This window comes from Micromonospora marina (assembly GCF_900091565.1).
Classification (GTDB): domain Bacteria; phylum Actinomycetota; class Actinomycetes; order Mycobacteriales; family Micromonosporaceae; genus Micromonospora; species Micromonospora marina.
This window is the reverse complement of sequence record NZ_FMCV01000023.1, coordinates 56166-110322: the sequence shown is the minus strand read 5'-3', so window position 1 is coordinate 110322 and position 54157 is coordinate 56166. Positions and strand designations below refer to the sequence as shown.

64 protein-coding genes (1 of these 64 running past the window's edge) are annotated in these 54157 nt (G+C 73.5%); 35 read left to right on the top strand and 29 right to left on the bottom strand.

The features are described 5' to 3' along the window. Positions 1–117: 117 nt before the first annotated feature. Both GA0070215_RS22975 and GA0070215_RS22970 read right to left on the bottom strand, forming a co-directional pair. Positions 118–708, bottom strand: coding sequence for an ATP-dependent Clp protease proteolytic subunit (locus GA0070215_RS22975; protein ID WP_018788935.1), 591 nt, complete (start codon positions 706–708; stop codon positions 118–120). A 125-nt stretch (positions 709–833) separates the two neighbouring features. Continuing rightward, on the bottom strand, positions 834–1475 hold the full coding sequence (locus GA0070215_RS22970) for a helix-turn-helix domain-containing protein (protein ID WP_091049660.1): 642 nt from the start codon (positions 1473–1475) through the stop codon (positions 834–836). Positions 1476–1651: 176 nt separating this feature from the next. On the opposite strand from GA0070215_RS22970, the gene GA0070215_RS22965 reads away from it, so the two are divergent. Continuing rightward, entirely contained in the window at positions 1652–2665 is a 1014-nt protein-coding gene (locus GA0070215_RS22965; RefSeq protein WP_018788937.1) for a potassium channel family protein, read from the top strand. A 25-nt stretch (positions 2666–2690) separates the two neighbouring features. Here GA0070215_RS22965 and GA0070215_RS22960 read toward each other — a convergent pair whose 3' ends face one another. Further along, entirely contained in the window at positions 2691–3173 is a 483-nt protein-coding gene (locus GA0070215_RS22960) for a MarR family winged helix-turn-helix transcriptional regulator (protein ID WP_244167100.1), read from the bottom strand. An 86-nt stretch (positions 3174–3259) separates the two neighbouring features. On the opposite strand from GA0070215_RS22960, the gene GA0070215_RS22955 reads away from it, so the two are divergent. Next, positions 3260–3907 (top strand): FMN-dependent NADH-azoreductase, encoded by a 648-nt coding sequence (locus GA0070215_RS22955; RefSeq protein WP_018788939.1) that lies wholly within the window; start codon positions 3260–3262, stop codon positions 3905–3907. Between the two features lie 82 nt (positions 3908–3989). On the opposite strand, the gene GA0070215_RS22950 is transcribed toward GA0070215_RS22955, so the two are convergent. From GA0070215_RS22950 to GA0070215_RS22940, 3 genes are all read right to left on the bottom strand, one after another. Further along, positions 3990–5024 (bottom strand): 2-oxoacid:ferredoxin oxidoreductase subunit beta, encoded by a 1035-nt coding sequence (locus GA0070215_RS22950; protein WP_018788940.1) that lies wholly within the window; start codon positions 5022–5024, stop codon positions 3990–3992. Continuing rightward, positions 5017–6864 (bottom strand): 2-oxoacid:acceptor oxidoreductase subunit alpha, encoded by a 1848-nt coding sequence (locus tag GA0070215_RS22945; protein WP_091049612.1) that lies wholly within the window; start codon positions 6862–6864, stop codon positions 5017–5019. Before GA0070215_RS22945 ends, GA0070215_RS22950 begins: the two co-directional genes overlap by 8 nt. A gap of 196 nt (positions 6865–7060) precedes the next feature. After that, positions 7061–8473, bottom strand: coding sequence for a hypothetical protein (locus GA0070215_RS22940; protein ID WP_091049608.1), 1413 nt, complete (start codon positions 8471–8473; stop codon positions 7061–7063). Between the two features lie 124 nt (positions 8474–8597). Here GA0070215_RS22940 and GA0070215_RS22935 point away from each other — a divergent pair, with 124 nt between their 5' ends. Further along, positions 8598–8975, top strand: a complete 378-nt coding sequence (locus tag GA0070215_RS22935; RefSeq protein WP_018788942.1) for an NADH-quinone oxidoreductase subunit A — start codon at positions 8598–8600, stop codon at positions 8973–8975. An 8-nt stretch (positions 8976–8983) separates the two neighbouring features. Here the strand turns inward: GA0070215_RS22935 and folP are convergent, their stop codons facing one another. Further along, the gene (gene folP / locus GA0070215_RS22930; protein WP_091049656.1) at positions 8984–9853 is read right to left on the bottom strand and encodes a dihydropteroate synthase; all 870 of its coding nucleotides are present in this window, start codon (positions 9851–9853) and stop codon (positions 8984–8986) included. A 152-nt stretch (positions 9854–10005) separates the two neighbouring features. On the opposite strand from folP, the gene GA0070215_RS22925 reads away from it, so the two are divergent. The 4 genes from GA0070215_RS22925 to GA0070215_RS22910 are packed head-to-tail and all read left to right on the top strand — an operon-like array spanning position 10006 to position 12418. After that, positions 10006–10626: a DivIVA domain-containing protein gene (locus tag GA0070215_RS22925; protein WP_091049605.1), complete on the top strand. Its 621-nt coding sequence runs from the start codon at positions 10006–10008 to the stop codon at positions 10624–10626. Next, positions 10623–11123 (top strand): SRPBCC family protein, encoded by a 501-nt coding sequence (locus GA0070215_RS22920; protein WP_018788945.1) that lies wholly within the window; start codon positions 10623–10625, stop codon positions 11121–11123. Before GA0070215_RS22925 ends, GA0070215_RS22920 begins: the two co-directional genes overlap by 4 nt. 50 nt (positions 11124–11173) lie before the next feature. Then, a complete protein-coding gene (locus tag GA0070215_RS22915; protein ID WP_167361550.1) occupies positions 11174–11758 on the top strand; it encodes a DNA-3-methyladenine glycosylase I in 585 nt (194 codons plus the stop codon). A gap of 36 nt (positions 11759–11794) precedes the next feature. After that, entirely contained in the window at positions 11795–12418 is a 624-nt protein-coding gene (locus GA0070215_RS22910; protein WP_018788947.1) for a hypothetical protein, read from the top strand. A 24-nt stretch (positions 12419–12442) separates the two neighbouring features. On the opposite strand, the gene GA0070215_RS22905 is transcribed toward GA0070215_RS22910, so the two are convergent. Further along, positions 12443–13234 carry an enoyl-CoA hydratase-related protein gene (locus GA0070215_RS22905; RefSeq protein ID WP_018788948.1) on the bottom strand — a complete coding sequence of 264 codons (792 nt, stop codon included), beginning with the start codon at positions 13232–13234 and terminating at the stop codon, positions 12443–12445. 3 nt (positions 13235–13237) lie between these two features. Then, positions 13238–14056, bottom strand: a complete 819-nt coding sequence (locus GA0070215_RS22900) for a PaaX family transcriptional regulator (protein ID WP_018788949.1) — start codon at positions 14054–14056, stop codon at positions 13238–13240. A gap of 190 nt (positions 14057–14246) precedes the next feature. On the opposite strand from GA0070215_RS22900, the gene GA0070215_RS22895 reads away from it, so the two are divergent. Both GA0070215_RS22895 and GA0070215_RS22890 read left to right on the top strand, forming a co-directional pair. Continuing rightward, positions 14247–14414, top strand: coding sequence for a DUF3117 domain-containing protein (locus GA0070215_RS22895; RefSeq protein WP_013283866.1), 168 nt, complete (start codon positions 14247–14249; stop codon positions 14412–14414). 145 nt (positions 14415–14559) lie between these two features. After that, positions 14560–16056, top strand: coding sequence for a leucyl aminopeptidase family protein (locus GA0070215_RS22890; protein WP_091049597.1), 1497 nt, complete (start codon positions 14560–14562; stop codon positions 16054–16056). 68 nt (positions 16057–16124) lie between these two features. On the opposite strand, the gene GA0070215_RS22885 is transcribed toward GA0070215_RS22890, so the two are convergent. Beyond that, positions 16125–16775, bottom strand: coding sequence for an O-methyltransferase (locus GA0070215_RS22885; protein WP_081636063.1), 651 nt, complete (start codon positions 16773–16775; stop codon positions 16125–16127). 211 nt (positions 16776–16986) lie between these two features. On the opposite strand from GA0070215_RS22885, the gene GA0070215_RS22880 reads away from it, so the two are divergent. Together GA0070215_RS22880 and GA0070215_RS22875 are read left to right on the top strand one after the other, a co-directional pair. After that, complete coding sequence (locus tag GA0070215_RS22880) at positions 16987–18291, top strand: S1C family serine protease (RefSeq protein WP_208600406.1); 1305 nt, start codon at positions 16987–16989, stop codon at positions 18289–18291. 72 nt (positions 18292–18363) lie between these two features. Next, positions 18364–18780 carry a twin-arginine translocase TatA/TatE family subunit gene (locus tag GA0070215_RS22875; RefSeq protein ID WP_091049593.1) on the top strand — a complete coding sequence of 139 codons (417 nt, stop codon included), beginning with the start codon at positions 18364–18366 and terminating at the stop codon, positions 18778–18780. Between the two features lie 93 nt (positions 18781–18873). Here the strand turns inward: GA0070215_RS22875 and GA0070215_RS22870 are convergent, their stop codons facing one another. From GA0070215_RS22870 to GA0070215_RS22860, 3 genes are all read right to left on the bottom strand, one after another. Continuing rightward, entirely contained in the window at positions 18874–20022 is a 1149-nt protein-coding gene (locus GA0070215_RS22870) for an Mrp/NBP35 family ATP-binding protein (RefSeq protein WP_018788954.1), read from the bottom strand. A gap of 72 nt (positions 20023–20094) precedes the next feature. Next, positions 20095–20700: a DUF1003 domain-containing protein gene (locus GA0070215_RS22865; protein WP_018788955.1), complete on the bottom strand. Its 606-nt coding sequence runs from the start codon at positions 20698–20700 to the stop codon at positions 20095–20097. Beyond that, on the bottom strand, positions 20693–21979 hold the full coding sequence (locus tag GA0070215_RS22860) for a magnesium transporter MgtE N-terminal domain-containing protein (protein ID WP_026268729.1): 1287 nt from the start codon (positions 21977–21979) through the stop codon (positions 20693–20695). Before GA0070215_RS22860 ends, GA0070215_RS22865 begins: the two co-directional genes overlap by 8 nt. Before the next feature lie 33 nt (positions 21980–22012). Here GA0070215_RS22860 and GA0070215_RS22855 point away from each other — a divergent pair, with 33 nt between their 5' ends. Continuing rightward, positions 22013–22882, top strand: a complete 870-nt coding sequence (locus GA0070215_RS22855; protein ID WP_026268730.1) for a PhzF family phenazine biosynthesis protein — start codon at positions 22013–22015, stop codon at positions 22880–22882. 155 nt (positions 22883–23037) lie between these two features. Then, complete coding sequence (locus tag GA0070215_RS22850) at positions 23038–23571, top strand: hypothetical protein (RefSeq protein WP_208600405.1); 534 nt, start codon at positions 23038–23040, stop codon at positions 23569–23571. A 23-nt stretch (positions 23572–23594) separates the two neighbouring features. On the opposite strand, the gene GA0070215_RS22845 is transcribed toward GA0070215_RS22850, so the two are convergent. Further along, positions 23595–24290, bottom strand: coding sequence for an HAD family hydrolase (locus tag GA0070215_RS22845; RefSeq protein ID WP_091049590.1), 696 nt, complete (start codon positions 24288–24290; stop codon positions 23595–23597). Between the two features lie 106 nt (positions 24291–24396). Between GA0070215_RS22845 and GA0070215_RS22840 the strand changes: the two genes are divergently transcribed. Beyond that, complete coding sequence (locus GA0070215_RS22840; protein ID WP_018788960.1) at positions 24397–25353, top strand: DMT family transporter; 957 nt, start codon at positions 24397–24399, stop codon at positions 25351–25353. A 44-nt stretch (positions 25354–25397) separates the two neighbouring features. Here GA0070215_RS22840 and GA0070215_RS22835 read toward each other — a convergent pair whose 3' ends face one another. Continuing rightward, positions 25398–25685, bottom strand: coding sequence for a hypothetical protein (locus GA0070215_RS22835; protein ID WP_091049586.1), 288 nt, complete (start codon positions 25683–25685; stop codon positions 25398–25400). 17 nt (positions 25686–25702) lie between these two features. Further along, complete coding sequence (locus GA0070215_RS22830) at positions 25703–26527, bottom strand: SDR family NAD(P)-dependent oxidoreductase (RefSeq protein ID WP_026268731.1); 825 nt, start codon at positions 26525–26527, stop codon at positions 25703–25705. Between the two features lie 124 nt (positions 26528–26651). On the opposite strand from GA0070215_RS22830, the gene GA0070215_RS22825 reads away from it, so the two are divergent. Beyond that, positions 26652–27608: an HpcH/HpaI aldolase/citrate lyase family protein gene (locus GA0070215_RS22825; protein WP_026268732.1), complete on the top strand. Its 957-nt coding sequence runs from the start codon at positions 26652–26654 to the stop codon at positions 27606–27608. 42 nt (positions 27609–27650) lie between these two features. On the opposite strand, the gene GA0070215_RS22820 is transcribed toward GA0070215_RS22825, so the two are convergent. Next, complete coding sequence (locus tag GA0070215_RS22820; RefSeq protein WP_018788964.1) at positions 27651–28220, bottom strand: DUF4190 domain-containing protein; 570 nt, start codon at positions 28218–28220, stop codon at positions 27651–27653. Positions 28221–28336: 116 nt separating this feature from the next. Here GA0070215_RS22820 and GA0070215_RS22815 point away from each other — a divergent pair, with 116 nt between their 5' ends. Beyond that, positions 28337–29227, top strand: a complete 891-nt coding sequence (locus GA0070215_RS22815; protein ID WP_036347181.1) for an SDR family NAD(P)-dependent oxidoreductase — start codon at positions 28337–28339, stop codon at positions 29225–29227. Between the two features lie 3 nt (positions 29228–29230). Here the strand turns inward: GA0070215_RS22815 and GA0070215_RS22810 are convergent, their stop codons facing one another. Beyond that, complete coding sequence (locus GA0070215_RS22810) at positions 29231–29632, bottom strand: DUF4190 domain-containing protein (RefSeq protein ID WP_018788966.1); 402 nt, start codon at positions 29630–29632, stop codon at positions 29231–29233. A gap of 172 nt (positions 29633–29804) precedes the next feature. On the opposite strand from GA0070215_RS22810, the gene GA0070215_RS22805 reads away from it, so the two are divergent. Then, positions 29805–31001 (top strand): acyl-CoA dehydrogenase family protein, encoded by a 1197-nt coding sequence (locus tag GA0070215_RS22805; RefSeq protein WP_018788967.1) that lies wholly within the window; start codon positions 29805–29807, stop codon positions 30999–31001. Between the two features lie 3 nt (positions 31002–31004). On the opposite strand, the gene GA0070215_RS22800 is transcribed toward GA0070215_RS22805, so the two are convergent. Genes GA0070215_RS22800 through GA0070215_RS22790 form a run of 3 tightly spaced genes read right to left on the bottom strand, consistent with a single transcriptional unit; the run spans position 31005 to position 34288 of the window. Then, positions 31005–31751: a hypothetical protein gene (locus tag GA0070215_RS22800; RefSeq protein ID WP_091049582.1), complete on the bottom strand. Its 747-nt coding sequence runs from the start codon at positions 31749–31751 to the stop codon at positions 31005–31007. A gap of 31 nt (positions 31752–31782) precedes the next feature. Further along, positions 31783–32205, bottom strand: a complete 423-nt coding sequence (locus GA0070215_RS22795; protein ID WP_091049578.1) for a CoA-binding protein — start codon at positions 32203–32205, stop codon at positions 31783–31785. A 37-nt stretch (positions 32206–32242) separates the two neighbouring features. Continuing rightward, a complete protein-coding gene (locus GA0070215_RS22790; RefSeq protein WP_091049573.1) occupies positions 32243–34288 on the bottom strand; it encodes an intein-containing Rv2578c family radical SAM protein in 2046 nt (681 codons plus the stop codon). Between the two features lie 91 nt (positions 34289–34379). Here GA0070215_RS22790 and GA0070215_RS22785 point away from each other — a divergent pair, with 91 nt between their 5' ends. Then, positions 34380–34799: a thiol-disulfide oxidoreductase DCC family protein gene (locus GA0070215_RS22785; RefSeq protein WP_091049570.1), complete on the top strand. Its 420-nt coding sequence runs from the start codon at positions 34380–34382 to the stop codon at positions 34797–34799. A 15-nt stretch (positions 34800–34814) separates the two neighbouring features. On the opposite strand, the gene GA0070215_RS22780 is transcribed toward GA0070215_RS22785, so the two are convergent. The 3 genes from GA0070215_RS22780 to trxA all read right to left on the bottom strand — a co-directional run bounded on the left by GA0070215_RS22780 (position 34815) and on the right by trxA (position 36644). Beyond that, a complete protein-coding gene (locus GA0070215_RS22780) occupies positions 34815–35702 on the bottom strand; it encodes an HTTM domain-containing protein (RefSeq protein WP_091049565.1) in 888 nt (295 codons plus the stop codon). Continuing rightward, positions 35699–36139 (bottom strand): hypothetical protein, encoded by a 441-nt coding sequence (locus GA0070215_RS22775; RefSeq protein ID WP_091049561.1) that lies wholly within the window; start codon positions 36137–36139, stop codon positions 35699–35701. The genes GA0070215_RS22780 and GA0070215_RS22775 overlap by 4 nt, the downstream gene beginning before the upstream one ends. Before the next feature lie 142 nt (positions 36140–36281). Continuing rightward, positions 36282–36644 carry a thioredoxin gene (trxA, locus tag GA0070215_RS22770; RefSeq protein WP_018789069.1) on the bottom strand — a complete coding sequence of 121 codons (363 nt, stop codon included), beginning with the start codon at positions 36642–36644 and terminating at the stop codon, positions 36282–36284. Positions 36645–37190: 546 nt separating this feature from the next. Between trxA and GA0070215_RS22765 the strand changes: the two genes are divergently transcribed. The 11 genes from GA0070215_RS22765 to GA0070215_RS22720 all read left to right on the top strand — a co-directional run bounded on the left by GA0070215_RS22765 (position 37191) and on the right by GA0070215_RS22720 (position 45451). Then, positions 37191–37706: a MaoC family dehydratase gene (locus GA0070215_RS22765; RefSeq protein ID WP_018789068.1), complete on the top strand. Its 516-nt coding sequence runs from the start codon at positions 37191–37193 to the stop codon at positions 37704–37706. A gap of 94 nt (positions 37707–37800) precedes the next feature. After that, positions 37801–38292 carry a hypothetical protein gene (locus tag GA0070215_RS22760; RefSeq protein WP_091049645.1) on the top strand — a complete coding sequence of 164 codons (492 nt, stop codon included), beginning with the start codon at positions 37801–37803 and terminating at the stop codon, positions 38290–38292. Positions 38293–38327: 35 nt separating this feature from the next. Then, positions 38328–38951: a TrmH family RNA methyltransferase gene (locus tag GA0070215_RS22755; RefSeq protein ID WP_091049558.1), complete on the top strand. Its 624-nt coding sequence runs from the start codon at positions 38328–38330 to the stop codon at positions 38949–38951. 90 nt (positions 38952–39041) lie between these two features. Beyond that, positions 39042–39740: a DUF6758 family protein gene (locus GA0070215_RS22750; RefSeq protein WP_341845022.1), complete on the top strand. Its 699-nt coding sequence runs from the start codon at positions 39042–39044 to the stop codon at positions 39738–39740. Positions 39741–39858: 118 nt separating this feature from the next. Then, complete coding sequence (locus tag GA0070215_RS28520; RefSeq protein ID WP_013283898.1) at positions 39859–40017, top strand: hypothetical protein; 159 nt, start codon at positions 39859–39861, stop codon at positions 40015–40017. 6 nt (positions 40018–40023) lie between these two features. After that, the gene (locus tag GA0070215_RS22745) at positions 40024–40878 is read left to right on the top strand and encodes a PH domain-containing protein (protein WP_018789064.1); all 855 of its coding nucleotides are present in this window, start codon (positions 40024–40026) and stop codon (positions 40876–40878) included. A gap of 105 nt (positions 40879–40983) precedes the next feature. After that, complete coding sequence (locus GA0070215_RS22740; protein WP_425254637.1) at positions 40984–41703, top strand: SigE family RNA polymerase sigma factor; 720 nt, start codon at positions 40984–40986, stop codon at positions 41701–41703. Positions 41704–41759: 56 nt separating this feature from the next. Beyond that, entirely contained in the window at positions 41760–42971 is a 1212-nt protein-coding gene (locus GA0070215_RS22735; RefSeq protein ID WP_244167099.1) for a WD40 repeat domain-containing protein, read from the top strand. A 10-nt stretch (positions 42972–42981) separates the two neighbouring features. Then, positions 42982–43848, top strand: a complete 867-nt coding sequence (locus GA0070215_RS22730) for a PHP domain-containing protein (protein ID WP_018789061.1) — start codon at positions 42982–42984, stop codon at positions 43846–43848. 31 nt (positions 43849–43879) lie between these two features. After that, entirely contained in the window at positions 43880–44494 is a 615-nt protein-coding gene (locus GA0070215_RS22725) for a MarC family protein (protein WP_026268758.1), read from the top strand. A 33-nt stretch (positions 44495–44527) separates the two neighbouring features. Continuing rightward, positions 44528–45451: a RecB family exonuclease gene (locus tag GA0070215_RS22720; protein ID WP_377468726.1), complete on the top strand. Its 924-nt coding sequence runs from the start codon at positions 44528–44530 to the stop codon at positions 45449–45451. A 13-nt stretch (positions 45452–45464) separates the two neighbouring features. Here GA0070215_RS22720 and GA0070215_RS22715 read toward each other — a convergent pair whose 3' ends face one another. Then, entirely contained in the window at positions 45465–46316 is an 852-nt protein-coding gene (locus tag GA0070215_RS22715) for an oxygenase MpaB family protein (protein WP_018789058.1), read from the bottom strand. A 76-nt stretch (positions 46317–46392) separates the two neighbouring features. Continuing rightward, positions 46393–46821 (bottom strand): Fur family transcriptional regulator, encoded by a 429-nt coding sequence (locus GA0070215_RS22710; protein ID WP_091049541.1) that lies wholly within the window; start codon positions 46819–46821, stop codon positions 46393–46395. 161 nt (positions 46822–46982) lie between these two features. On the opposite strand from GA0070215_RS22710, the gene GA0070215_RS22705 reads away from it, so the two are divergent. Then, positions 46983–47465, top strand: a complete 483-nt coding sequence (locus tag GA0070215_RS22705) for a DUF2231 domain-containing protein (RefSeq protein ID WP_091049636.1) — start codon at positions 46983–46985, stop codon at positions 47463–47465. A 1-nt stretch (position 47466) separates the two neighbouring features. Here GA0070215_RS22705 and GA0070215_RS28515 read toward each other — a convergent pair whose 3' ends face one another. Beyond that, on the bottom strand, positions 47467–48108 hold the full coding sequence (locus tag GA0070215_RS28515; RefSeq protein WP_167361548.1) for a hypothetical protein: 642 nt from the start codon (positions 48106–48108) through the stop codon (positions 47467–47469). 182 nt (positions 48109–48290) lie between these two features. Here GA0070215_RS28515 and GA0070215_RS28705 point away from each other — a divergent pair, with 182 nt between their 5' ends. After that, entirely contained in the window at positions 48291–48467 is a 177-nt protein-coding gene (locus GA0070215_RS28705) for a hypothetical protein (RefSeq protein ID WP_208600409.1), read from the top strand. 51 nt (positions 48468–48518) lie between these two features. Here GA0070215_RS28705 and GA0070215_RS22695 read toward each other — a convergent pair whose 3' ends face one another. Then, the gene (locus tag GA0070215_RS22695) at positions 48519–48995 is read right to left on the bottom strand and encodes a hypothetical protein (protein ID WP_026268755.1); all 477 of its coding nucleotides are present in this window, start codon (positions 48993–48995) and stop codon (positions 48519–48521) included. Positions 48996–49268: 273 nt separating this feature from the next. Between GA0070215_RS22695 and GA0070215_RS29275 the strand changes: the two genes are divergently transcribed. Then, positions 49269–49481, top strand: a complete 213-nt coding sequence (locus GA0070215_RS29275; protein ID WP_244167101.1) for a hypothetical protein — start codon at positions 49269–49271, stop codon at positions 49479–49481. Positions 49482–49699: 218 nt separating this feature from the next. On the opposite strand, the gene GA0070215_RS22685 is transcribed toward GA0070215_RS29275, so the two are convergent. Continuing rightward, positions 49700–50347 carry a 5-formyltetrahydrofolate cyclo-ligase gene (locus tag GA0070215_RS22685; protein ID WP_091049534.1) on the bottom strand — a complete coding sequence of 216 codons (648 nt, stop codon included), beginning with the start codon at positions 50345–50347 and terminating at the stop codon, positions 49700–49702. Between the two features lie 82 nt (positions 50348–50429). On the opposite strand from GA0070215_RS22685, the gene GA0070215_RS22680 reads away from it, so the two are divergent. The 3 genes in view from GA0070215_RS22680 to GA0070215_RS22670 are tightly spaced (at most 9 nt apart) and all read left to right on the top strand, a layout consistent with a single transcriptional unit that may run on beyond the window. After that, positions 50430–52619, top strand: coding sequence for a GGDEF domain-containing protein (locus GA0070215_RS22680; RefSeq protein WP_208600404.1), 2190 nt, complete (start codon positions 50430–50432; stop codon positions 52617–52619). Between the two features lie 9 nt (positions 52620–52628). Beyond that, entirely contained in the window at positions 52629–53618 is a 990-nt protein-coding gene (locus GA0070215_RS22675; RefSeq protein ID WP_091049526.1) for a UTP--glucose-1-phosphate uridylyltransferase, read from the top strand. Beyond that, positions 53615–54157: the 5' end (the start) of a molybdopterin molybdotransferase MoeA gene (locus tag GA0070215_RS22670; protein WP_018789048.1), read on the top strand. The gene runs 771 nt beyond the window's last position; 543 of the gene's 1314 nt are visible here — the first part of the coding sequence; the start codon lies at positions 53615–53617; the stop codon falls past the right edge of the window. Before GA0070215_RS22675 ends, GA0070215_RS22670 begins: the two co-directional genes overlap by 4 nt.

The following is a 54157-nucleotide window of genomic DNA, read 5'->3' as shown; positions in this document are numbered from 1 at the left end:
CCATCAACGAGATCGGCACGCCAGTCGTCGGCTCGTGCGGCACCAGCACTGTGGTCAGCTACCCCTGATCGCCGAGGCGCGGCCCGGTCGGTGCGGGACCGGCCGGGCCGCGCCCGCTCACGCCGCGAGCTGGTCGACGCGGGTGAGCACCTGGTCGACCAGGCCGTACTCGCGGGCCTGCTCGGCGGTGAACCAGCGGTCGCGGTCCCAGTCGCGCTGGATCTCCTCCAGTGTCCGCCCGCTGTGCCGGGCGATCAGCTCCTGCATGGTGCGCTTCACGTGCAGCATGTTCTCGGCCTGGATGGTGATGTCCGCGGCGGTGCCGCCCATCCCGCCGGACGGCTGGTGCATCATGATCCGCGAGTGCGGGAGCGCGAACCGCTTGCCGGCCGCCCCGGCGCAGAGCAGGAACTGCCCCATCGACCCGGCCATGCCGAGCGCCAGCGTCGCCACGTCGTTCTTGACGTACCGCATGGTGTCGTAGACGGCCATGCCGGCGCTGACCGAGCCGCCCGGCGAGTTGATGTAGAGGAAGATGTCGCGCTCCGCGTCCTCGGCCGCGAGGAGCAGGATCTGCGCGCAGATCTGGTTGGCCGACGCGTCGGTGACCTCGGTGCCGAGGAAGATGATCCGTTCCTTCAGTAGCCGTTCGAAGACCCGGTCGCCGAACGCCGGCTGCCCCTCGTCGAGCATCCAGATGCCACCCATCGCCGCCACCTCCGTACCGCCGGTGGGCGGGGGACCGCCCGGGAACCCGGCGGTCTCCAGCGTCCGCCGGCCGCATCCGCGCGGCCCAGGCTTTCTGCCCGGGGCAGATTCGCCCTGGGCAGAAGCTACGCGGCGATCGGCCGCCGCCGGCCGGCGCGGGCCCGCCGCCGGGCCACCGTGACGGAGGTACGCGGACGGGGGCGGACGGTCGGGGCGGAGGGCGCCGGCCAGATCCGGATACCGCCGGCGAACCCGATCGGCGTGGCGGCGTCGAGCGCCGGACCGAGCGGCGCGGGCCCCGCGGACACGGGCCGCAGTGCGCCGCCGAGCAGCGGCGTGGCAGTGACCGGCCGGCGGGCGACGTGCGGCCGGAGCGAGACGGCGGGCCGGCGGGACACGGATGGGCGGGGCGACACGGCCGGGCGGCGCGCGACGGACAGCCGCGGCGGTCCGACCCGCAGGTGTGGCCCGGTGCGAGCGGTCGGCACCCGGTCGAACCGGGCCGCCGAGACTCCGGGGCCGACCGGTGCCGGACGCTCCCGGCGCAGCTCGTCGCGGGCCTCTTCGAGCAGGTCGGCGAGGTGGATGCCGAGCGCGCGGCAGATCGCCGCGAGCACCTCGGAGGAGGCCTCCTTGCGTCCGCGTTCGACCTCGGAGAGATAGGGCAGGGAGACGCCGGCGGCCTGGGCCACCTCGCGCAGCGTGCGGCCCTGGCGCAGGCGGATGCGCCGGAGCACCCCACCGATCACCCGTCGTAGCAACGACATGCCGGCCTCCTCGCGGTCGGGCGTCCCGGACGTCCCCATCATGCCCCGTTCACGCGCCCGGCACCTGCCCGGTCGGCCCCGGTGGTACCGACCGGGCGCCCGGCCCAGCCAGCCTGCTCGCGGCGTACCCGCTATCTTGAGGGCGTGCAGGCGACGACGGCGGAGCAGGACCGACGGTGATCCACTTTCCCGCGCAACGGCGGGGGCCGCTGAGTGCGCTGAGTCTGCGCCTGCTCGCCGCCCTGGGCCTGGTCTTCGCCACCGTGGCGCTGGTCTGGCTCGACCGCGACGGCTACCGCGACGTGGACGACAGCGGCCTGAGCCTGCTCGACTGCTTCTACTACGTGGTGGTCTCGCTCTCCACCACCGGGTACGGCGACATCACCCCGGTCAGCCCGTCGGCGCGCCTGATCAACGTCCTGTTCATCACCCCCGCCCGGGTGCTTTTCCTGATCATCCTGGTCGGCACCACCCTGGAAGTCCTGACCGAGCAGTACCGCACCGGCCGTCGCCTGTCGCGGTGGAGGAGAACCGTGAAGGACCACGTCATCATCTGTGGCTACGGCACCAAGGGCCGCAGCGCGGTGTCCGCCCTGCTGGAGAACGGCACGGACAAGTCCAAGATCGTGGTGGTCGAGCGGAGCGGGCCGGCGCTGCGGCAGGCCACCTCCAACGGGCTGGTGACGATCGAGGGCTCGGCGACCCGATCGTCGGTGCTGGAGCAGGCGCACGTGCGTACCGCGAAGTCGGTCATCATCGCGACCGACAGCGACGACGCCTCGGTGCTGGTGGCGCTCACGGTCCGGCAGCTCACCGCCGGTCAGGTGCGCATCATCGCGGCCGTCCGGGAGGCGGAGAACGCTCCGCTGCTCAAGCAGAGCGGCGCGCACCACGTGATCGTCTCGTCGGCCACGGCCGGGCGGCTGCTCGGCCTGTCCACCTCGGCCCCGCCCTTGATCGACGTGGTGGAGGACCTGCTCACCCCGGGGCAGGGCATGGCGCTGGCCATGCGGTCGGCCGAGCGCAGCGAGGTGGGCCGCTCACCGCGCGAGCTGGAGTCGCTGGTCATCGCGCTGGTCCGCCGGGGCAAGGTGGTCACGCTCAACGACCGCGCCGCCTCGGTGATCGAGACCGGCGACATGCTCGTCCACGTCCGGGACGACCGGCCGCAGGCCACGTCCGCGCTCTGACCCCGCGCCGCTTGAGCGCCTGCGGTCAGCAGGCGCCCGTGCCGCCCTCCGCGATCACTTCGCCGCAGGTCGAGGACCGGCCCTGGGTGGCCCGTCGCAGCAGGTCGTAGAGCAGGTCTCGCTCGCCGGGTGCCAGCGCGCCGAGGACCTCCTCCTCCGCCCCGGCGAGCGCGCACTCGGCCTCGCGCAGTCGCTTCGTGCCCGCGTCGGTGAGGCGTACCTCGTGCCGCCGGCGGTCCTCCGGGGAGCGGCGGCGCTCGGCCAGGCCGCCCGCCTCCAGGTCGTTGAGCAGCCCGACCACATTCGTGCTGTCGATCTGGAGCGTGCCGGCCAGCGCCTGCTGGCTGATGCCGCCGGAGTCGCGCAGCACGGTGAGCGCCACCAGATGGCGGGGGCGCAGGCCCAGCGGCGCCAGCACCGACTCCGAGCGCAGCCGCATCCGGCGGGCCAGGTGATCGAGCAGGGGCCCGGAGCGGCGCTCGGACTCCTCGACCGGTGCGGCGGACATGTGACCCAGTTTACGCGCCCCGAGGAACATTGGCCTGCTATAAATAGTTCGTCCGACGCGAACGATTATCGGAGGGGGAACCGCAAATGGCGCACCTACTACACGTCGACTCCAGCATCACCGGCGAGCGGTCGATCAGCCGGCGGCTCACCGCCCGCGCCGCCGCCGCGTGGCGCGCCGCCCACCCGGACGGCACCGTCACCTACCGCGACCTGGGGCAGAACCCACTGCCGCACCTGAACACGGCGAGCGGCCTCGCGCGCATGGTGCCGCCGGATCAGCACACGCCGGATCAGCAGGCGTCCTGGCGGCTGACCGAGGCGGTCGTGGCCGAGGTCAAGCAGGCCGACACGGTCCTGCTCGGGCTCCCGCTCTACAACTACGGCCCGCCCAGCAGCGTGAAGTCCTGGGTCGACCACCTGATCGCCCCCGGCATCGCGTACGACCCGGCGACGAACGCCGGGCTGCTCGGCGACCGCCAGTTCGTCGTCCTGGTCAGCCGCGGCGGTGGGTACGGCCCGGGCACCCCGCGGGAGGGCTGGGACCACGCCGAGCCGTGGCTGCCACACGGCCTGTCCCTGACCGGGCTGGAGCCGCGGTTCATCTGCGCCGAGCTGACCCTCGCCCCGGTCAACCCGGCGATGACCGAGCTGATCCCGCTGTTCGAGCAGAGCCTCGCCGCGGCCGAGCGGGCCGTCGACGAGCTGTGGTTGCCCGCCTCGGCGGCCGCCTGACCGAACCGCCGTCACACGCGAAGGGCGGGCCGTTCCACGGGGGAACGGCCCGCCCTTCGCTCAGTGACGGGTCAGCGGCGGATCAGAGGATCGTCCAGGTGTCGCCGCTGCCGAGCAGCGCGGCGAGCTGCTGCTCCGGGGTCCGGTCGACGGTGGCCTTGGCGGCCGCGACCTGCTCCTGCACCACGCTGTCGTAGGAGGGACGGTCCACCGACCGGAACACCCCGATCGGGGTGTTGCTCAGGTCCAGGCCGGGCAGCCGGGACAGCGCGAACGCGTACGCCGGGTCCGCCACGCCCGCGTCGTGCACCACGATCTCCTCGACCGGCGTGTTCGCGGTCTCCCGGACCTCCAGCCCGAAGCCGCCCGGCGGGTGGACGACGCAGAACTGCCCGCCCGCGCCGAACGTGATCGGCTGTCCGTGCTCCAGCCGGATCAGGAAGTCGTCCCGAGTGGCCGGTTCCTTCAGCGGGTCGAACGCGCCGTCGTTGAAGATGTTGCAGTTCTGGTAGATCTCCACGAACGCGGAACCCTCGTGCTGGGCGGCGGCCCGCAGCACCGACTGGAGGTGCTTGCGGTCCGAGTCGATCGTCCGGGCCACGAACGTGGCCTCGGCGCCGAGCGCCAGCGACAGCGGGTTGAACGGTGCGTCGGCCGAGCCGACCGGCGTCGACTTGGTGATCTTGCCGACCTCGGAGGTCGGCGAGTACTGGCCCTTGGTGAGCCCGTAGATCCGGTTGTTGAACAGCAGGATCTTCAGGTTCACGTTGCGGCGCAGCGCGTGGATCAGGTGGTTGCCGCCGATGGAGAGCGCGTCGCCGTCACCGGTGACCACCCAGACGGACAGATCCGGCCGGGACACCGACAGGCCGGTGGCGATCGCCGGGGCCCGGCCGTGGATCGAGTGCATGCCGTACGTGTTCATGTAGTACGGGAAGCGCGACGAGCAGCCGATGCCCGAGACGAAGACGATGTTCTCCCGGGGGATGTTCAGCTCCGGCATGAAGCCCTGCACGGCCGCCAGGATGGCGTAGTCGCCGCAACCGGGGCACCAGCGCACCTCCTGGTCGGACTTGAAGTCCTTGGCGGTGAGCTTGAGGGCGACGGGCTCAGACATTCTTCAGGACCTCTTCCAGCATCGTCTCCAGCTCGGCGGCGGTGAACGGCAGGCCGCGGACCTGGTTGTAGCCGATCGCGTCGACCAGGTACTTCGCCCGGATCACGTGGGCGAGCTGGCCGAGGTTCATCTCCGGCACGACCACCTTGTCGTACCGGCCCAGCACCTCGCCGAGATTCGCCGGCATCGGGGCCAGGTGCCGCAGGTGGGCCTGGGCCACCGAGAGCCCGCGCTGGCGCAGGCCCCGGCAGGCGGCGCCGATCGGCCCGTACGTCGAACCCCAGCCCAGCACCAGCACCCGGGCGTCGCCGTCCGGGTCCTCCACCTCGACGTCGGGGACCGGGATGGTCTCGATGCGGGCCGCCCGGGTCCGCACCATGAAGTCGTGGTTGGCCGGGTCGTACGAGATGTCGCCGGTCTTGTCGGCCTTCTCCAGGCCGCCGATCCGGTGTTCCAGACCGGCCGTGCCGGGCACCGCCCACGGGCGGGCCAGCGTCTGCGGATCCCGCAGGTAGGGAAGGAACGTGGTGCCGTCCTCGCCGTTCGGCTTCGTGGCGAACTCGACCCGCAGGTCGGGCAGCGACTCCACGTCCGGCAGCAGCCACGGCTCGGAGCCGTTGGCGACGTAGTTGTCCGACAGCAGGATCACCGGGGTGCGGTAGGTCAGCGCGATCCGGGCCGCCTCCAGCGCCGCGTGGAAGCAGTCGGCCGGGGACTTCGGCGCGATCACCGCGACCGGTGCCTCCCCGTGCCGGCCGTACAGGGCCATGTTCAGGTCGGCCTGCTCGGTCTTGGTGGGCATGCCGGTGGACGGACCGGCCCGCTGCACGTCGACGATGACCAGCGGCAGTTCCAGCGCCACCGCCAGGGAGATCGTCTCGCTCTTGAGCGCCACGCCCGGACCGCTCGTGGTGGTGACGCCGAGCGAGCCGCCGTACGACGCGCCGAGCGCCGCCCCGACCGCGGCGATCTCGTCCTCGGCCTGCATGGTGACCACGCCGAACTTCTTGTGCCTGCTCAGCTCGTGCAGGATGTCCGAGGCCGGCGTGATCGGATACGCGCCGAGGAACACCGGCAGCCCGGAGCGCACCCCGGCGGCCACCAGGCCCAGCGACAGTGCCGCGTTGCCGGTGATGTTCCGGTAGGTGCCCGGCAGCATCTTGGCCGGCTTGACCTCGTACCGGACGGCGAAGTCCTCGGTGGTCTCGCCGAAGTTCCAGCCGGCCCGGAACGCCGCCACGTTCGCCGCCACCAGCTCGGGGCGGGCCGCGAACTTGCGCTCCAGGAAGCGCAGCGTGGACTCGTACGGGCGGGAGTACATCCAGCTCAGCAGCCCGAGCGCGAACATGTTCTTGGCCCGCTCGGCGTCCTTCTTGGACACGTCGTGCTCGGCCAGCGCGCCGATCGTCATCGAGGTGAGCGCCACCGGGTGCACCGCGTACCCGGCGAGCGAGTCGTCGTCCAGCGGGCTGGCCGCGTAGCCGACCTTGGCCAGGTTGCGCCGGGTGAACTCGTCGGTGTTGACGATGATGTCCGCCCCGCGCGGCAGGTCGGCCAGGTTGGCCTTGAGCGCGGCGGGGTTCATCGCCACCAGCACGTTCGGCGCGTCGCCCGGGGTCAGGATGTCGTAGTCGGCGAAGTGCACCTGGAAGCTCGACACGCCGGGCAGGGTGCCGGCGGGAGCCCGGATCTCGGCGGGGAAGTTGGGCAACGTGGAGATGTCGTTGCCTAGCTGCGCCGTCTCCGAGGTGAACCGGTCGCCGGTGAGCTGCATGCCGTCGCCGGAGTCACCGGCGAACCGGATGACCACCCGGTCCAGCTGACGGATCTGCTTGGTCACACCCGCACCTCGCTTCACTGAGCGCCGTCGCCCCTGCCGGCCCGGCCCGCTCCGATTCTCACGTCAGAGCCTACGTCGCCACGTTAGGGCCACCTTGGTCGAGGTCCGACGTATGGGACTGGATCGGGCCGCTGTATGCCCTGCTTTGCAGCGTTTAGTACCTGGGCCCGTAACCCAGATCACCGCATATCCATGATCACCGGTCGGTGATCGGACGCTCCGGCACGGTGATGTCGCTGCGGCGGCGCAGCGAACGGGTCGCCAGCGTCAGCGCGAGCACGACCAGGAGACCGGACACGGTGATGAGCGCGACGGCGACCCCCCGGACCGAGGTGCCGCCGCCGTCCCGTCCGCCGGCGGCGACGAGGACGCCCTGCGAGCCGGTCGGGGCCGGCGCCCCGCCGGGCGGGACGGCACCCGCCGCCGCCGCGCTGATCCGGAAGCTCATCTGCATCTGCCGGTCCAGCCCGCTGCGCGGATCCAGCCGGCCGATCACCGCGCCGGACAGGGGCGCCCGCCGCTGTGCCTCCGCCGAGGCGGCCAGCGTCAGCCGTACGGTCGTGGTCCGCCCGGCCGCCAGCGCGCCCAGCTCGCAGCGGGTCCGATCGGACGACACCGGGGCGCAGCCGCTCTCGCTGCCGGCCACGGTCACCCCTTCGGGCAGGAGCACCTCGATCCGGCCCGCCGCGTCGACCTCGCCGGTGTTGCCGAGCCGGACGGTGAGCGTGCTGGGCGCGCCGCTGATGTCGAACAGCACCTCGTCGGCCCGCAGCGAGATGCCGGGTACCGGCGGCCCGGGCGGGAACAGCACCGCGAAGCCCTCGTCGTCGTACGCCGCTCCGGTCACGCCGGGCGCGACGGCGGTGACCTGGACCGATCCGGCCAGCGGCATGGTCCGCCAGGCGTCGCCGTCGACCCGGAGCTGGATGGTCGCGCTGAACCGGGCGCCCGGCTCCGCGTCCCACCCGACACAGCGGTGGTTGCCGCCGCCGGCCGGTTCGCAGCCCGGGGTGCCCGCGTCGGTCAGGCCGGGCGGCAGCGTGTAGCCCAGGCTGATCCGCTCCGTCCGCCCGCCGGTGTTGGTCACCGTCACCCGCAGCGTGGCCACCGTGACGTCGGCGTTCCAGTAGGCCGGCGGGAGGACCACGTCCTCGGTGTTCACGCGTACCCCGAGGGGACCGCCGGCCGGCTGCGCCGGCGGTGGCGGCGGGGTCTTGACCGGCGGTGCGACGGGTGGGGGCGCCGGTGCCGTGGTGGTCGGCGCTGCGGTGGTCGGCGCCGGTCCGGCGGGCGCGCTCGTCGGCGGCGGGGCCGGCGGGGTGGTGACCGGCGGCGGGGGATCGGTCGCGGGTGGCGGCGGCTCGGTGGGCGGCGGGGCCGTCGCCGTGGTCGTGGGCTCGCCGGTGGGCGCGGGCTCGGTGGGCTCGCCGCCGGGATCGACGCCCGGTTCCGCGGGCTCGATCATCCGGGGCGCGGCGGCCGGCCCCGGGTGGGCGGCGGCCCCGACCGGCGCCACCGCCACCAGCGCCGCGACCAACGCGGGCGCCAGCAGCGTGAGGGTGCGGCGGAGCGCGACCCGCCGAAGGGGTCGAACGCGCAGGCGGGCCATCTGTCCTCCGGGACGATCAAGAGCTCTCATTATTCGGTGATGCTTGCCGTTCAGCACTAGTCCTGCCAGGAAACAACTTCGTAACGTGTCCGGGACATCTGGACGGGACCGGTACGCTCCGGTCGTGACCGGATATCTCGGCTCCTACGCGACGCTCGGTCTGCTGCTGCTCGCCGCAGTGCTCTTCTTCGTGACGGCGTTCTCCGCGAACCGGGTGTTACGTCCGAGCCGGCCGGCCGAGCCGTGGGGCAAGCGGACCACGTACGAGTGCGGCATCGACCCGGTCGGCGGCGACTGGGCCCAGATGCAGATCCGGTACTACGTCTACGCGTATCTGTACGTGCTCTTCGCGGTCGAGGCGGTCTTCCTGTTCCCGTGGGCGCTGGTCTTCGACCGGCCCGGCTTCGGCGCCACCACCGTCGTGGAGATGGGCGTCTTCGTGGCGATCGTCGCGCTCGGCATCCTCTACGCGTGGCGGCGCGGCGTCCTGCGCTGGACCTGACCCGTCAGCTAGGCCAGCCCGCGCCGGGTCACCGCCGGCGGCCGGTCGCCCCGGATCGACGCCACCATGTCCAGCACCCGGCGGGTCTCGCGGACCTGGTGGGCGCGGAACACCCGGGCGCCGAGCCAGGCCGAGACCGCTGTCGCGGCGAGCGTCCCCTCCAGCCGCTCGGGCACCGGCAGGTCGAGCGTCTCGCCGATGAAGTCCTTGTTCGACAGGGCCACCAGCAGCGGCCAGCCGGTGCCGGTCAGCTCCGCCAGCCGCCGCGTGATCTCCAGCGAGTGCCGGGTGTTCTTGCCGAAGTCGTGCGCCGGGTCGATCAGGATGCCGTCCCGGCGCACACCCAGCCCGGCCGCGCGTTCGGCCAGCCCGGTCACGGTGCCGACCACGTCGGCCACCACGTCGTCGAAGGCGGCCCGGTGCGGCCGGGTACGCGGGGCGAGCCCGCCGGCGTGCGAGCAGACCAGCCCGGCGCCGGTCGCCGCGGCGACCCGGGCCAGTGCCGGGTCCGCCCCCGACCAGGTGTCGTTGAGCAGGTCCGCGCCGGCCGCGACCGCCTCCACGGCCACCTCCGCGCGCCAGGTGTCGATGGAGACGACCACGTCGGGGAAGGCGGACCGGACCGCCGCGATCGTGTCCACCGTCCGCCGGATCTCCTCGGCCACGTCCACCTCGTCGCCCGGCCCGGCCTTCACCCCGCCGATGTCGATGATCTCGGCGCCCTCGTCCACCGCGCGTTCCACCGCGCGCAGCGCGCTGTCCTGGGCGAAGGTGGCGCCCCGGTCGAAGAACGAATCCGGGGTGCGGTTGACGATCGCCATCACCACCAGCTCACCGGGGCCGAACGTCCGTCCGCCCAGCCGCAACGCCCCGGTCATGCCCGCCTCCTCGCCGCCGGACCGCACCGGCCGGTCCGACGCTATCCGGTCCCGCCCGCGCCACCCGCGCCGGTCCCGCGAGCCGCAGGCATTTGCCGACCGGACGTCCCGGAGGGCTCGCCCGATCCCGGCCCGCATGCCACGATCTGTGCATGGGTGAGGTTCTGCTCCTCTTGGTCGTCGCGCTGACCGTCGCGGCTGTGGTGTTCGGGGTGACGGTGCTCGTCTCCGGCAAGGACCCGGGACTCACCCCGGCCGAGCCGGACGGACGGGCCGTGCCCCTGCCCGGCAGCCGTCCGCTCGACGAGTCGGACGTGTCCGACGTCCGCTTCGACACGGCGCTGCGCGGTTACCGGATGAGCCAGGTCGACGCGGCGCTGCGCCGGGCGGCGTACGACATCGGCTACAAGACCGAGCTGATCGGCGTCCTGGAGGCGGAGAACGCGGCCCTGCGGGACGGGCGCACCGAGGACGCCGACGCGCTGCGCCGGGCGCGCGAGGAGGCCGCCGCGACCCGCCCCGAGACCCAGCAGACGCCCGGCCCGTCCACCCCGGAGCCGGTGGTGATCGACCTGTCCGCGCCCGAGCCGCCGGCCCGTACCGACGCCGACGGGCCACCGGAACGCGCCCCGGCCGAGGCGGGCGTGGCGGAGGCCCCCGCCTCCGCGGCGACCGAGGACACCGTCTCCCCGGCGAACGGGATCGCCGCCGGCCCGGACCGCGTCGACGACGACCGGGAGCGCGGCTCCGTGGTCCGCTCGGAGTCGGCGTGACCGGCGCCGACCGGGCGGCCGACGACTTCGCCGAGGCGTCCCGCCGCGGCGCCGCCGAGGTCACCGCCACGGTGATCGTCGAGGCTCCGGCCGACCGGGTGTTCGCCGCCCTCACCGCGTGGGAGCGGCAGTCGGACTGGATCCCGCTGACCCGGGTCCGGGTGGTCGAGGGCGACGGTGGCGAGGGCAGCCTGGTCGAGGCGGTCACCGCGCTCGGTCCGGCCGTGTTGCGCGACGAGATGCGGGTGGTCCGGGTCGACGCGCCGTACGAGGTCGGCGTGGTGCACTGCGGCAAGCTGCTGCGCGGCCCCGGCGTGCTGCGCTGCACCCCGATGGACCGTGACCGCACGCAGGTGGTCTGGCACGAGTGGTTCCACCTGCCGGGCGGGGCGGCCGGCCGGGTGGCGTGGCCGGTGCTCTGGCCCGGCTCGAAGTTCAGCCTCACCCAGGCGCTGAAGAAGTTCGCCCGGCTGGTCGAGCAGGGCCGCCTGCCCTGACGGCGGTCGGCGCGGCGGGCCTGTCGGTGGCCCGGCCTATCGTGGACGCCGTGACTGACCTGGTGACCGGCCCCGACGGGCGGCCGCGCTGCGCGTGGGGGGCGAGCACCCCCGACTACGCCGTCTACCACGACGAGGAGTGGGGCCGCCCGCTGCGCGGCGACGACGCGCTCTACGAACGGCTGACGCTGGAGGCGTTCCAGTCCGGCCTGTCCTGGCTGACCATCCTGCGTAAGCGGCAGGCGTTCCGGGACGCCTTCGCCGGCTTCCGGATCGAGTCGGTGGCCCGCTACGGCGACGCCGACGTGACCCGGCTGATGGCCGACGCCGGCATCGTCCGCAACCGCGCCAAGATCGAGGCGGCGGTCGCCAACGCCCGGGCCGCGTCGGAGCTGCCCGAGGGTCTCTCCGCGCTGCTCTGGTCCTTCGCGCCCCCGCCCCGGGCCGCGCGTCCCCGGTCCTTCGCCGAGGTGCCGGCCACCAGCCCGGAGTCAGTGGCGATGGCCAAGGCGCTCAAGAAGCGGGGCTTCCGGTTCGTCGGCCCCACGACCGCCTACGCGCTGATGCAGGCCACCGGCATGGTCGACGACCACCTGGCCGACTGCCACGTGAACGGTGACCGGGCCGGGGTGTGACGGAGCGCGCCACCTACGGCGTGATGGGATTGGGGCATGACCGACACCGAGCCGCGTACGAGCGGGACGACAGACGGTGCGACCACGACCGGAGCCTGGGCGGTGCTGCTGCCCGCCGAGCGCTTCGCAGCCGAGCGGCTGGTGCACCACGACCTGCTGGAGCTGACCGGGCTGTCCGAGGCGGCCCGCCCCCGGCCCGGTGACCGGGTGGCAGTGCTCGTCGACGAGCCGCTGCGCCTGGTCGCGCTCGGCCGGGTCGCGCTCGCGTCGTCCGAGACCCGGGAGGACCCGGACGATCCGCAGTCCGACGCGGTGGCCGGGTCGCTCGTGGTCGCGTACACCCGGCGGGTGCTCGACGAGCCGGTGCCGGTCGACGGCCCGGCGCCGGACGGCCCGGTCGTGGCGCTCGACCCGGCCCGCTGGCGGTCGCTGGCCGACCGGCTCGGCCCGCCGCCCGCCCGCAGCACCTGGCTGGTCAGCCTGGACCTGCCGATCGAGGCCGCGTCGCGCGCCGAGGCGGTACGGATCTTCTGGTCCTACGTGCAGGACCTGGGCCCGCGGGAGCTGCCGGCGTTCGTCTCGCCGTACGGCGACGAGCTGGCCATGCAGGCGTTCGTGCTCGGCGTCGAGGCCAACCAGGACCCGGAAGAGGACGACTGAATCCTCCCGGCGCGGCCGGCCCGGTCAGCGGCCCTCGAAGACCGGCTTCTGCTTGGCGACGAACGCCATCGTGGCGGCCCGGTGGTCGGCGGTGGCGCCGCAGATCGCCTGGGCCTGCGCCTCGGCGGCCAGCGCGTCCGCGAGCGTGCCCGCGTCGGCGATGGAGAGCTGACGCTTGATCGCCCCGTACGCGACGGTCGGGCCGGCGGCGAGCCGGGCGGCCAGTTCCTGCGCCGACGGGAGCACCTGCTCGTCGTCGTCCACCAGCCTGGTCAGCAGGCCCAGGCGGCAGGCATCCTCGGCACCGACCGGCTCGGCGAGCATCAGCAGCTCGACGGCCTTGGCGTGGCCGACCAGCCGGGGCAGCGTCCAGGAGGCGCCGGTGTCGGCGGCGAGGCCCACCCCGGCGAACGCCATCAGGAACCGGGTCTTCGGGCCGCCGATGCGGAAGTCGGCCAGGAACGTCAGCGAGGCGCCGGCCCCGGCGGCCATCCCGCGCACCGCGGCCACCACCGGCTTGGGCAGGTTGGCCAGCCGGGCGGCGATCGGATTGTAGTGCGCCCGCACGGTGCCCAGCGGGTCGGTCTCCGAGGTCTCCAGCGTCCGCACGTGCTCATGCAGGTCCTGCCCGGCGCTGAACGAGCCGCCCGCGCCGGCGAGCACGACCGCCCGGCAGGACCGGTCGGTCTCCAGCTCGGCCAGCGTGTCCCGGAGCGCCTCCTTGAGCGCCACGTCGAGCGAGTTCATCGCCGTCGGGCGGTTCAGCGTCAGGGTGACGACGGCGTCGGTGCGGTCGACGAGGAGCGGCTCGGTCACGTTCTAACGACCCTTCTGTCGGGCGAGGCGGTTGCCGGCGTCGAGGCACTGTTCGACGTACCGGTCGGCGGCCGGCCGGAGCCGGGCCGCGTGCCGGTCGAAGAAACTGGCCGCGCTGGTGCCCGGCCAGCGCTCGGGCAGCAGTGCCGGGGGCAGTTGCGGATCCCGGAACAGGAACGTACGCCATGCGTGCACGAGCCGGAACCGGGCCGCGTACGCGTCCTCGTCGCTGCTGCGGACCGTGACGCCGGAGAGCAGCGGCTTCTGCTCGGCGACGAACCGCTCGTACGCCCGCCCGATCTCGGCCAGGTCCCAGGCGCGGCGGACCACGCCCATGGCGCCGGGTGTGCCGGCCGCGTGGGCGGCGGTGAACCGCTCGTAGCGCACGCCCGCCTCGTCGAGCAGCAGGTCGACGTCCTCGCCCGGGCGGGTGGCCACCCAGGTGCAGTCGTCGAGCGTGCCGTAGCCGAGGAAGGCGAGGTTCGCGGCGAGCCGCTGCCGGTCCCGGCGGGAGGAGGGTGCGGTGAGCACCAGGAGGTCGAACCGTCCGTCCCAGCTGTGCCGTCCGGTCCGGTAGATCCGGGACGCCGCCTCGTCGAGTCGACGAGCCGCCTTCGGGGTGATCGAATATCCCGGTCCGGACGCGAGCCGGAGTGGTTCCAGCCAGCCCTGGCGGACCATCCGGGAGACCGCGGTGCGTACCGCCGGTGGGGCGATCCCGAGTGGGGCGAGTAGCTTGACCAGGGCGGCGACCGGTGCGCGGCCACCCCGGGCCCGGAGGTGGTCGCCGTACAGGTCGAAGAGTGCCGACCGTGCCTGCATGACCGCACATTGTGACAGGCCTATCCAAGATAAGCTAGATGCTGTTACATCAATGCTGCTTCGGTTTGGGTCCGGCGGTGTTCATCAGGGAAAATCGTCTGTCGAGCCTTCCGCGACGGTTGCGGATGGCGATGGCGAAGTGGCTGTGGGGCAACTCACCGACCCTGGTGTAGGTCTGAGGGGAGACAACATGGCGGCGATGAAGCCGCGGACGGGCGACGGTCCGCTGGAAGTCACCAAGGAGGGCCGGGGCATCGTCATGCGGGTCCCGCTGGAGGGTGGTGGCCGGCTCGTCGTCGAGATGACTCCCGACGAGGCCACCGCGCTCGGTGACGCGCTGAAGGCGGCTGCGGGCTGATTCGAGGAGTGTCCCGCGCGGCGTCCGCCGTGCGGGCGGTTCGTTCTACCCTGAGCCACCGGGATGCCCGGTGGCTCAGGGTATTTCCTCGACGGGTGCGTGATGGAATGCGCCCGTTCAACCCATTTCGGAGGTACGGTCCAGCGTGCTGGTCATTCGTCTGGTGAGTGGGCCCGCGGGGCCCGACGCTCTCGTCCTGCCCGTCCGTCCCGGAGGGTCGGACTCGCCGGAATATCCGGACCCGGTGATCTCGCCGGACTCCACGGCCCGACTGGTCCCGACCGCCGTGGCGCTCGACGCCGACATCCCGGCCGAGGCCGCCGCCGTCCTGCCCGCCACCCGGCTCACCGGCGCGGCCGGCGAGGTACGCGAGCACCTGCGTCCCGGCGGCTCCCCGGCCCGGCTGTGGCTGCTGGGCGTCGGCGGCGGCGACGAGCGCGACTGGCGCACCGCCGGAGCGGCTCTGGCCCGCGCGGCGAAGGATGAGACGCAGATCACCATCGCGCTTCCCGCCGAGGCGACGGCGGCACTGCGCGGCCTCGCCGAAGGGCTGCTGCTCGGCTCTTACCGCTTCCGTCTCACCGAGGCCGGCAGGCGTCCCGCCCTGGCCGAGGTGTCGGTCCTCGTCGACGACCCGGACGCTCTCGCCGGCACGCTCGACGCCGCCCGGGCCACCGCCGAGACGACCCGGCTCGCCCGCGACCTGACCAACATGCCGTCGTCCACCAAGAACCCGGAGTGGTTCGCCGCGCAGGTGGCCGAGGCCGTGTCCGGGCGCTCCGACCTGCACCTGCGGGTACGCGGCCCGGAGGAGCTGGCGGCCGAGGGCTTCGGCGGCCTGCTGGCCGTCGGCGGCGGCTCCGCGAGCGGCCCGCGCCTGGTGGAGCTGGACTGGCGGCCGGAGGGCGCCCGGACCCACGTCGTGCTCGTCGGCAAGGGCATCACCTTCGACACCGGCGGCATCTCGATCAAGCCGGTGCCGGCCATGAAGCTCATGCGCAAGGACATGGCCGGTGCCGCCGCAGTGATCGCCGCGACGCTCGGCGCCGCGGAACTGCGCCTGCCGGTCCGGGTCACCACGCTCGCCCCGCTCGCCGAGAACATGGTCAGCGGCGCGGCGTTCCGCCCCGGCGACGTGATCCGGCACTACGGCGGACTGACCAGCGAGAGCACCAACTCCGACGCCGAGGGCCGGCTGGTGCTCGCCGACGCGCTGGCGTACGCGGTCCGCGAGCTGAAGCCCGACCTGCTGATCGACCTGGCGACGCTGACCGGCGCGAACGCCGTGGCCCTCGGCAAGCGGCACGCCGCGCTCTACAGCGAGAACGACGCGCTCGCGGCCGGCCTGCTCGACGCGATCACCGCGGCGGGCGAGCGGGCCTGGCGGATGCCGCTCGCGGACGACTACGTCGAATACCTGGCCAGCGAGATCGCCGACCTGCACAGCTCCCCGGCGCAGGGGGCCGGCTCGGTGGTCGCCGCGCTGTTCCTGCGGGAGTTCACCGGCGACCTGCGGGACAGGTGGGCGCACCTGGACATGTCCGCGCCGTCGTGGTCCGACGACACGCACGGCGAGCTGGTCAAGGGCGCCACCGGCTGGGGCGTGCGCGGGCTGCTGCGCTGGCTCGCGACGCTGGGCTGAATCGGGCGTGCAGGAGCACGGTGGGCTGAATCGGGCGTGCAGGGGCACGCTGGGCTGAATCCGGCCGGTCAGGCCTTCACGGCGGCGAGCAGGCCGTGGCCGACCGGCAGCAGCGCGGGCACCCAGTGCTCCGACTCGCGGATCGCCTTGATGGTCTCCCGCACGGTGACCGTCTCGACGTCCCGCGCGGCCGGGTCGCCGATCCGGCCGGCCGCCAGCGCGCCGTTGAGCGCGAGCACCCCGCCGGGGCGCAGCAGCCGCAGCGCCGCGTCCACGTACGCGGCGAAGCCGGTCGACACCGCGTCCACGAACACCAGGTCGTAGGCGCCGTCCGCGAGCCGCGGCAGCACGTCGAGGGCCCGGCCGGTGATGATCCGGGTACGCCCCGACGGGAAGCCCGCCTCCTGGAACAGCCGCCGGGCGATGCGCTGGTATTCGACCTCGACGTCGATCGTGGTGAGCACGCCGTCGGGGCGCATGCCGCGCAGCAGCCACACGCCGCTCACCCCGGTGCCGGTGCCGATCTCCACCACGGCGCGGGCGTTGCCAGCGGCGGCGAGCAGCCGCAGGGCGGCGCCCGACCCGGGCGTGACCGCCTCCACCCCCACCTCGTGGGCGAGGGCGCGGGCCGTGCGCAGCACGAGATCCTCGGTGACGAAAGACTCGGCGAAGTGGAGCGCCTGGGCCGTCGAACTGCCGTGACCGGCGACCGTGGCGATGGGACACCTCCGAGGGGCGGACTGGTGCGAGGGGCGGTATGCACTGTGAGCGTAGAGGCGGGCCGGTACCGGCGCAGCCGCGAGTCCGACGTGGGGTGCTCACGGAGGGCAACCCCTGACCCCGTTCGCGCCATCCGTGTAATCCTGGAGGTGTCCCGCGCGTCACTGTCGTCCGGCTCCGCCGGCCGTCGGCGCGGGGCCAGCGGGACGAGTGGGAGGCACCGACGTGACCGACGGCTGGGACTGGCGGCGGCCGGGCGGATCGCCGGCACCGGGTGGGCCGGCGTCCGGACGACCGCCGCAGGACGCCCCGGGTCAGGCGACGTCGCCGTGGTGGTCCGACGCGCTGGCCGACCCGTGGCGAGACCCGTACGCACCCGCTGCGGTGGTGGTGCCGGCGGCGCCGACGCCCGGGGCGGGGGAGCCGGAACCGGTCACCGACCCGGATCTGCCGGCCCGGCCGGGGATGCGCCAGGTGGTGCTGATCTCCCTGGTCACGGCGCTGCTGGCCGGTTCGCTCGGCAGCGCCCTGACGTACGCACTCCTGCGCGGCGGTGACGTGCCGACGATCGGCGCACAGAGCGGGCAGGCCCCGGCGCTGGCCCAGCGCAAGCCCGAGTCACTGGCCGGGGTCGCCGAGCGGGTCCTGCCCAGCGTGGTCACGATCCGGGTGGTCAGCCTCGGCGGCACCAGCGAGGGCTCCGGCTTCGTGGCGACCAGCGAGGGCCACATCGTCACGAACGACCACGTGGTCGCCGACGGGACCGGCAGGGCCACAGTCGTGTTCAACGACGGCAGCACCGCCGCCGGCACCGTGGTCGGGCAGGACCCGGAGTCGGACCTCGCCGTGATCAAGGTCTCGCGCGGCGGGCTGACGCCGGTGCGGTTCGGCGACTCCGACGCGCTCGCGGTCGGTGACCCGGTGCTCGCCATCGGGTCACCGTTGTCGCTCGCCAACACCGTCACCGCCGGAATCGTGAGCGCGCTGGACCGGACCATGCAGGCCGGCGAGCCGGGCGGGCCGACGCGCTACTACGCGGCGATCCAGACCGACGCGGCGGTGAACCACGGCAACTCCGGCGGCCCGCTCGTGGACGGCGCCGGGCGGGTGGTCGGGGTGAACTCGACGATCAAGTCGCTGGTGGCCGACGGGCAGGAGGCGGGCAACATCGGCCTCGCGTTCGCCATCCCGATCAACCAGGCGAAGCGGATCGCCGAGGACATCATCGGCACCGGCAAGGCCCGGCGTACCGTGATCGGCGCCCAGGTGGGCGGCACCGGCGCCACCGGCGGCGGGGTACGCCTCAACGCGGTCGAGCCGGCCGGCCCGGCGGCGGCGGCCGGACTGCGTACCGGGGACGTGGTGCTCCGGCTGAACCGGCACCCGATGACCGATCCGACCGACCTGGTGGCCCTGGTGCGCAAGTACGCGCCCGGTTCGGTGGTGACTGTCGAGTACCGGCGCGGGTCGTCGCGGCAGAACGCGTCGGTGACGCTCGCCGCGGATGCGAAGTGAGGACCGGTCACCCCCTCCCCGAGGGTCACCCGACGTGCGTAGTCTTGCCCTGACACGGACGAGGAGGCCGCGGTGTTCGAGAACCTGAACTGGTGGGAGATCGGCGTCCTGCTGCTCCTGGCGCTGTTGATCTTCGGTGATCGGCTGCCCAATGTGATCAACGACGGCCTCCGGATGGTCCGCAACCTGCGCAACATGGCGCACAACGCCACCGGTGACCTGAGCCGCGAGCTGGGCACGGACATCCAGCTGGAGGATCTGCACCCCAAGGCGTTCATCCGCAAGCACCTGCTCAGCGAGGACGACGAGCAGGCGATCCGCAAGCCGCTCCAGAGCATGTACGACAACCTGCGCTCGGATGTCACAGGCGTGCACGACGAGCTGAAGGACGTGGCAAAGGCGGCCGACCTGCGCACCCCCGGCGTGGCCACCAGCACCCCCGCCCCCACCCCACCGGCCCCCCGCCTGTCCTACGACGACGCCACCTGACGCCGCCCCTCGCCCCGCTTGCGCCGTCGGAAACGGGGCCGCCCCCACCCCGCGCGCGGCGGGAAGGGGGCGGTGGGGAGGGGCGGGTGGGCTCTAGCGGCCGGCGGGCTTGAGGCCCAGGGGCTTGCCGAGCAGCGACTCGCGGCGGACGGCCAGCCGGTCGGCGACCTGGAACAGGGCCTTCGCGGCCGGAGCGTCCGGCTGCGCCAGCACGATCGGCTGACCGGCGTCGCCGCCCTCGCGTACCCGGGTGTCCAACGGGATCTGCCCCAGCACCGGCACCTGCGCACCGATCGTCCGGGTCAGCGACTCGGCCACGGCCGCGCCGCCACCGGACCCGAAGACCTCCATCCGGGAGCCGTCCGGCATCTCCAGCCAGGACATGTTCTCGATCACACCGACCACCCGCTGGTGGGTCTGCAACGCGATCGCGCCGGCCCGCTCCGCCACCTCGGCGGCGGCCGCCTGTGGCGTGGTGACTACCAGGATCTCCGCGTTCGGCAGCAACTGGGCCACCGAGATCGCGATGTCGCCGGTGCCCGGCGGCAGGTCGAGCAGGAGGACGTCCAGGTCACCCCAGTAGACGTCGGCGAGGAACTGCTGAAGCGCCCGGTGCAGCATCGGCCCGCGCCAGACCACAGCGGCGTTGCCGGGGGTGAACATGCCGATCGAGATGACCTTCACGCCGTGCGACTGCGGCGGCATGATCATGTCCTCGACGCGGGTCGGCGCGCCGTCGGCACCGAGCATCCGGGGCACCGAGTGGCCGTAGATGTCCGCGTCCACCACACCCACCGACAGGCCGCGCGAGGCCAGCGCCGCGGCCAGGTTGACGGTGACGCTGGACTTGCCGACACCGCCCTTGCCGCTGGCGACCGCGTAGACGCGGGTCCGCGAGCCCGGCTGGGCGAACGGGATCACCGGCTCGGCGGTGGCGCCGCCACCGCGCAGCTTCGACTGGAGCTCCTGGCGCTGCTCCGGGCTCATCACACCGAAGGTGATCTCCACGCCGCTCACACCGGGCACGGCGGCCACGGCGGCGGTGATGTCACTGCGCAGCTTGTCCTTCAGCGGGCAGCCGGCCACGGTGAGCAGCAGCTCCACCCGGACCACGCCGTCCTCGCCGCGCTCGGCGGACTGGACCATGCCGAGTTCGGTGATCGGCCGGCGGATCTCCGGGTCGTTGACGGTGGCCAGGGCGGCCTGGATCGCGTCGGAGACGGTGCTGACGGGTGCTGACATGCCCGCAATGCTACGTCGCGGGTCATCGGCCACCGGCGCTGGCGGGGGCGGTGTGAGCGATTCGATGGCCGGTCAGGCGTCGCGCCGGCCGTCCCGCGCGTAGTCACTGTCCAGCTCGTCCCGGGGCTCGTCCAGCGGCTCGCCGCCCGCCCGCCGGCCCGCACGCTCCTGCTGCCGCCGCTCCAGCTTGCGCCGCCGCTCGGCCGCCTCGTCCAGTTCCTCACCCAGCCGGGTCAGCTCCGAGCGCAGGAAGTCCCGGGTCGCCACGTCTCCCATCGCGATCCGCAGCGCGGCGATCTCCCGGGCCAGGTACTCCGTGTCGGCCTTCTGGAGCGTGGCCCGCCGCCGGTCCTCGTCCAGCGCGATCCGGTCCCGGTCCGCCTGCCGGTTCTGCGCGAGCAGGATCAACGGCGCCGCGTACGACGCCTGCAGCGAGAGGATCAAGGTCAAGAACGTGAAGGTGTACGGGTCGAAGCGCAGATCCGCCGGCGCCAGCGTGTTCCACAGGAACCAGGCCACCAGGATCAGCGTCATGTAGACGAGGAAGTTCGCCGTACCCATGCCCCGGGCGATGCCCTCGGCCCAGCGGCCGAACGTCTCCGCGTCGACCCGCGGCAGGTGCAGGCTCCGCGGGGCGCGCGGCTGGTCGAGCCGGTCGCCGCGTCGCTGGTCACTCATCGTCGCCGTCCAGGGTGCCGTCGTCGGTGGCGGACGAGGTGGAGGCCGCGTCCCGGTCCCGCCAGTCCCGCGGCAGGGAATGGTCCAGCACGTCGTCCACGGTCACCGCGCCGACCAACCGGTTGTTCCGGTCCACCACCGGCATGCCGACCATGTCGTACGTGGCCATCCGGCGGGTGATCTCGGGCAGCGGGGTCGACGTGCGCAGCGGGTCGATGTCGTTCACCACGATGCCGCCGAGCAGGTCGGCCGGCGGTTCGCGGAGCAACCGCTGGAAGTGCACCATACCCAGGTAGCGGCCGGTCGGCGTGGTCAGCGGGGCACGGGCCACGAAAACCTGGGCCGCCACCGCCGGGGACAGCTGCGCCTCCCGGATCCGGGCGAGCGCCTCGGCCACCGTGGCGTCAGGCGGCAGGATCACCGGTTCCGAGGTCATCACGCTGCCGGCCGTGCCGGAGGCGTAGCGCAGCAACTGGCGTACCGGGTCGGCCTCGTCCGGCTCCATCAGGTCCAGCAGCACGTCCTGCTCCGGCGGAGGCAGCTCGTTGAGCAGGTCGGCCGCGTCGTCCGGCTCCATCTCCTCCAGCACGTCGGCGGCGCGCTGGCGGTCCAGCGCGGCCAGGATCTCCACCTGGTCGTGCTCGGGCAGCTCGCTCAGCACGTCGGCCAGGCGCTCGTCGTCGAGCGCGGCGGCCACCTCGTTGCGCCGGGCGTCGGGCAGATCCTGGAGGGCGTTCGCCAGGTCGGCCGGACGCATGTCCTCCAGGACGGCGAGCAGGTTCGCCGTACCCCGGTTGTCGCCGACCGCGCCCAGCCCGCGGACCCGGTCCCAGTCGACCTGGTGGAGGTTGCCGCGACGGGTGAGCCGGCCGGTGTGCTCGCGCACGGCGACGCGGCTCAGCGACCACTCGCCGCCGCGGCTGCACTCCATCGCCACGTCCACCACCGAGCCGGCCCGCCCGCTGTCGAGCTGGACCCGGCGGTCCAGCAGCTCCTGGAGCACCAGCAACTCGTTCGGACGCTTCTCGAACCGGCGCAGGTTGAGCGTGCCGCTGCCGAGCACCACCGCGTCCGGATCGATGGAGGTGATCCGGTTGATGGACAGGAAGATGCGCCGCCGCATCGGCATCTCGGCGACCAGACCGACCACCTCCGGCGGTCGCTGGGTCGCGCGCATCCGGGCCACCGCGTCGCGGACGCGGCCGACCTGGTCGCCGTTCGGGTCGAAAACGGCGACTCCGGCGAGTCGAGCGAGGTAGACCCGGTTCGGCGTGCTCACGGCCACCAGCCTAAGGGCCTACTCTCTAACAACATGTCGACCTTGGGCTACGAGATCGTGGACGTCTTCACCGACCGCCCGTTCGCCGGCAACCCGCTGGCCGTGGTGTTCGGCGCGGAAGGGCTGGCCACCGAGCAGATGCAGGCGCTCGCGCTGGAGTTCAACCTGTCCGAGACGGTCTTCGTGCTGCCGCCGACGCAGGTGGGCGCCACCTACCGGGCCCGGATCTTCACCCCGGCCGACGAGCTTCCCTTCGCCGGCCACCCGAGCGTCGGCGCCGCGGTGACCGCGAGCCGGCGCGGCGTCTTCGACGCGGGCCGGGTCACCCAGGAGTGCGGCGCCGGCGTCCTGCCGATCGAGGTCACCGCCACCGGCGCGACGCTCACCGGCGGCACACCCACGCTCGGCCCGGAACTCGACCCGGAGCCGCTGCTGGAGATGGTCGGCCTCACCGGCACCGACCACGTCGGCCCGCCACCGCGCGTCGCCGGGTGCGGCCTCGAATTCCCCTACCTTCCGGTACGCCCGGACGCGGTGGCCCGGGCACTGTTGAACACGACTGCGGCGCAGCGGTACGGAGTGGAGCATGTCAGCCTCTTCTCCTGGGAGCCCGGTTCGCAAACCGCGCACGCCCGGGTCTTCGTGCCGGGGCTCGGCGTGCCGGAGGACCCGGCGACCGGTTCGGCCGCTCTGGGACTGGGTGTGTGGCTGGTCGCCAGCGGCCTGCTGCCCGGCGACGGGCGCTCCACGTACACGGTCCGGCAGGGCATCGAGATCAACCGCCCGTCGACGCTCGACTGCACGGTGACGGCGTCCGGCGGGCTGGCGGTGGGCGCGACCGTGTCCGGCAAGGTCATGCCGGTGGCCCGAGGCGAGATCACCGTCCCCCCGTTCATCGGCTGACCCGAGCCCCCGCCCCCGCCCCACCCCCACCCCCGCCCTCGCCCCCGCCCCCACCCCAACGCCCGGTGATCAAGGAGTTTGTGTCGGCGGAGAGGCCGCTGGAGGACACAAACTCCTTGATCACACCGCAATGGGCAGGGCGCTGCGGGGCGGGGATGGGGGAGGATGGCGGGGTGAGTGACGAGGTGGACGAGCGGGTGACGCCGCCGCTTGTGGACGAGGCGGTGAAGAAGGCCGCGGTCTGCTGGGTGAGCACCGGCGGCGGTCCGGCGTACGCGCTGTGGTGCCTGCCGCTTGAGGGCACCCTGCTCGTGGTCACCGGCCCCGGTGAGCAGACCGCACCCGGGCTGGCCGACAGCGACACGGCCGACGTGACGCTGCGCGGCGACCACGGCGGGCGGATCGTCACCTGGCCGGCGCGGGTGACCCGGCTGCGACCGGGCACCGACGAGTGGGACACCGCCGCGCCGCTGGTCGCGGCGAAGCGGCTGAACGCCTCCGGCTCCGCCGCCGAGCTGGTGGAGCGGTGGGCGGCGCAGGGGTGCGCGCTCAACCGGCTCGCGCCCGACGGCACCGCTGTCACCGGCGCCGACCTGCCGGACGGCTCGCTGAGCGAGCAGCCCCGGCCGACTCCTGCGGTACGGGCCGCCCGCAAGCCGTTCCGCCTGCACCGTGTCCGCCGCCGCTGACGCGAACCCGTCGACGAGCCGGATCAGGCGACGGGGACCGGGTCGAGCAGGTCGAGCACGCCCGTCAGCGAGGTCAGCGACGGCCCGTCGAAGTCGTGGTCGGCGTTGAGGACCAGGTGGTCGGCGAGATCCGGTGCGGCCAGCCGGACCGCGCTCAGCCCCGCCCGTTCCGCGCCGGTGAGTTCCTGGCTGTCGCCGTCGCCGACGTAGAGGCAGTCGGCGGGGGCCTGACCGAGGCGGTGACACGCGGCCAGGTAGAGCGCCGGGTCCGGTTTGCAGCGCCCGAGGCGTACCGAGAAGACCTGAGCGTCGAGCAGCGGCGCGACGGCGAGCTGCGGCAGGAAGGCGGGTAGTTCGTGCGTGCAGTCGCTGACCAGCCCGGTGCGGACGCCCCGGTGCCGCAACGCGGCCAGCACCGGCACCGCCTCGGCCCGTAGCCGGGTGTCGGCGCGTACTGCTCGGTGCCGGGCGGCGACGGCGGCGCGCACGGTCGCGTCGGACGGGTGGACGCCGAGCCGGGCGCACAGCCAGCGCATCGTCGACTCGGCGTTCCCGAAGGAGCCGCTCGCCCGCTCGGCGAAGCTGCTGTCCAGCACCTCCGTCAGGGCCTCGGCGGAGCAGCCGAGCATGTCGGCGGTGGCGCGGTGGGCGGCTCCGCGCCGCACACAGTGGGTCAGGGTGCCGAAGAAGTCGAACAGCACCGCCTGGAACTTGGGCATGAGGGAACGACTCCGGACGTCGAGGGGGGATCGCCGGGACGCGCATGATCGTAACGGAGTGCTGACGGTCCGTGTCGGCCGGGTGTTCGTGTGAGGATTACCGATCGTGCCGACCGTTCCGCATCGCCCGCCGCTCGACGCCTTGACGGTGGGCGCGCTCGCCCTGGCCGTCGCCTCGGTCTCCTCATCGGCGCCGCTCGTGGCGTTCGCCGCCGCGTCCGCGCTGGCGGTGGCGTTCTGGCGTACCGCGTTGTCGGTGGCGGTCCTGGGTCCGGTCGCGCTGACCCGGCGCCGCGCCGAACTCCGCGCGCTCACCGTCGGGCCGGGCCGGCGCGAGGGGCTCTACTGCGTACTCTCCGGGGTGGCCCTGGCCGCCCACTTCGCCACCTGGATGCCGAGCGCGCAGCTCACCTCGGTCGCGGCCGCGACCGCGCTCGGCGCGACTCAGCCGGTGTGGCAGGGGCTGATCGCCCGCGGGCAGGGACGGCGGCTGCCGGCGGCGGTGTGGGCCGGCATCGGGGTGGCGGTGCTCGGCGCGGTGCTCGCCACCGGCGCCGACTTCGGCGTCTCCGGCCGGGCGTTCGCCGGTGACCTGCTCGCCGTGGTCGGCGGCCTGTTCGCGGCCGTCTACACCGCGTTCGGCGAGCGGGCCCGGGCCAGCATCAGCACGACCACCTACACCACCGTCTGCTACGGCGTCTGCACCGCGATCCTGCTCGTGGTGTGCCTGGTCGGCGGGGTACGCCTGCACGGCTTCGACGGCCCGACCTGGCTGGCGATCCTGGGCCTGGTGGCGGGCGCCCAACTGCTCGGCCACTCGATGTTCAACTACGCACTGCACCGGGTCTCCGCGACCACCGTGAGCGTGCTGATCCTGCTGGAGGCGCCCGGCGCGGCGCTGATCGGCTGGGTGTGGCTGGGGCAGTTGCCCCGGCCGCTGGCCCTGCCGGGCCTGGCGCTGCTGCTGGCCGGGGTGGCGGTGGTGGTGCTCGGCGGGGCGCGGGCCGGTCGCCGTGCCGCACCGGTCGCGGCCCCCGCCGACCCGACCCCGCTCGGCGACTGAGCCGGTCGCGGCGATCGACGAGGAGATCGCGGCGCCGGCCCGCCTCAGACGTCGCGTACCTCCAGCACCCGGGTGACGGGCGCGGCGTCGCCCAGTTCGGTGCGCAGCGCGACGCGGTCCGGGTCGATCAGGAACGCGTCGAGCCCGGCGCGGGCGGCGAAGCGGATGACGTGCACCTCGGTTTCCCCGTCGCCGGTCCGCAGCCGCCGCTCCACCCGGCCGCCGTGCCGGCCGAGCAGCGCGAGCACCGCGTCCTCGTACCGCTGCCCGGCGTCCACGTCGGCGCTCAGGTCGACAAGCGCGACCAGGAGAACCGCCTGCTCAGTGGTCATGTGCCCCGTCGGTGTCGTCAGGCGTCCAGCCCGACCGCCTTCGCGCTGGCCGTCCAGAGCCGGGCGGCCAGCGCCGGGTCGGCGGCCTTCGGCCTGGGCCGGTGCGGCTTGCGGTCGGCGTAGTAGCCGCCGTCGATCAGCCGGGACGGATCCTGGCAGGCCAGCCAGACCAGCGTCTCCGCGCCCTTCTCCGGGCTGCGGAACGGCAGCAGCCGCATGCCCAGCGCCACGATCCGGCTCTCGTTGCCGAAGCGGGTACGCACCACGCCGGGGTGGAACACGTGCGCGGGCACCTCCGGCCAGCGCCGAGCCGCCTCGGCGGTGAACAGGATGTTCGCCTGCTTGCTGGTGCCGTACGCGCGGAACGGCCGGTACGAGCGCAGCGCGGAGTTGAGGTCGTCCGGGTCCAGCACGCCGCTGCGGTGCGCGTCCGAGCCGGTGACCACCATCCGCCGGATCCGGTCCCGCAGCAGGTTGCTGAGCAGGAACGGGGCGAGGTGGTTGGCCTGCATGCTCAGCTCGAAACCGTCGACCGTGGTGATCGGTTCCAGCACGATCGCGCCCGCGTTGTTGGCGAGCACGTCGATCCGGTCGTACCGCTCGCGCAGCCGTTCGGCGAGCCCGCGTACGTCGTCGAGCACCGCGAAGTCGGCGCGGAACAGCTCCGGCTGCTCGCCGCAGCACTCGCGCACCCGCTCGCCGGCCGCGCGCAGCCGGGCCGGGTCGCGGCCGACCAGCACCACCTGGTCACCGCGGCGCGCCAGCTCCTCCGCGGCGGCCAGCCCGATGCCGGAGCTCGCGCCGGTCAGCACCACGATCCGGCGCTCAGTGAGATCTTCCACAGGTCCATTCACCCCGGTCACGGCACGAGGTTACCGTGGCGTCACCACGCCCTTTGGGATCGTTAAGTTCTCGAAATCCACCGCTGCGCCGGCATCCGCGCCGGACGCTGGAAGGAGCGCATCCATGACCGCTGTCGGTCGTCCCCGCCGATCCTGCCTGGCGGTACCCGGCTCCAGCGTCAAAATGCTCGGCAAGGCCCAGGGCCTGCCCGCCGACCAGGTCTTCCTGGACCTGGAGGACGCGGTCGCCCCGCTGGCGAAGCCGGACGCGCGCAAGAACATCGTGGCCGCGCTGAACGAGGGCGACTGGACGGGCAAGACCCGCGTGGTCCGGGTCAACGACCTGACCACGCCGTGGACGTACCGGGACGTCATCGAGGTGGTCGAGGGTGCCGGGGCGAACCTGGACTGCATCATGCTGCCGAAGGTGCAGAACGCCGAGCAGGTGCACTGGCTGGACCTGCTGCTCACCCAGATCGAGCGCACGCTCGGCCTGGAGGTGGGCCGGATCGGCATCGAGGCGCAGATCGAGAACGCGGCCGGGCTGGTGAACGTGGACGCCATCGCCGGCGCCTCGCCCCGGGTCGAGACGATCATCTTCGGCCCGGCCGACTTCATGGCCTCGATCAACATGAAGTCGCTCGTGGTCGGCGCGCTGATCCCGGACTACCCGGGCGACCCGTACCACTACATCCTCATGCGCATCCTGATGGCCGCGCGGATGCACGACAAGCAGGCCATCGACGGGCCGTTCCTGCAGATCCGGGACGTGGACGCGTTCCGCGAGGTGGCGAAGCGCTCGGCGGCGCTGGGCTTCGACGGCAAGTGGGTGCTGCACCCCGGCCAGATCGACGCCGCGAACGAGGTCTACTCCCCGGCGCAGGCCGACTACGACCACGCCGAACTGATCCTCGACGCGTACGACTACTACACCTCGGAGGCGGGCGGGAAGCTCGGCGCGGTGATGCTCGGCGACGAGATGATCGACGAGGCGTCCCGCAAGATGGCGCTGGTGATCGCCGCCAAGGGCCGCGCCGCCGGCATGTCGCGTACCTCCTCGTTCACCCCGCCCTCGGAGTGACCGGCCGGGGCCGCCCCGGGTTCGCGGGGCGGCCCACCGGGTTCAGTAGGTCGTGCTTCCGTAGCCGGACGGTTCCTGGTTGGCCACCCAGACGATGAAGATCACGATGGCGATGGTGGCCAGCACGGCCAGCACGGTGGAGATCCAGCCGACGATGATGCCGGCGGTGGCGAAGCCCTCGCCGCCTTCGCCGCGTTCCCTGATCTGCTTGCGGGCCATGTGTCCGAGGATCGCGCCCACCGCGCCGATGTAGCCGCCCAGGCCGTAGCCGCAGAGGCCGAGCGCGCCGATGATCGAGACGACCATCGCGGCGATGGCCAGGCCGTTCTGCTTCGGTGCGGGCGGGTACCCGTATCCGGGATAACCGGCCGGCGGCGGCGGAAAGGCACCCGGCTGCGGGTAGGCGCCCGGCGGGTAGCCGGCCGCCGCGTACGGGTCGGCGGACTTCATGCCGGCGTACGGATCGGCGGACGCGTACGGGTCCGCCGGGGTCGGCTGGGTCGGGACGGGATTGCCCGCCATCGGCAGCGCCGGATCGGCCGGCGGGCTCGACTGCGGTCCGGCCGTCGACGACGGGTCGTGCCAGCCACCGGACGGTGGGGGATAGGTCATCTGATCATCTCCAGGTACGTGGTCGCGCTCAGGGTAGCCACCCGGCGCGCGACACGGACGTCCCCTTTCCGGCCACCGCGTTGCCCGTGGGGTCGGCACCGGGCAGGATCCTCGGCATGGCACTTGACGCGCGTGGGGGTCGGTCGCGACGGGACATGAGCCGGCCGGGGTCGGTGCGCCGCCCGCGCGGCGGCGAGCCGGTCGGCGGCGCCGACTCCGAACGGCCGGCGCCGCTGCCGGAACCGGCCACCATGCGCCTGGACGGCCGGGTCGCGCTGGTGACCGGCGCGGGCAGCCCGGACGGCATCGGGTACGCGACCGCGCGCCGGCTGTCCGACCTGGGCGCCCGGGTGGCGATCGTGTCCACCACGAGGCGCATCCACGAACGCGCGGGCGAGCTGGGTGTCACCGGTTTCGTCGCCGACCTCACCGACGAGTCGGAGGTGGGCGCGCTCGCCGACGCGGTGGCCGAGCAACTCGGCGACGTGGAGGTGCTGGTGAACAACGCGGGCCTGGCCAGCCGGGCCAGCCCGGAGGTGCTGCGACCGGTGGCGCAGTTGACGTACGACGAGTGGCGCGGCGAGATCGACCGCAACCTGACCACCGCGTTCCTGTCCAGCCGCGCGTTCATCGGCGGCATGGCCGAGCGGGGCTGGGGCCGGATCGTCAACCTGGCCGCCACCGCCGGGCCGGTCAACGCGCTGCCCACCGAGGCGGCCTACGCGGCGGCGAAGGCCGGCGTGGTCGGGCTGACCCGGGCGCTGGCGATGGAGATGGTCGCCGACGGGGTGACTGTGAACGCGGTGGCGCCGGGAATCATCCACACCGCGGCGTCGACCATGGCCGAGATCAAGCAGGGCCTCGGTACGCCGGTCGGGCGTCCCGGCACGCCGGACGAGGTGGCCGCCGCGATCGCGTTCCTGTGCTCGCCGGCCGCGTCGTACATCACCGGTCAGATGCTCGTGGTCGACGGCGGCAACAGCGTCCGGGAGGCGCAGTTCCGCTGAGGGTCAGTACGTGCCGCTGTCGGAGTTGGCCCAGATCGCCAGCCCGATCCATCCGCAGCAGACCAGCACGCCGATCACGGTGAAGACGTAACTGAGGATCAGGCCCCAGTTGGCGAGCTGGTCGCCGTCCTCGCCGGTCTGCCGGATCTGCCGCTTGGCCAGGTGCCCGCAGACGATGCCGGCGGGCGCGAAGACGAACGCGAGGACGAGCGACAGGATGGCGAGCACGTTCGTGCCACCGGGGCGTGGGCCCTGACCGGGCGGGCCGTACTGGCCGTAGGGCGGCTGCGGGGCGTACGGGGGTTGCTGGCCCCACTGCGGATGCTGCTGGCCGTACTGCGGCTGCCCGTACGGCTGGCCGTGCGACGGCGGCTCGTACGGCGACGGTGGCTGCTCGTCGGTCACGGGCGCCCCTTCCCCCAGGTCAACGACCCTCTCTCTTGCGGACGCTACCCGCAGCGGTGAACCTTTTCACAGCGGTTGTGTGGACTGGTCACCTTGGCGCGGCCGGTCCCGGGGCCGATACTGACCGAGCGTTCAGTTACCCATGAGTAATGCGCCGACCCCGGAGGCTGAGATGGCCCGACTCGCCCAGACACCCGGACTGACCGACGTGCAGCGGTCGATCCTGGAAACCGTCCGGGAGTTCGCCGACAAGGAGATCATCCCGCACGCGCAGCGGCTGGAGCACGCCGACGAGTACCCCAGCGACATCCTCGACGGCATGCGCGAAATGGGGCTGTTCGGCCTGACCATCGACGAGGAGTACGGCGGCCTGGGCGAGTCCCTGCTGACCTACGCGCTCGTGGTCGAGGAGCTGTCCCGGGGCTGGATGTCGATCTCCGGCATCGTCAACACCCACTTCATCGTGGCGTACCTGATCTCGCAGCACGGCTCCGCCGACCAGAAGGCCCGGCTGCTGCCCCGGATGGCCACCGGCGAGGTGCGCGGCGCCTTCTCGATGTCGGAGCCCGAGTGCGGCTCGGACGTCTCGGCGATCAAGTCGAAGGCCGTCCGGCAGGGCGACGACTACGTCCTCAACGGCCAGAAGATGTGGCTGACGAACGGGGCGTACTCCTCGGTGGTGGCCACCCTGGTCAAGACCGACACCGGGGCCGACTCGGTCTACGGCAACATGAGCACCTTCCTGCTGGAGAAGGAGCCCGGCTTCGGCGAGACCGCGCCCGGCCTCACCATCCCCGGCAAGATCGACAAGATGGGCTACAAGGGCGTCGAGACCACCGAGATGGTGCTCGACGGCGTCACCGTGCCCGCCTCCGCCGTGCTCGGCGGCGAGGACAAGGTCGGCCGCGGCTTCTACCAGATGATGGACGGCATCGAGGTCGGCCGGGTGAACGTCGCGGCCCGCGCCTGCGGCATCTCGATCCGGGCGTTCGAGCTGGCCGTCGCGTACGCCCAGCAGCGCCACACCTTCGGCCAGCCGCTCGCCAAGCACCAGGCCGTCGCGTTCAAGCTCGCCGAGATGGGTACGAAGATCGAGGCCGCGCACGCGCTCATGGTCAACGCGGCCCGGCTCAAGGACGCCGGCCAGCGCAACGACGTCGAGGCGGGCATGGCGAAGCTGCTCGCGTCCGAGTACTGCGCCGAGGTGGTCCAGGAGGCGTTCCGGATCCACGGCGGCTACGGCTACTCCAAGGAGTACGAGATCGAGCGCCTGATGCGCGAGGCGCCGTTCCTGCTGATCGGCGAGGGCACCTCGGAGATCCAGAAGACGATCATCTCGCGCGGCCTGCTCAAGCAGTACAAGCAGTAGCGCTCAGCGTTCCGCCACGCCGGGGGCCGGTTCCGGGGGAGCCACCGGCAACCCCACCGCCAGCGCCTCCGGCGTGGTCCGGACCTGCTCGATCGCTGCGATCAGCCGCTCGTCCGGCACGGCCAGGTCACGCCCGCCGATCAGCGGCCGGGGCAGCCGTTCCGGTTCCAGGCAGAGGTGCACACCGCCGCCACGCTCGCCGGACCGCTGCGTGCCACGGATCCCGGACCACGGATACCAGTCCCCGTCGTACCGGAGTCCGCCGCCGGTCAACGCCAGCCGGCCGGTGAACCGCACCTCGCCGTGGACGACCCGACCCAGGCTGAGGGCCACGGCACCCAGCACCAGCGGTCGCCACGGCTCGACCTGCGGCCAGCGCTCGGTCAGGAACGAGAACCCGCCGAGCACCACGACGAGGCCGAGCGCCACGTCCGCGGTCAGGCCCAGCCATCCCGCCGCCGACCGCCGGGCCATCAGCCCCGGTTCGGCGCCGTGCGGCCCGGCCACCCGGGGTCGCCAGACCAGCCGGCCGGTCCGCCGTGGCCGCCACTGCCGCTGCGCCAGGTGCACCAAACCCACCAGCCACACCGTGCCACGAATCGCGCTGAGGTCCGAAGGATCCAGCGCGAGGAGGACCCGGCCGCTCACCGCGGCCGCCGCCGCACCGGCCAGGAGCGCGAGCAGCCTGCGGGACCAGAGCCCGTCGCGGCCGGGCACCGCCGCAGCCGCCATCGGGCCGGGACCGGACATGCCCGAAGGGTACGCGCCGCGTGCCGCGGCGTCAGGCTGACGTGCCGCCGGATGTACGGGTCAGCCCGCCGGCGGCCCGCTCGACGATGAGGCACCGGTCCTCGACGTAGTCGAGACCGGCCTCCTCGGCGATCCGGCGCGCCTCGTCCGAGAAGATCCCGAGCTGCAACCACACCGCCGGGGCGCCGATCGCCACCGCCTGCCGCACCACGTCGACCGCGTCGCGGGCCGGGCGGAACACGTCGACCAGGTCGACCGGGTGCGGGATGTCGGCGAGCGTCGGGTACGCCTTCTCGCCGAACAACTTGTCCACAGTCGGGTTGACCGGGATGATCCGCCAGCCGTGCCGCTGCATCTCCAGCGGTACGCGGTGCGCGGCCTTGCCCGGATCACGGGAGGCACCCACGACGGCGATCACGGCGGAGTCGGCGAGGATCTGCTGAGCGGAACGCATGCCCCGAGACTAGCCCCGCCGGTACGGGGCTTCCCCGCTACAGCAGGAAGAGCTGTTCGGCGGCCGGGGTGGGCGGCGGGGTCTCCGGCAGTCGGCGATTGTCGCCGGTCCCGCCCCGGTGCAGCCCGTGCCGGCGGGCCGCCATCCGCACCCGCGCGGTGACCTCCCGCTGGTAAGCCTGGGGCGCGTACGAGCCGGCCTGGTAGAGCTGCCGGTAGCGGGGCACCAGGTGGGGAAACTCCCGGGCCAGCCAGCGGGCGTACCACTCCCGGGCGCCGGGCCGCAGGTGCAGCGGCAACGGCGTCACGCTCGCCGCGCCGGAGGCGGCGATGGCAGCGACAGTGGCGTCGATCGACTCCTCGTCATCGCTGAGGCCGGGCAGGATCGGCGCCATCAGCACGCCGACGGAGAAGCCGGCGTCGGTGAGGGTGCGTACCGCGTCGAGGCGGCGGCGCGGGCTCGGCGTACCGGGTTCGGCCGCCCGCCAGAGCGCCTCGTCCACGAACCCCACCGAGTACGACAGCCCGACCCGTGTCACCTCGGCCGCCTGACGCAACAGGGGCAGGTCACGCAGCAGCAGCGTGCCCTTGGTCAGGATGGAGAACGGGTTCGCGAAGTCGCGCAGCGCCTCGATGATCGGCGGCATCAGCCGGTAGCGGCCCTCGGCCCGCTGGTAACAGTCCACGTTGGTGCCCATGGCGACGTGCGCGCCGCGCCAACGCGGGGCGGCCAGCTCGCGGCGGACCAGCTCGCCCGCGTTGACCTTGACGATCACCTTGCGGTCGAAGTCCGTGCCCGGATCCAGGTCGAGATAGGTGTGGGTGTTGCGGGCGAAGCAGTTGTGGCTCACCACGCCGTTGGCGATGAAGTCGCCGGTGCCGGTGGTGATGTCCCACAGCGGAAGCTCCAGGCCGAGATCCTCCACGGCGGTCACCTGGAGCCGCGTCGCGCACTTGAGCGCCATGCCCTCGATCGAGCGCCGGGCGGTGACGGCCGGGTCGGTGAGGTGGAAGAAGCGCAGCCGCTCCGGCAGCCCGCCGGTCAGCCGGAGCTGACACGCCGCACCGGGTGTGCCCGGCACGTCGAGCGCCCACCGGAAGCCGAAACGCTCCAGCGCTCCGGCCGTGCGGGCCCGGCTCTCGTCGTCGGCGACGCTGATCCGGAACACGCCCTGGTGGCAGGTGCCGGCGGCGTCGAACATGCCGGCCAGGTAGCCCAGTGCCCAGTCGTCTGTCGTCTCGTCGCATGGCTCGAAAAGCCCGGTGACGACGTCGGCCGGGCCGGCTGTGCGGACCACAGTGGTCGTCGACCGGCGGCCCACCCGGGCGACGGTGGCCCGCTCGACGGTGACGCCCGCGTCGGCCAGATGGCGCTCGGCCCGGTCCAGCGCCTCCGCCTCGGCGGTGGCCAGCCGGAACCGGGTGTCGCGCCGGTCGCCGGAGGGACCGTCGTCGCGGACCAGGGCGTGCAGGTAACCGCGGCGGTAGTCGGCCGAGCGTTTCGGCGCCACCGCGAACCGGCCGGTGCCCAGCAGGCGGTTGCGGGTGGTCAGGTGCGGACGGCGCCCGTCGCCGCGCATCGTCCCGGTGACGTGCTTCCAGCCGCGTTCGGTCAGGAACCGGTGGTCGCCGCTGGCGACGAGCGTGGTGCCGTCGGCGAGGGTGACCCGGTAGGCCCGCTTCACGGTCGACCACTTGTCGAGCACAGTGGTGACGACGTAGTGGCGGTAGGCGCCGCGCCGCCGGGTGCCGTAGATCCGGTCGCCGGGCTCCAGCTCGCTGATCGCTCTGGTGCGGCCGTCGGCCATCAGGATCGGTGTGTCGCCGCCCAGGCAGTAGACGCAGGCGTGTGAACAGCCCCGGTAGGGGTTGATCGTCCACTCGAACGGCACCCGCGACTGGCCGGGCACCCGGTTGATGACCGACTTGGCGTGGACCTCGTAGAAGGTCATGCCGGCGAAGTCCGGGGTGTCGAACGTGCGGGTGACGGCGCCGGGCAGCGCCAGCGGCAGGGGTGGAGCCGCCGGCGTCGCCCGATCGGGAGTCCCCTCGTCCGGGGGAGCGGAGAGGTTGTCCCAGCGCATGGAAGTCATTCGAACATGCGTACGAACGAAGTGCAAGTGATGCTCCGGACACCGCGCGCCGCCGCGAGCCGGGGCGGTGCAGGATGGGGGCATGGAGACGTCGACCTTCGTCTACGACGGCGACTGCGCCTTCTGTACCGGTTGCGCGCAGTTCATCGAGCGTCGTGTCCCGACCGGCGCCCGGGTGGTGCCGTGGCAGTTCGCCGACCTGGCGGCGCTGGGTCTGACGGAGGCAGAGTGCGAGGAGGCGGTCCAGTGGGTGGGTGCCGACGGCTCCCGGGCCGCCGGGCCCGACGCCATCGCCCGGCTGCTCGGCGACAGCGGGCCGCTCTGGCGGTTCGCCGGGGCCGGGCTGCGCCTCCCGCCGGTCCGCGCGGCGGCGTGGCCCGCGTACCGCTGGGTGGTCCGCAACCGGCATCGGATGCCGGGTGGGACGGCCGCCTGCGCGCTGCCGCAGGAGGCCCGGGAGCGGCTCTACGGCCCGGCCGGGCGGCCGGAGCCGACCGCGTGAGTCGCGTACCCGCGCTCAGGCGGTCGCCGTCGCGGACCGGTCGAGCGCAGGTGCCCCGTCGGCGGGAGACGTCGGCGGCGGGCGGCCGAGCAGGCGCCTGACGAACACCACCGGGCGGACCTTCTCCAGCGCCAGGAAACTGGTCATCGCCACCAGGTGCGGGGCGAACGAGATGGTGATCGTCGCGATGGTCACCAGGTGGAACGAGTAGAAGAAGCCGACGGTCATCGTCCGCCACCGGGCCCGCAGCACGAACACCAGTGGGCTGAGCAGTTCGAACGCGAGGATGCCGAACTGCGCCACGATCAGCAGGTGCGGCACCTGCGCGATCAGGTCGGCGAGGTCGGTGCCGCGCCTGATGATCGCCCGGGCCAGCACCGAGCCGGTCGCCCAGTCCCACCCGCCGAAGCGGAACTTGGCCCAGGCGGCGAGGAAGTACGTGCAGACGACCGAGATCTGGGTGACCCGCAACGCCCAGCCGCCCGCCTCGGTACGGATCGGGTCGCCGTGCCGGGCACGGCCGGCGGTGGGCAGCACCGCGAGCGCGACCAGGAGCGCGAAGCGGTCGTGGTCGACCTTGCCGTAGCTCATCGCCACGATCATCCACTCGAGGTAAAGCGCGAAGACCGTCCAGCCGAGCAGCCGGTGCGCCCGGCCGGTGGCGGCGAGCAGCGCGGTGACCAGCAGCGCCCAGAACACCACGCCGACCAGGGCCGGGGTGGGGGTGGGCAGCGGGAGCAGCCGGCCGACGAACAGCGGCTGGTAGAGGTCGCCGGGAACGTCGACCCGGGTGCGCACCCAGGGGGTGAAGACGACCAGGTCGGCGGCGACGAAGAGGTAGACCAGGGTGCGGAAGGCGGCGACCCGGCCGCGCGGAACCGCCTCGGTCAGCCAGGCGGTCATCCGCCGGTCTCCCAGCGTACGGCGGTCTCGTCGGTCCACTCGCCGGTCGGACGGCCGCCCTGGATGTCGAACCAGCGCACCACGATCCGGACCTCCACCAGTTCCGGTGCGCCCGGGTGGCGTTCGGCGTACGCATCGACGACGGCCCGCAGCAGGCTCGGGTCGGCGGCGTACCGGTCCTGCTGCCCCTCGATCTCGGCCCGGCGGATGCCGGTGGCCTCCTGGCCGAGCGGCACCACCGCCCCGGTGCGGTCGACGCCTTCGACGCGGGTGTCCGGTGCGGGCGCGTTCGGCGGTTCGGAGGTGGAGTACATCCGGAACGGCCCGAACGGGAAGTCGTCGTCGGTGCCGCGCACGGTGCCGTAGAGCAACAGCGCCAGGCCGATCACTGTGGCGCCCAGTCGGACCGCGCGCCCGCGGGCGGTCAAGGTCTCCATCGCATGGTGACGATACGGGAGCGAAGCGGCCGAAAGTGTCCCTCAGTCGGTCATTCCTCACTGTCCGTCCCGCCGGTTCGGCGGCGCGAGGACGCCGCCGGCCGGCGCCCGAGGCAGGCACCGGCCGGCGGCGTGCGGAGCGTCAGTGGTTGTGCTCGGCCAGTTTCTTGCGGACGTCGTCCATGTCCAGCGCCTGGACCTGCTCGATGAGGTTCTCCAGCGCCGACTCGGGCAACGCGCCCGGCTGGGCGAAGACGATCACGCCGTCACGGATCGCCATGATCGTCGGGATGGAGCTGATGTTGAACTTCGCCGCCAGCTCCTGCTGCGCCTCGGTGTCGACCTTGCCGAAGGCGATGTCCGGGTGCTTCTCCGAGGAACGCTCGTAGACCGGGGCGAAGCGCTTGCACGGGCCGCACCAGTCCGCCCAGAAGTCGAGCAGGACGATCCCGTCCTGGCCGGTCACCTCGTCAAAGTTGGCCGTGGTCAGCTCAACCGTTGCCATTTGCTCTCTCCGATCACCGCGGATTGTCGTACGTCCGGTGGAACCAGGGTCGGTCCGTCCGAATTCCCGTCGCGCGGGTGACGAAACGCTGAGCGCCGGGACGGTGACCCTGGGCACATCGAACACCATCTGTTGGCGTCGGTCGTGCGGAACGCAAATGCACGCCGCACTTGCGTGACGGGATGTGATGGGAGCGTTTCCATGGAGATCACGCCCAGTTTCCGCTACGTCTCGGTAACTTCGGGCTTGACAAGCGCCTATCCGGCCTGCGGAGATCGCTTACCGACCGCATTTCGGTTACTTTGAGTAGTGTTACGAAAAGGTAAATGTGACCTCCGTCTCTGTCGGTGCCGGGTGGTCGTACGGCAGAATTCTTCACATCAGAGCGTGGGCGGCGGGTGCCGGGGAGGGCCCCGCCGCTCATTGCGTCCGGACCTCGGTGCCCCCGGTGTGACATTTCCGCCGGTTGAGCGCCCCGCCCCTCGCCTTAACAAGCGATAAGGCATGCTGTGCCGAACTCCATCGCCGCCCGTGAAGGGGACCAGGATGCAGTTCGGCCGTTACTACGAGGAGTTCGAGGTCGGCGCCGTCTACCGGCACTGGCCGGGCAAGACGGTCACCGAGTACGACGACCACCTCTTCTGCCTGCTCACCATGAACCACCACCCGCTGCACATGGACGCGCACTACGCCGAGTCCGCCTCGCAGTTCAAGCGCAACGTGGTGGTCGGCAACTACATCTACTCGCTGCTGCTGGGTATGTCCGTACCGGACGTCAGCGGCAAGGCGATCGCCAACCTGGAGATCGAGTCGCTGCGGCACGTCGCGCCGACCTTCCACGGCGACACCATCTACGGCGAGACGACGGTGCTGGACAAGCGCGAGTCGGCGTCGAAGCCCGACCGCGGCGTGGTGGCGGTCGAGACCCGCGGCTACAACCAGGACGGCACGCTCGTCTGCGTGTTCCGCCGCAAGGTCATGGTGCCGAAGAGGGAGTACGCGGCCGCCGCCGTCCCGGACGGCGTCGACCCGGAGCGTCCCAGCTTCCCCGAGCCGCGCTGACCTGCGTCCGTCCGGTCACCGGGCCTCGTTCTCCGTTCGGCGGGGACGGGGTCCGGACCTCGTCCGGGGGCATATGCTCGGGCTGGAGGTGCCCATGAGCCACTCCGTAGCCGGAGAGCCGCCTTCCCCCGGTCGCCGCACCGCACCGGTCGCCACCGCCGCCTACTCGGTGGCGGAGTGGGACCTGCTGACCGACCTGCCGGGCCGCGTCCTCGTCGCCGCCGCCTCGCCCGGCCCCGGGCGCCCGCCGCGGGGGGTCGCGGCCGGTCTGGCCGGCCTGGACGCGGTGGCCGCCGGCCGGGCCTTCGACAGCGATCTCGTCCGCGCCGTGGTGGCCGCGATCTACGCCCGCCACGACGGCGTCACCGAGCGGGACGAGCACCTGACCGACCTGGTCGATTTGCTGGCCGCCGTCCGGGCCGCGGTACGGGTGCTGCGCCGCCGGGCCGATCCGGCCGACTCGGCGGCGTACCGGCAGTGGGTGGAGTCGGTCGCCGCCCGGGTGTGCCGGTCCGGGCGGACCGTGCCGAGCCCCGCCGACACGCGTTTCCTCGACCGGCTGGGCGGCGCGCTCGACCTGCGCTGACCGGGGACGCCGCCGGGCCGTACCCTCTGCAGACCGTGACCGACGACCAGCTCGACGTGGGTGTGGGGCCGTGGCCCGGTGACCCGCCGGACGACCCGCGCTACGACCCGGAGCTGCTCGCCGCCGGGGACCGGCGCAACGTGGTGGACCGCTACCGCTACTGGCGGCGCGAGGCGGTGGTGGCCGACCTGGACCGGCGCCGGCACGACTTCCACGTGGCGATCGAGAACTGGCAGCACGACTTCAACATCGGCACCGTGGTCCGCAACGCCAACGCCTTCCTCGCCGCCGAGGTGCACATCGTCGGGCGGCGGCGGTGGAACCGGCGCGGCGCCATGGTGACCGACCGCTACCAGCACGTCCGGCACCACCCGACGATCGAGGAGTTCGTCGCGTGGGCGCGCGGCGAAGGGCTGGCGGTGGTCGGGATCGACAACCTGCCCGGCTCCCGGCCGATGGAGACGGCGGTGCTGCCGCGTCGCTGCGTGCTCCTGTTCGGGCAGGAGGGGCCGGGGCTGTCGGCGGTGGCCCGATCGGCCTGCGACGCGCTGTTCTCCATCGCCCAGTACGGCTCGACCCGGTCCATCAATGCGGGCGTGGCCAGCGGCATCGCCATGCACACCTGGATCCGGTCGTACGCCGGGCCGCCGCCGGACTGAACGCTGCGTGGGTCCACCACCGGGCGGAAATCCCACGCTCGTCCGCCCGCCCCGCTTGACGCCTGGCGAGTCCGGGGCGACGGTGAGGGTGTGACTGTCGCGGTGAGTTGTCCGAGATGTGCGGGCCCGGTGCGCGAGCCGGACCTGATGCACGCCGAGCACCGGTGCGTCAGCTGCGGCCCGGTCGCGCCGCTGCACGTGCCGGAGCACATCAGCGCCGAGATCATGGCCAGCGTGGTCGGGCGGGTGGCGGCCGATCCGGACCCGGCCGACCGGCTCCGGATGCCGCTGTGGTGCCCGTGGCCGCTCCCGCCGGGGTGGACGCTCACCGGCGTGGCGTGGGCGGGCGACGACCGCGCGGGCGTGCGGGCCACGCTGCTCGCCTGCGCCGGACCAGCCCCCCTGGACGGTGGGCCGGCCGACCTGATCTTCGTCGCCGAGGAACCCGGCGTCGGCCTCGGATCCCGTTTCGCGGGACTGCCCGGACCCGACCCCGGTCCACAGGTGGAGGAGGCGCTCACCGATCCCGGCCCTGGTCATCCCGAGCGGCTGCCGCACGCGAAGATCCGGGCGGGCGGCCATCCGACTCCACTGTGGCTCGTTCGCTCCGAAACGGATCGAAGCGCCTACGCCGGCGAGGCTCGGGGAATGTGGCTCCATGCGATAGCCTGGCCGGCGAGTGCGGGTCACCTCCTCGCGGAAGAAGTCGTGCTGCACGACCTCACCGAGTGGACACCGCCCGAACTCGTGTACGGCGCACCGTCTCCGTACTTGCACGGACGAGCCTGACCGGCTCGTCACGGCGAGTCGGAGAGCGGACGCAGATATTCACGGTAAGACACCATGCTGATACTCTGGGTGCCGCTGCGGTAAACGGACCCGGCGCCGCGCGAGAGGATGGCCCGCTATGGTCAAGAAGGTCCTCACCTGGGCCGGCATCGCATTCTTGATCTTCTTTGTTGCGTACCGGCCCAACTCCGCCGCCGACGTCTTCAAGTCCCTCGGCGGCGGCATCATGGACATCGCACAGGGCTTCGGCGACTTCTTCACCAACCTCGTCGCCTAGCCACCCATGGGAAGCCCTTCCGGTCCGCCCTTCGACCCGGACGACCCCGACCGGGCACGCCGGGAGCGGGACACCGAGCCGATCCCGCGGATCGATCCGGACGACCCGCCCGGTGCGTACGGTCCCGGTCCGTACGCGGACGCGGACGATGCCGGCTACGGCAGCGCGTACGCCGGTGAGGGGCGGTCCGGCCGGGCCTGGGCGCGTGACCCGGACGGCTTCCCGGACCAGCCGATCTCCGAGGACGAGCTGGCCGGGCTGCGGTCAGACGCCTCCGGCATGGCACCCCGCCGGGTGCTGCCGCTGGAGGACGAGCCCAGCTCGCTCGTGGCGCGTTACCTCTTCCCCACCGAGCGGTACCGGGGCGAGTGGAAGCGGCACTGGATCCACCTCACCACCCCGATCATCGTCGGCGTGGCGGCCACGTTCGTGCTCGGCTACCTCTCCGGCTTCCTCGCCGGGCGGGACGTCGGCGCGCTGACCACCGTCGCCGTGCTGCTCTGGTTCGCCGTGATGGGCTGGGTCGCCTGGAAGGTCGCCGACTGGTGGTACGACCGGTTCATCCTGACCAACAAGCGGGTGATGGTGGTCAACGGGATCATCACCCGGCAGGTCGCGATGATGCCGCTCACCCGGGTCACCGACATGAAGTACGAGCAGAGCCCGACCGGCCGCGCCCTCAACTACGGCACGTTCGTGCTGGAGTCCGCCGGTCAGGAACAGGCACTTCGGGTGATCAAGAACCTGCCCAACCCGAACGAGCTCTACCTGCGCGTGGTCGAGGAGATGTACGAGCCGCAGGCGGTCGAGGCGCGGCTGGGCAAGGAAGCCGACGAGGCCAAGGCCGACGACGGAGCCTGAAACTTTTCGTCCGAACATCGGATGGACTGCGCACCTTCCGCCATCGACCCGACCGGGCAGGCCGTGGCATCCTGCCAGGCAGGACGGGGGGAGATGAGTGTGGTGGTGAGCAGAGATCCGCTGGAGGAGGAGTTCCGCGAGTTCGTCGCGGCCCGGTCCGGCGCCCTGCTGCGCACCGCGTACCTGCTCGCCGGTGACTGGGCCACGGCCGAGGATCTGCTCCAGACCGCGCTCACCAAGACCTACCTCGCCTGGAAGCGGCTCGGCGGGATCGACGCCATCGAGCCGTACGCCCGCCGGGTCATGGTCAACACGTCCACCAGCTGGTGGCGGCGCCGCTGGCACGGCGAGCGCCCCACCGAGGTGCTGCCGGAGCGCGCCGGTGTCGACGAGATCGAGCAGCAACTCGACCGGGACGCGCTCTGGCGGCACCTCCAGGCGCTGCCCGCCCGGCAGCGGGCCGTGCTGGTGCTGCGCTTCTACGAGGACATGTCCGAGGCGCAGACCGCCGCGCTGCTGGACATCTCCCCGGGCACGGTCAAGAGCCAGACCTCCCGGGCGCTGAACACGCTACGCCGCCGGCTCGGCTCCGAGGCGGCCCTGAGCCTGCCCGCACCGGCCGACGCGCCCACCGCGACCCCGCCCGCCCCGCCCGGTCCCGCCTCGGCCGGCCGGGCCGTCCCGCCGGCCGGGGACGCCGAGCCGGCGCGGGACGCCGAGCCGGCCCGTACCCCGGCGCGACGGCCCGCCGCCCGGGTGCCCCGGCCGGTCCCACCGGCGGCTCCGGTCCGCCCCGCGGCCCCGATCCCGGCGGAAAGCCGATGAGCGGTACCCCGCACGACGCTGACAACCGGACGGGCAGCCCGGAGCGTCCATTTCCCGTGAGCGACGACGAGCTGGAGCGGGCGCTGCGGGAGACGCTGACCCGCCGCGTCGCGACGTCCCGTCCGCTGCCCGCCGACCCGGCCGGGGCTGTCCTGCGCCGGGCGCGGCGCACGGGCCGGCGCCGCACGCTCACCGGCCTGGCGCTGGCCGGGGTCGCCACCGTCTTCATCACGACCGGGGTGGCCCAGATCAGCGCGTCCGGCGGCGACGGCGGCACGCCCACAGTGGTGCTCGGCGACCCGCCCGTCCTCTTCCCGTCGCCGTCCGGCCCGTCCTCGGTCACCCGCTCCGGGCCGGTCCGCGCCGAACTCGACCTGCTCGTCGGTGACCGGCTGGACACCAGCGGCGGCGAACGGCGGCAGCTGCCCGGGGTGAGCGGCGTCGAACGGGCGCAGCGGATCCACGACCAGGAGGGCTGGCTGCTCACCTCGGCGGCCACCGTCGCCGGCCGTACCCTCTGGTGGGTGCCGGTCGGTGGCGCCGCGCCGCAGGTCATGCTCGCCGCCGCGGACGCGGTGGCGGTCTCCCCGGACGGCCGCCAGGTCGCCTGGCGGGACGGCACGGACGTGATCGCCGCCGGTGTGGTCGCCGGTCAGCTCATCGCACCGGTCCGGACCGCCGCGCCGGAGGGTGCCGTGCCGGTCGGTTTCGCCGGTGACACGGTGCTGATCCAGCAGCCCGGCGACGGCGGGATGAGCGTCTGGGACCGCGCGCTGGGCGGGCAGCCGGGTCCGGTGAACCCGGCCGTCCGCACCGTCTACGGCACCCGGCCCGACGGTCGGGTGGTCGGCCTGGTCGCCGCGGGCCGGGACCAGCAGCTCTGCCTGGCCCTGCTCGACCCGGCCCGCGACCTCGCCCCGGTGCGTACCGGATGCGGCCTGAAGCTGGCCACCGACGGGCTCGGCGCCGTCTCCCCCGACGGGCGGTGGCTGCTCGCGAACGGCACGTCGCGAACCGCCCTCCTGGTGGACCTGGGCGACCCGGCCCGCCCGGTCACCCACCCGGCCGGCCCGGTGCTGGCCGGCGGCGTGGCCTGGACCCGGGGCGGCGTGGCGCTGCACGTGGACGCGAGCGGCGGGTTGGTCCGGGTCGAGCCCGAGCAGGTGCTGGCCGGTGACCGGCCCACGGCCGCGACTGTCGAAGGGCTGGCGCCGGAGGACCACCCGGTGGTGGTGGCCGACGTCCCCGCGGTGCCGGACGGGGCGTAGCGTCGGGCGGGTGAGCGTCCCCGCCCGCATCGACCTGCACACCCACTCCACCGCCAGCGACGGCACCCTGGCCCCCGCCGACCTGGTCCGGGCGGCCGCCGACGCCGGGCTCGACGTGGTGGCACTCACCGACCACGACACCACAGCGGGCTGGTCGCCCGCCGTCGCCGCCCTGCCGCCCGGCCTCACCCTCGTCCGTGGGGCGGAGATCTCCTGCCGCTGGTCCGGCGCCGAGCCGGCGATCCCGCTGCACCTGCTCGCCTACCTGTTCGACCCGGCCGAGCCGCACCTGGCCGCGGAGCTGGCCCGGGTACGCCGGGCCCGCGAGGAACGCGGCGAGCGCATCGTGCGGCTGCTCCAGGCCGACGGCGTCCCGGTGAGCTGGACGGAGATCCTGACCGGCGCGGGCGGCGGCACCGTCGGCCGACCGCACATCGCGCAGGCGCTGATCCGGGCCGGCCTGGTCGCCACCACCACCGAGGCCTTCGGTCCGGACTGGCTCGGCGAGCGGTACCGGCTGCCGAAGGACGACATCGAGGTGTTCCGGGCGGTGGCGCTGGTGCGGGCGGCCGGTGGCGTGCCCGTCTTCGCCCACCCCAAGGCGAGTCGGCGCGGCCGGATCGTGCCGGACGAGCTGATCGCGGACCTGGCGACGGCCGGCCTGGCCGGGCTGGAGGCCGACCACGAGGACCACGACCCGGCCGAGCGGGCGCACGTCCGCGGGCTCGCCGCCGACCTGGGACTACTGGTCACCGGCTCGTCCGACTTCCACGGCACGCACAAGACCGTCCGGCTCGGCGCGCACACCACAGGGCCCGAGGCGTACGAGCGGATCGTCGCGCTGGCCCGCGGGGTGACCCCTGTCGCTTCGAGCTGAAGTGCCGCGGCGGCACGGCTACCGTGTCGGCGTGGATCTCAAGCTCTTCGGCGAGGTCTTCGTGACCCTGCTGGTGATCGTCGACCCGCCCGGCATGATGCCCATCTTCCTCGCGCTGACCGGGCCGCTGCCCGCGCGCGACCGGAACCGGGCCGCCTGGCAGGCCGTGGCGCTGGCGCTCGTGGTCATCGTGCTCTTCGCGGTGGCGGGGCAGACGATCCTGGCGTACCTGCACGTCGACCTGCCCGCCCTCCAGGCGGCGGGCGGCCTGTTGCTGATCCTGGTCGCGCTGGAGCTGCTGACCGGCAAGGCGGACGACCCCAGCAACCAGGTCACCTCGAACATCGCGCTGGTGCCGCTCGGCACCCCGCTGCTGGCCGGGCCGGGCGCCATCGTGGCGACCATGCTGTTCGTGCAGCAGGCCGGCGGCCCCGTCGACTACCTCGCCATCGGGCTGGCAATCGTCGCGGTGATGGTCACCGTCTGGGTGGTGCTGCGTTTCTCCGGCGGGATCGTCAAGGTGCTGCGTCCCGGCGGCATCGAGGTGCTGACCCGGATCGCCGGCCTGCTGCTGGCCGCCATCGCCGTGCAGCTCATCGCCGACGCGATCGCCGCGTTCGTCACCCAGTACCTCAACAACGCCTGAGCGGGTCGTCCGGTGTCGTACCCGGATGGCAGGATTCTCCGGGTGCGACGACCGTCAGCAGCCAGCGGCTCCCGGGCTCCCCGACCTCGCGCCGAGCAGTCCGAGCAGCTCGGCTTCGAGGGCATGCCGGAACGCCTGTTCGTATGCACCCCGAGCAAGCTCGGCGCGTACGCGGACTGTCCCCGCCGCTACCGCTACGCCTACGTGGACCGGCCCGCGCCGCCCAAGGGCCCGCCCTGGGCGCACAACTCGCTCGGCGCGAGCGTCCACACCGCGCTGAAGAACTGGTACGCGCTGGACGCCGGCCGCCGCCGCCCCGAGGTGCTCGGCACGCTGCTCAAGGGCGCCTGGGTCCGCGAGGGCTACCGCGACGACGAGCAGGAGCGCGACGCCTTCCGGCGGGCACTGACCTGGCTGGAGAGCTACGTGACGGGCCTCGATCCGGCCGACGAGCCGGTCGGCGTGGAACGGGTGGTCGCGGTCAAGACCGTTGTGCTCGCGTTCAACGGCCGCACCGACCGGATCGACTCGCGCCCCGGCCCCGACGGGCGGCCCGAGCTGGTCATCGTCGACTACAAGACCGGCCGCACCGGCCTCGACACCGACGACGCGCGCGGCTCGCAGGCGCTCGCGCTCTACGCTTACGCGGCCGAGCGGGTGTTCCGCAAGCCGTGCCGCCGGGTCGAGCTGCACCACCTGCCCACCGGCACCGTAGCCGCGCACGAGCACACACCGGAGTCCCTGCGGCGGCAGCTCACCCGCGCCGAGGACACCGCCCGCGACATCATGGCCGCCGAGCGCGCGGTGGCCGACGGCGCCGACCCCGACACGGCGTTCCCCACCGAGCCGGGTCCGCGGTGCGGCTGGTGCGACTACCGGCGTACGTGCCCGACCGGCGCGCAGACCCCGGGCAAGGAGCCCTGGTCCGCAGTCGAGCGCCTCGCCGGCCCGGAGTGAGTGCGTTGCGCCGTCAGGCCGCGGTCAGGCGGGCGGCGCGTTCCTTGGCGGCCTGCTGCAACGGGCCCTCCCGGTAGCGCCGGGGCACCGCGGCCAGCGCCAGCCGCAGCGCCCGCGCGCTCAGGTCCGCCGACAGGGCGGTGGTGGGCAGGCCCAGCCCGCCGTACAGCCGCAACGCCCAGGGCGGCAGCATCCCCAGCGCGGTGGCGGCGATCCCGAAGTACGCCCAGCGCGGCGGGCCCAGGTTCAGGCCGACCCGCGCCGGCAGGCTGAGCTTCCACGGGATCGGCGGCGCGGTCAGGAACACCGCTGTCTCGGCCGCCTCCCGGGTCATCCGCAACTGCGGGCGCACGTCCCGGTAGTAGTCGGCCACCTCCGCGGCGGTGCCCGGCACGTCGCCCGGGCCCAGCCCCACCAGGGCCGCCGACCGGCGCTGCTCGGTGTAGTAGCCGTCCACCTCGTCGTCGGTCAGCGCCAGCCCGGCCCGCCGGGCGGTGCTCACGAACGACTCGACCTCGGTGACGTGCACCCACCGCAGCAGCTCCGGATCGTCGACGCGGAACTCCTCACCGGTGAACGGGTCGGTGGCGCGCATCCGGGCGTGCCGCGTACGCAGTCGTCGCCCGGCCGCCTCGGCCTCGGCGGTGGTGCCGTAGATCGTCGTCCCCACGTACGTCGCCGTGCGGACCAGCCGCCCCCAGGCGTCGGTGCGGTAGTTGCTGTTCTGGGCGACGCCGGCCATCGTGCGGGGGTGCAGCGCCTGGAGATAGAGCGAGCGCAGGCCGGCGACGATCAGGATCGGTTCCTCGTGCACCTTCCACGTGACCGATCCCGGACCGAAGAGGCCGAGGTCTTCGGTGTCCACCGATCAAGAGTGCCACGCGCCGCCGTCCGCCGTCCTCGGTGCGGCGGCCAGGCGGCGGCCGTCCTCGGCGCGACTGTCAGTCGTCGGCGGAGCGGCGGGACTGGCAGGCCGGGCAGAGACCCCAGAAGGTCACTTCCGCCTCGTCCAGCTCGAAGCCGTGCGCCACGTTCGGGTCCAGGCAGGGGGCGCTGCCGACCGCGCAGTCCACGTCGGCGATCTGCCCGCAGCCCCGGCACACCACGTGGTGGTGATTGTCGCCGACCCGGGCCTCGTACCGCGCCGGACTGCCGGCCGGCTCGATCCGGCGGGACAGGCCGGCCCGGGACAGGGCCCCGAGCACGTCGTAGACGGCCTGGGTGGAGACCGAGTCGATGCGCTGGCGGACCCGGCGGGTGATCTCGTCGACCTCCAGGTGGCCGCCGGCGGAGAGCACGTCCAGGACGGCGAGGCGAGGCCGGGTGACCCGTAGACCCCTCGACCGGAGCAGATCCTCGCCTGTGGACATGGATCCATGACAGCACGGGGCAGTCGGGCCGACAAGCGAGCGTCGTTCACCCGTGGCCGGGGCCACAGGTGAACGGGTTCCGCCGCGCCCGCGTGTATCGAGGAAGACGGCGGCACGCCGTACGCTGAGCGCGCCAAACCACCCACTCGCCGGAGGTGTCGGTGTTCAGGGAAATCAACGGTCTGCCGGCCCACGTGCTGGTCATCCACGCGGCGGTGGTGCTGGTGCCGCTGCTGGCACTGCTCGCCGTCGGGTACGGGGTGCTGCCCCGCTGGCGGCACCGCCTCGACTGGGCGGTCGCGGCGCTCGCCGTCGTCACCCCGATCGTCGCCTGGGTGGCGACCGAGTCCGGCGAGGAACTGGAGGAGGCCCTGCGCGCGAAGGGCTACCCGCCGGACCGGCTCCAGCAGATCAGTGAGCACGCCGAGTACGGCGACATGCTGTTCTGGTTCGCGCTCGGGCTCGGCGTCGCCGCGCTGCTGCTCGTGCTGTCGACGAGCCGCTTCGTCGCGGGCCGGAACCTGCCTCGCTGGCTCCCGGTGGTGCTCACCGTCGTGGTGGCCGTGCTCGCGGTCTTCGCGCTCGTGTACGTCTACTGGACCGGGGACAGCGGCGCCAAGATGGTCTGGGACGGCGTCGTCTGACTCAGAACAGCACCCGCGAGCACAGCAGACAGGTGAGCAGCACCAGCACCACGGCGACGGCGGCCCCGATGCCGTAGGTGAGCCGCTGCGCGCGCTGCTCCGCCTGGTCCATCGCGGCCATGTCCTGCGGCGGGAGCCGGCGGGGCGGTGACGGCTGCACGTGTACCGGTGGCCGCCACCCGGGCGGTGGGGGCGTGCTCGGCGGCGGTCCCGCGTACCCCGAGGCAGGGGTGCCGCCACCGGGCGGGCCCGGCCACGCGCCACCGGCGACCGTCCAGCCGCCCGCCGCCTCGGACCGGGCCCACGGGCTGTCGGTGGCCGCCTCGCGTGACCACGGGCTGGCGTTCCCGGCGGCCTCCGGCGTGTCCGCGTCTCCGGCGTCGGTTCCGGCGGTGTGGATCCTCCCGGCTGCGGTCGGGTCCGCCGCGGGGGTGCCCGGATCGGGCTGCCCGGTGGTCCCGGCCGGAACGCCGGTGCGGTCCGGGTCATGATCTCCGCCGGCACCGCCCGGCCGAGATCCAGGACCGCTCGGGCCGTCCGCTTCCGGGGGGACCGCCCCGGAGGCGTTCTCCCCGGCCGTGGCCGGTTGCTGCGGGCGTCGCCAGGTCTCGTCGTCGGGGCTGCCACCGCTCGGCGTCGTCACGCCGTCCGACGCTACCAACGCCCCGGCCGGTCGGCCGCCCGACGCGTCGATCACCGCCGCTGCGGCCCGTCGCGCTCGGTGATGGAATTCCGCAGCTTTGGCCCGGTACGGCCGGGCTCGACACGACCCGGCCGGTGTGCGGGATCGAGCGGGCGGCCCGTCCGGCGGTATCGTTGCTGCTCGTGACCGACCCCGCCATCCGGACACCGCGCGACGACGACGACCGCGTGGTCGACCTCAGCGACGACTTCGTGGTGCTGCCCGAGCAGACAAGCGACGACACCGACCGCGGCTGGGGCGAGCGCCCCGGCGGCAGCGACGACTGGCTGCTCGCCGAACGCCCCCCGCACTGGGGCTGATCAGCGCCGGGCCGAGGCCGACCGCACGGCACCAGGGCGGACCGGTTCGGGTCAGCCGCGGACGACCACGGCGAAGCGACTGCCCTCCGGTAGTCCGACCGCCCGCCGGGCCTGCTCCGGCGGCAGCGCCAGGTAGAGCGCCGAGGAGCCGTCGACAGCCCCGGTGGTGCCGACCACGTCGAGCACCAGCGCGCGGGGCGCCAGCAGCGTCGGGTCGGGCGAGCCGCCGGCCGGGACGACGAGCAGGTCGACGCGGGCGCCCGGGCGCAGCACCGCGAGGGCCGCCGGCTCGGCCAGCCGGATCGGTACGCCCACCGCACCGGCCGGCAGCGCGCGGATGCCGCCGGACGGCGACGCCGTCGCCGAGGCGGCCGGCGGGACGCGGGGCGGTGGGCAGGACGGCGGCGTCTGGAGCACCGCCGCGGCCAACCCCAGCAGCACCGCGACGAGCGTCACCCGCAGCAGCGTCCGGCGCCGGGGCAACCCGCGCCAGCGGACCGGACGCAACGTCCCCTCGCCATCCGTCACCGCTGCCTCCCGCCGCCTGTCGTCCGACCGCAGGCTAGGCCCGGACTCCCGGTGCGCGCCGCCCCACCGCCCGCGCCTGTGGATAACCCGCCGGCCTGTGGAAAACCACGCCTTCGGGCGGGCCCGCCGTCACCGGCGCGGAGGCCCGGTGCGGCCGGGACCGCCAGCTCGGGGGACTTGCTGCTTCCGGACCGGCGGATGCAGCAACCTCGCCGAGGTGGCGAGCATCCGCCGCTAACGGGAACGTGGCCGCCCCCGAGCGGGAACGGCCACGTGTCGCGTGCGACAGCGGGTCAGGACGAGCTGGACGCCGCCGGTGCCTTGCTCGCCGTCGACCCCGACCCCGAGCCGGACGACGAGGACGAACCGGACGAGGAGGACGACGACGAGGAGTCCGACGACGAGGACGACGACTCGGACTTGGCCGGCTTGCTCGTGGTCGAGGTGCCGTTGTCGGAGCCGGACGAACGGGAGTCCGTGCGGTAGAAGCCGGAGCCCTTGAACACGATGCCCACCGAGTTGAAGAGCTTGCGCAGCCGCCCCTCACACGCCGGGCACTCGGTCAGCGGCTCGTCCGAGAAGGACTGCACCGCCTCGAGCTGGTGGCCGCACGCGGTGCAGGCGTACTGGTACGTGGGCACGTTCTCCTCCGGATCTTCGGCACGGCCTTCTGGCACTCGTGGTCTTCGAGTGCCAATGGTGCGTCATGACCCCCGGGTTCGTCCAGCGGAAGCGCCCGGGCCCACACCCGGGACCGCCACGAGCCCGTCGGCTGGAGTGATCACACAGTGCACCGGGCGGTCGTGCGGCAGGGCGGGCACCGCCTCCACCAGCTCGCCGTCGTGCAGCAGCGCCACGGTCGGCACCGTCGCGGGCACCCGGGCCAGCGCGCGGTCGTACGAGCCGCCGCCCCGGCCCAGCCGGACGCCCCGGCGGTCGACCGCGACCGCCGGCACCACGACCAGGCCGGCTCCGGCCACGGCGGAACGCCCCCGGGGCGAGGCGGTCGGCTCGCGCAGGCCCCGGCCGGCGGCGCGCAGCGACTCCGGGCCGGTGTACGGGGCCCAGTCCAGGTCCAGGTCCTCGCGGAGCACCGGCAGCAGCAGCTCGGCGTCGGGCGGCAGCGCGGCGCGCAGCACGTCCGGCAGGTCGTCCCCGCCGGGCTCCGAGGCGACCGGGACGTACGCGCTCATCCTGGCCGGCCGCAGCCGGCGTACCAACGTCACCAGCTCGGCCTGGACGGCGGCCGCAGCCACCGCGCGGTCGGCCGCGGACAGCGACCGGCGCGCGGCGAGTAGCGCGATGCGCATCTCCCGCTTCGCATCGTGCGCTTCATCCGAAAATTCCGGCACGCAACACTCCTGACGCAACGCTTGCCTAATGGTCGCTCTGTGTCAGCATCGCACCAAGGGAGCGGAACTTCCGGGGGGAAGATTGACGCTACGCGGGCGGTTGACGGCGGCTTTCCTCGCGGTGGTCCTCGGCCCCGTCCTGCTCGGCGCGTTCTTCGTCGGGGTCACGCTCAGCGCCGTCGACCACAGCCGCGCCACCGAGCGCCTGGGCCTGGCCGCGGCCGGTGTCCGTACCTCGATCGACGCGCTCTGCCAGCAACTCCGCGCGGCGGCCGACGCGGTCGCGCTGGTCGGCGACCCGGCCGCCCGGTCTCGTGCGGCCGACCAGGTGGTCGCCCGGGGCCTGGCCGCCGCCGTGCGGATGGCCGACGCCGCCGGCCGCACCACCTACGCCACGGCCGGCGGGCCGGCCGGGCGCTGGCAGGACTGCGCCGGCTCGCCCGCCACCGGAGCCGGAGCGCTCTCCGCCCGGGTCGGGCTCCGCGACCCGGCCGGCACCGACCTGGGCGCGGTCGCCGCCGCCCAGCCCGTCGACCGGGCCTTCGTGGCGCGGCTCGCCGCCGTGACCGGCGTCGGGGTCACCCTCCTCGACGACCCCGGCGGCATCACCCACACGACCGAGGAGCAGGGGGTACGCGCAGCGGTGCTGGCCGCCGCCGGCAAGGCGGACGGGAACCGGGTGACCGGGACCGGCGACGGCCGGTACGTGCGCCGCGTCGGTCCGTCTCCCGGTCAGCCGCTGCCGCTGGTGCTGTCGGTGCCGGGGGAGCGTGCGCCGGGCCTGTACGGGGCGCTGATCGCCGCCGTGGCGCTCGCCGCCCTGCTCGCGGTGCTCGCCGCCTGGCGACTGGCCCGGGTGACCACCCGGCCGCTCGGTGAGCTGGCCGGCGCGGTGGACCGGGTGGCGCGCGGCGACCTGAGCGCCCGGGTGCCGGTGCGCAGCCGCGACGAGGTAGGGCGGCTGGCGAGCGCGTTCAACCGGATGACCCGGGAGACCGGCACCTACGTGACGGCGCTGACCAGCAGCCGCGACCAGCTCCGCAACCATCTCGCCGTGCTCGGCGACACGCTCGCCAGCACGCACGACCTGCAACGCATCCTGCGGGTGATCCTGGACAGCGCGATCGCCGCGACCGGCGCCCAGGCCGGCGCGGTGCTGCTGGTCGACGGCGACGGCGTACTCGTCGGCCGGTGCGTGGAGGGGCTGACCGGACGCTGGCCGACGCCCGACCCGGCCGACCCGGCGACGCTGCGGGTGCCGGTCGGCGCCGGGGTGCTCGGCGCGGTGGCCGCCACCGGCGAACCGCTGCGCGGACGGTGGGCGCCGCCGGACGCGCCGACCGGGGAGCCTACCTGCGAGACGTACGTGGCGGTGCCGTTCGCCACCCCCGGCGGCGCCGAGCCGCGCGGCCCGGACCGGCCCGGCCACCCGCCCGCCGACGGCGACCCGTCCGGCTCGGACTGTGCGGCGCTCGGCGTGCTCGTGCTCTACGACCGGGTCGGCGGGCACGAGTTCCACGACGACGACGTGGTGACGCTGCGGACGTTCGCCGGGCACGCGGCGGTCGCGGTGGAGAACGTCCGGGTGCACGAGGAGGCGCAGCGGCTCTCCCTCACCGACCCGCTCACCGGGCTGTGGAACTACCGCTACCTGCGCGAGTCGATCCGCCGCGAGGTGGAGCGGGCGAACCGGTTCGGCCGGATGCTCAGCGTCCTCGCGCTCGACCTGGACCGGTTCAAGAACGTCAACGACACCTGGGGACACGCCGCCGGGGACGCCGTGCTGGTCGAGTTCGCCCGCCGGGTACGCGGCGTGATCCGCGAGGTGGACCTGGCGTTCCGGCAGGGCGGCGAGGAGTTCGTGGTGCTGCTGCCGGAGACCGACGCCCGGGGTGCCACGATCGTCGCCGAGCGGCTCGGCGCGGTGGTACGCGACCAGCCGGTCGCGGTCGAGGGGAGCGGCGACGAGCCGGTGTGGGTGCCGGTGACCGTCTCCATCGGCATCGCCGTCTACCCGGACCACGCGGCCGGCGGCCAGCAGGTGCTCGACGCCGCCGACGACGCGTTGTACGCGGCGAAGGCCGCCGGACGCGACGGCTACCGGCTGGCCCCGGCGCCCGATCCGGTGCCCACCCGGGAGATCCCGGTGGTGGCCGCCGGTGCCGGCCCGCCGGACGGGCTGCCCCGGGCCGGCGCGGCGGACCCGGCGGGCACCGCCCAGGGCGGCGCGTCTTCCGGTCCTCACCCGCCGCGGCAGAGCCGTGGCCGATAGTCTCGCGACATGTCGGAGCACTCAGCGAACCCCTCAGCGGCCCCCGGCCGCCCCCGCGCGGTCAAGGCCGTGATCCCGGCCGCCGGCCTGGCCACCCGGTTCCTGCCGGCCACCAAGGCGATTCCCAAGGAACTGCTGCCGGTCGTCGACCGGCCGGTGTTGCAGTACATCGTCGAGGAGGCCGCGCAGGCCGGCATCGACGACATCCTGCTGATCACCGGTCGCGGGAAAACCTCGATGGTGGACCACTTCGACCGCCGGTCGGACCTGGAGGAACGGCTCGCCAAGAAGCCGGAGCTGCTGGCCGAGGTCAAGCGCACCGAGGAACTGGCCGCCATCTACACGGTCCGCCAGCCGGAACAGCTCGGCCTCGGCCACGCCGTCGGGTACGCCGAGTCGCACGTCGGCGACGCGCCCTTCGCGGTGCTGCTCGGTGACGAGTTCGTCAAGCCGTCCGAGCCGCTGCTGCCGGCCATGCTGGAACTCCAGGCCCGCACCGGCGGCGTGGTGCTCGCGTTCTTCGAGGTCGATCCGGCGGAGACCAGCCGGTACGGCATCGCGTCCGTCGAGCCCGCCGAGTCGGAGTACTCCGACGTCGCCGAGGTCGTCAAGGTCACCGGCATGGTGGAGAAGCCCAGCCCCGAGGACGCGCCCAGCAACCTCGCCGTCCTCGGCCGGTACGTGCTCCCCGGGCGGATCTTCGACGCGATCCGGCGTACCGAGCCGGGCAGCGGCGGAGAGATCCAGCTGACCGACGCGATGGAGCTGCTGCGTACCGAGGGGGTGCCGGTGCACGCCATCGTCTACCGGGGCACCCGCTACGACACCGGCATGCCGCTCGGCTACCTCCAGACAGTGGTGCAGATCGCCGCCGAGCGCGACGACCTGGGTGCCGAGTTCCGCAAGTGGCTGACCGAGTTCGTCAACAACGGCGACGAGACGGTCACCGCCGCCGTCCGCAACGGCATCCGCGACGCGTCCGGCGGTGCCGATACATGACCGCGACGGCCGACGCCGAGGCGGCCGCGAACGAGTTGACGCCGCTCGCCGACTACCTGGGCAGTGTGCTGCGCAGGTTACGCGCGCTGCCTCCACTCGACCTCGACCTGACCCAGGCGTACGGCAACGTGCTCGCCGAGGACGTGGTCGCCCCGCACTCGTACCCCGCCTTCCACCAGGCGGCGGTGGACGGGTACGCCGCGCGCTGGGAGGACATCTCCGGTGGGAGTCGGGGGCCGGGCTACGTCCCGGCCCCCTCCGGTATGCCCGGCGGCCGCACCATCCGCCTGAACGTGGTGGGTGACCTGGGCGCGGCGAGCTGGCGGCCGGTGCGACTCACCCCCGGCTCGTGCTTCTCGGTGGCGGCGGGCGCGCCGCTGCCGATCGGCGCGGACGTGGTCGTCCCGGTGGAGTGGACCGACCAGGGCATGGCTGCCGTCGAGATCTTCCGGGCCCCCAAACGGGGGTACGGCCTGCGCCGCGCCGGGGAGGAACTGGTCGCCGGCACGCTGCTCGCCCGCGCCGGGGCGTACGTGTCA

Coding starts and splice junctions, on each gene's coding strand:
- GA0070215_RS22975 (WP_018788935.1), bottom strand. CDS start 708: ATGGGTGGCATCTGGATGCTCGACGAGGGGCAGCCGGCGTTCGGCGAC.
- GA0070215_RS22970 (WP_091049660.1), bottom strand. CDS start 1,475: ATGTCGTTGCTACGACGGGTGATCGGTGGGGTGCTCCGGCGCATCCGC.
- GA0070215_RS22960 (WP_244167100.1), bottom strand. CDS start 3,173: ATGTCCGCCGCACCGGTCGAGGAGTCCGAGCGCCGCTCCGGGCCCCTG.
- GA0070215_RS22955 (WP_018788939.1), top strand. CDS start 3,260: ATGGCGCACCTACTACACGTCGACTCCAGCATCACCGGCGAGCGGTCG.
- GA0070215_RS22950 (WP_018788940.1), bottom strand. CDS start 5,024: ATGTCTGAGCCCGTCGCCCTCAAGCTCACCGCCAAGGACTTCAAGTCC.
- GA0070215_RS22940 (WP_091049608.1), bottom strand. CDS start 8,473: ATGGCCCGCCTGCGCGTTCGACCCCTTCGGCGGGTCGCGCTCCGCCGC.
- folP (WP_091049656.1), bottom strand. CDS start 9,853: ATGACCGGGGCGTTGCGGCTGGGCGGACGGACGTTCGGCCCCGGTGAG.
- GA0070215_RS22925 (WP_091049605.1), top strand. CDS start 10,006: ATGGGTGAGGTTCTGCTCCTCTTGGTCGTCGCGCTGACCGTCGCGGCT.
- GA0070215_RS22910 (WP_018788947.1), top strand. CDS start 11,795: ATGACCGACACCGAGCCGCGTACGAGCGGGACGACAGACGGTGCGACC.
- GA0070215_RS22900 (WP_018788949.1), bottom strand. CDS start 14,056: ATGCAGGCACGGTCGGCACTCTTCGACCTGTACGGCGACCACCTCCGG.
- GA0070215_RS22895 (WP_013283866.1), top strand. CDS start 14,247: ATGGCGGCGATGAAGCCGCGGACGGGCGACGGTCCGCTGGAAGTCACC.
- GA0070215_RS22870 (WP_018788954.1), bottom strand. CDS start 20,022: ATGTCAGCACCCGTCAGCACCGTCTCCGACGCGATCCAGGCCGCCCTG.
- GA0070215_RS22865 (WP_018788955.1), bottom strand. CDS start 20,700: ATGAGTGACCAGCGACGCGGCGACCGGCTCGACCAGCCGCGCGCCCCG.
- GA0070215_RS22855 (WP_026268730.1), top strand. CDS start 22,013: ATGTCGACCTTGGGCTACGAGATCGTGGACGTCTTCACCGACCGCCCG.
- GA0070215_RS22850 (WP_208600405.1), top strand. CDS start 23,038: ATGGGGGAGGATGGCGGGGTGAGTGACGAGGTGGACGAGCGGGTGACG.
- GA0070215_RS22845 (WP_091049590.1), bottom strand. CDS start 24,290: ATGCCCAAGTTCCAGGCGGTGCTGTTCGACTTCTTCGGCACCCTGACC.
- GA0070215_RS22835 (WP_091049586.1), bottom strand. CDS start 25,685: ATGACCACTGAGCAGGCGGTTCTCCTGGTCGCGCTTGTCGACCTGAGC.
- GA0070215_RS22825 (WP_026268732.1), top strand. CDS start 26,652: ATGACCGCTGTCGGTCGTCCCCGCCGATCCTGCCTGGCGGTACCCGGC.
- GA0070215_RS22820 (WP_018788964.1), bottom strand. CDS start 28,220: ATGACCTATCCCCCACCGTCCGGTGGCTGGCACGACCCGTCGTCGACG.
- GA0070215_RS22815 (WP_036347181.1), top strand. CDS start 28,337: ATGGCACTTGACGCGCGTGGGGGTCGGTCGCGACGGGACATGAGCCGG.
- GA0070215_RS22805 (WP_018788967.1), top strand. CDS start 29,805: ATGGCCCGACTCGCCCAGACACCCGGACTGACCGACGTGCAGCGGTCG.
- GA0070215_RS22800 (WP_091049582.1), bottom strand. CDS start 31,751: ATGTCCGGTCCCGGCCCGATGGCGGCTGCGGCGGTGCCCGGCCGCGAC.
- GA0070215_RS22795 (WP_091049578.1), bottom strand. CDS start 32,205: ATGCGTTCCGCTCAGCAGATCCTCGCCGACTCCGCCGTGATCGCCGTC.
- GA0070215_RS22790 (WP_091049573.1), bottom strand. CDS start 34,288: ATGCGCTGGGACAACCTCTCCGCTCCCCCGGACGAGGGGACTCCCGAT.
- GA0070215_RS22785 (WP_091049570.1), top strand. CDS start 34,380: ATGGAGACGTCGACCTTCGTCTACGACGGCGACTGCGCCTTCTGTACC.
- GA0070215_RS22780 (WP_091049565.1), bottom strand. CDS start 35,702: ATGACCGCCTGGCTGACCGAGGCGGTTCCGCGCGGCCGGGTCGCCGCC.
- GA0070215_RS22775 (WP_091049561.1), bottom strand. CDS start 36,139: ATGGAGACCTTGACCGCCCGCGGGCGCGCGGTCCGACTGGGCGCCACA.
- trxA (WP_018789069.1), bottom strand. CDS start 36,644: ATGGCAACGGTTGAGCTGACCACGGCCAACTTTGACGAGGTGACCGGC.
- GA0070215_RS22765 (WP_018789068.1), top strand. CDS start 37,191: ATGCAGTTCGGCCGTTACTACGAGGAGTTCGAGGTCGGCGCCGTCTAC.
- GA0070215_RS22760 (WP_091049645.1), top strand. CDS start 37,801: ATGAGCCACTCCGTAGCCGGAGAGCCGCCTTCCCCCGGTCGCCGCACC.
- GA0070215_RS28520 (WP_013283898.1), top strand. CDS start 39,859: ATGGTCAAGAAGGTCCTCACCTGGGCCGGCATCGCATTCTTGATCTTC.
- GA0070215_RS22745 (WP_018789064.1), top strand. CDS start 40,024: ATGGGAAGCCCTTCCGGTCCGCCCTTCGACCCGGACGACCCCGACCGG.
- GA0070215_RS22710 (WP_091049541.1), bottom strand. CDS start 46,821: ATGTCCACAGGCGAGGATCTGCTCCGGTCGAGGGGTCTACGGGTCACC.
- GA0070215_RS22675 (WP_091049526.1), top strand. CDS start 52,629: ATGTCGGAGCACTCAGCGAACCCCTCAGCGGCCCCCGGCCGCCCCCGC.